Annotated in this window: 53 protein-coding genes and 1 pseudogene (1 of these 54 running past the window's edge); 21 read left to right on the forward strand and 33 right to left on the reverse strand. The window is 62.4% G+C overall.

Annotated elements, in window-relative coordinates; genetic code table 11:
- From AC07VG_RS24965 to AC07VG_RS24980, 4 genes and pseudogenes are all read left to right on the forward strand, one after another.
- Positions 1-438, forward strand: a 438-nt coding sequence (locus tag AC07VG_RS24965; RefSeq protein ID WP_495022057.1) for a transketolase-like TK C-terminal-containing protein, incomplete at its 5' end; no start/stop codon positions are given.
- The gene (gene pgi, locus AC07VG_RS24970; protein ID WP_495001789.1) at positions 435-2,147 is read left to right on the forward strand and encodes a glucose-6-phosphate isomerase; all 1,713 of its coding nucleotides are present in this window, start codon (positions 435-437) and stop codon (positions 2,145-2,147) included. The genes AC07VG_RS24965 and pgi, both read left to right, overlap by 4 nt.
- 91 nt (positions 2,148-2,238) lie before the next feature.
- Positions 2,239-3,012: pseudogene (locus AC07VG_RS24975) on the forward strand (MCP four helix bundle domain-containing protein); the annotation flags it as partial.
- Positions 3,013-3,138: 126 nt separating this feature from the next.
- On the forward strand, positions 3,139-3,867 hold the full coding sequence (locus AC07VG_RS24980; RefSeq protein WP_495001934.1) for a methyl-accepting chemotaxis protein: 729 nt from the start codon (positions 3,139-3,141) through the stop codon (positions 3,865-3,867).
- Positions 3,868-3,909: 42 nt separating this feature from the next.
- Here AC07VG_RS24980 and scpA read toward each other — a convergent pair whose 3' ends face one another.
- The 10 genes from scpA to AC07VG_RS25030 form a co-directional block, all read right to left on the reverse strand.
- The gene (gene scpA, locus AC07VG_RS24985; protein ID WP_495022058.1) at positions 3,910-6,006 is read right to left on the reverse strand and encodes a methylmalonyl-CoA mutase; all 2,097 of its coding nucleotides are present in this window, start codon (positions 6,004-6,006) and stop codon (positions 3,910-3,912) included.
- Complete coding sequence (locus tag AC07VG_RS24990; RefSeq protein ID WP_495022059.1) at positions 6,003-6,866, reverse strand: Pnap_2097 family protein; 864 nt, start codon at positions 6,864-6,866, stop codon at positions 6,003-6,005. Before AC07VG_RS24990 ends, scpA begins: the two co-directional genes overlap by 4 nt.
- Before the next feature lie 90 nt (positions 6,867-6,956).
- Positions 6,957-8,186 carry an MSMEG_0569 family flavin-dependent oxidoreductase gene (locus AC07VG_RS24995; protein ID WP_495022060.1) on the reverse strand — a complete coding sequence of 410 codons (1,230 nt, stop codon included), beginning with the start codon at positions 8,184-8,186 and terminating at the stop codon, positions 6,957-6,959.
- Positions 8,187-8,218: 32 nt separating this feature from the next.
- A complete protein-coding gene (locus AC07VG_RS25000; protein ID WP_495001793.1) occupies positions 8,219-8,545 on the reverse strand; it encodes an MSMEG_0570 family nitrogen starvation response protein in 327 nt (108 codons plus the stop codon).
- A 1-nt stretch (position 8,546) separates the two neighbouring features.
- On the reverse strand, positions 8,547-9,575 hold the full coding sequence (locus AC07VG_RS25005; protein WP_495022061.1) for a sll0787 family AIR synthase-like protein: 1,029 nt from the start codon (positions 9,573-9,575) through the stop codon (positions 8,547-8,549).
- Positions 9,568-10,128 carry an MSMEG_0567/Sll0786 family nitrogen starvation N-acetyltransferase gene (locus AC07VG_RS25010; protein ID WP_495001795.1) on the reverse strand — a complete coding sequence of 187 codons (561 nt, stop codon included), beginning with the start codon at positions 10,126-10,128 and terminating at the stop codon, positions 9,568-9,570. Before AC07VG_RS25010 ends, AC07VG_RS25005 begins: the two co-directional genes overlap by 8 nt.
- 14 nt (positions 10,129-10,142) lie before the next feature.
- A complete protein-coding gene (locus AC07VG_RS25015; protein WP_495001796.1) occupies positions 10,143-11,243 on the reverse strand; it encodes an MSMEG_0568 family radical SAM protein in 1,101 nt (366 codons plus the stop codon).
- Positions 11,236-12,192, reverse strand: a complete 957-nt coding sequence (locus AC07VG_RS25020; protein WP_495001797.1) for a Nit6803 family nitrilase — start codon at positions 12,190-12,192, stop codon at positions 11,236-11,238. The genes AC07VG_RS25015 and AC07VG_RS25020 overlap by 8 nt, the downstream gene beginning before the upstream one ends.
- 112 nt (positions 12,193-12,304) lie before the next feature.
- Positions 12,305-12,787 carry an MSMEG_0572/Sll0783 family nitrogen starvation response protein gene (locus AC07VG_RS25025; RefSeq protein WP_495001798.1) on the reverse strand — a complete coding sequence of 161 codons (483 nt, stop codon included), beginning with the start codon at positions 12,785-12,787 and terminating at the stop codon, positions 12,305-12,307.
- 271 nt (positions 12,788-13,058) lie between these two features.
- A complete protein-coding gene (locus AC07VG_RS25030) occupies positions 13,059-13,904 on the reverse strand; it encodes a helix-turn-helix domain-containing protein (RefSeq protein WP_495001799.1) in 846 nt (281 codons plus the stop codon).
- Positions 13,905-14,073: 169 nt separating this feature from the next.
- Here AC07VG_RS25030 and AC07VG_RS25035 point away from each other — a divergent pair, with 169 nt between their 5' ends.
- The 4 genes from AC07VG_RS25035 to AC07VG_RS25050 all read left to right on the forward strand — a co-directional run bounded on the left by AC07VG_RS25035 (position 14,074) and on the right by AC07VG_RS25050 (position 18,869).
- Positions 14,074-15,633, forward strand: a complete 1,560-nt coding sequence (locus tag AC07VG_RS25035) for a sugar ABC transporter ATP-binding protein (RefSeq protein WP_495022062.1) — start codon at positions 14,074-14,076, stop codon at positions 15,631-15,633.
- 9 nt (positions 15,634-15,642) lie between these two features.
- Positions 15,643-16,722 (forward strand): ABC transporter permease, encoded by a 1,080-nt coding sequence (locus AC07VG_RS25040; protein WP_495022063.1) that lies wholly within the window; start codon positions 15,643-15,645, stop codon positions 16,720-16,722.
- 51 nt (positions 16,723-16,773) lie between these two features.
- Entirely contained in the window at positions 16,774-17,892 is a 1,119-nt protein-coding gene (locus AC07VG_RS25045) for a substrate-binding domain-containing protein (RefSeq protein WP_495022064.1), read from the forward strand.
- Between the two features lie 83 nt (positions 17,893-17,975).
- The gene (locus AC07VG_RS25050; protein ID WP_495001803.1) at positions 17,976-18,869 is read left to right on the forward strand and encodes a polysaccharide deacetylase family protein; all 894 of its coding nucleotides are present in this window, start codon (positions 17,976-17,978) and stop codon (positions 18,867-18,869) included.
- A gap of 55 nt (positions 18,870-18,924) precedes the next feature.
- Here AC07VG_RS25050 and AC07VG_RS25055 read toward each other — a convergent pair whose 3' ends face one another.
- Complete coding sequence (locus AC07VG_RS25055) at positions 18,925-19,374, reverse strand: cyclic nucleotide-binding domain-containing protein (RefSeq protein ID WP_495001804.1); 450 nt, start codon at positions 19,372-19,374, stop codon at positions 18,925-18,927.
- Here AC07VG_RS25055 and AC07VG_RS25060 point away from each other — a divergent pair.
- The 6 genes from AC07VG_RS25060 to pdxA all read left to right on the forward strand — a co-directional run bounded on the left by AC07VG_RS25060 (position 19,373) and on the right by pdxA (position 26,921).
- Positions 19,373-19,741 carry a hypothetical protein gene (locus AC07VG_RS25060; protein ID WP_495022065.1) on the forward strand — a complete coding sequence of 123 codons (369 nt, stop codon included), beginning with the start codon at positions 19,373-19,375 and terminating at the stop codon, positions 19,739-19,741. The two genes, AC07VG_RS25055 and AC07VG_RS25060, sit on opposite strands and share 2 nt — an antisense overlap.
- A gap of 37 nt (positions 19,742-19,778) precedes the next feature.
- Positions 19,779-21,671, forward strand: coding sequence for a sigma 54-interacting transcriptional regulator (locus tag AC07VG_RS25065; protein ID WP_495001806.1), 1,893 nt, complete (start codon positions 19,779-19,781; stop codon positions 21,669-21,671).
- A gap of 134 nt (positions 21,672-21,805) precedes the next feature.
- Entirely contained in the window at positions 21,806-23,458 is a 1,653-nt protein-coding gene (locus AC07VG_RS25070) for a phytoene desaturase family protein (protein ID WP_495022066.1), read from the forward strand.
- A gap of 183 nt (positions 23,459-23,641) precedes the next feature.
- Positions 23,642-24,649 (forward strand): 2-keto-3-deoxygluconate permease, encoded by a 1,008-nt coding sequence (locus tag AC07VG_RS25075; protein WP_495022067.1) that lies wholly within the window; start codon positions 23,642-23,644, stop codon positions 24,647-24,649.
- On the forward strand, positions 24,646-25,926 hold the full coding sequence (locus AC07VG_RS25080) for a four-carbon acid sugar kinase family protein (RefSeq protein ID WP_495022068.1): 1,281 nt from the start codon (positions 24,646-24,648) through the stop codon (positions 25,924-25,926). The genes AC07VG_RS25075 and AC07VG_RS25080 overlap by 4 nt, the downstream gene beginning before the upstream one ends.
- Positions 25,923-26,921 carry a 4-hydroxythreonine-4-phosphate dehydrogenase PdxA gene (pdxA, locus tag AC07VG_RS25085; protein ID WP_495022069.1) on the forward strand — a complete coding sequence of 333 codons (999 nt, stop codon included), beginning with the start codon at positions 25,923-25,925 and terminating at the stop codon, positions 26,919-26,921. The genes AC07VG_RS25080 and pdxA overlap by 4 nt, the downstream gene beginning before the upstream one ends.
- Positions 26,922-27,012: 91 nt before the next feature.
- Here pdxA and AC07VG_RS25090 read toward each other — a convergent pair whose 3' ends face one another.
- A complete protein-coding gene (locus AC07VG_RS25090) occupies positions 27,013-28,461 on the reverse strand; it encodes an aldehyde dehydrogenase family protein (RefSeq protein ID WP_495022070.1) in 1,449 nt (482 codons plus the stop codon).
- Positions 28,462-28,560: 99 nt separating this feature from the next.
- Positions 28,561-29,595 (reverse strand): zinc-dependent alcohol dehydrogenase family protein, encoded by a 1,035-nt coding sequence (locus tag AC07VG_RS25095; RefSeq protein ID WP_495022071.1) that lies wholly within the window; start codon positions 29,593-29,595, stop codon positions 28,561-28,563.
- Positions 29,596-29,753: 158 nt separating this feature from the next.
- Between AC07VG_RS25095 and AC07VG_RS25100 the strand changes: the two genes are divergently transcribed.
- On the forward strand, positions 29,754-30,668 hold the full coding sequence (locus AC07VG_RS25100; RefSeq protein WP_495022072.1) for a LysR family transcriptional regulator: 915 nt from the start codon (positions 29,754-29,756) through the stop codon (positions 30,666-30,668).
- 17 nt (positions 30,669-30,685) lie between these two features.
- Here AC07VG_RS25100 and AC07VG_RS25105 read toward each other — a convergent pair whose 3' ends face one another.
- From AC07VG_RS25105 to AC07VG_RS25160, 12 genes are all read right to left on the reverse strand, one after another.
- Positions 30,686-31,969: an MFS transporter gene (locus tag AC07VG_RS25105; protein ID WP_495022073.1), complete on the reverse strand. Its 1,284-nt coding sequence runs from the start codon at positions 31,967-31,969 to the stop codon at positions 30,686-30,688.
- A gap of 82 nt (positions 31,970-32,051) precedes the next feature.
- Entirely contained in the window at positions 32,052-33,413 is a 1,362-nt protein-coding gene (locus AC07VG_RS25110; RefSeq protein WP_495001815.1) for an outer membrane beta-barrel protein, read from the reverse strand.
- A 79-nt stretch (positions 33,414-33,492) separates the two neighbouring features.
- The gene (locus AC07VG_RS25115) at positions 33,493-34,620 is read right to left on the reverse strand and encodes an NAD(P)-dependent alcohol dehydrogenase (protein ID WP_495001816.1); all 1,128 of its coding nucleotides are present in this window, start codon (positions 34,618-34,620) and stop codon (positions 33,493-33,495) included.
- 18 nt (positions 34,621-34,638) lie between these two features.
- Positions 34,639-36,108 (reverse strand): aldehyde dehydrogenase family protein, encoded by a 1,470-nt coding sequence (locus AC07VG_RS25120; RefSeq protein WP_495022074.1) that lies wholly within the window; start codon positions 36,106-36,108, stop codon positions 34,639-34,641.
- Positions 36,109-36,157: 49 nt separating this feature from the next.
- Entirely contained in the window at positions 36,158-37,150 is a 993-nt protein-coding gene (locus tag AC07VG_RS25125) for an amidohydrolase family protein (RefSeq protein WP_495022075.1), read from the reverse strand.
- A gap of 14 nt (positions 37,151-37,164) precedes the next feature.
- Positions 37,165-38,094 (reverse strand): MBL fold metallo-hydrolase, encoded by a 930-nt coding sequence (locus AC07VG_RS25130; RefSeq protein ID WP_495001819.1) that lies wholly within the window; start codon positions 38,092-38,094, stop codon positions 37,165-37,167.
- 48 nt (positions 38,095-38,142) lie between these two features.
- Positions 38,143-38,991 carry a VOC family protein gene (locus tag AC07VG_RS25135; protein ID WP_495001820.1) on the reverse strand — a complete coding sequence of 283 codons (849 nt, stop codon included), beginning with the start codon at positions 38,989-38,991 and terminating at the stop codon, positions 38,143-38,145.
- A gap of 10 nt (positions 38,992-39,001) precedes the next feature.
- The gene (locus tag AC07VG_RS25140) at positions 39,002-40,663 is read right to left on the reverse strand and encodes a bifunctional 3-(3-hydroxy-phenyl)propionate/3-hydroxycinnamic acid hydroxylase (RefSeq protein ID WP_495022076.1); all 1,662 of its coding nucleotides are present in this window, start codon (positions 40,661-40,663) and stop codon (positions 39,002-39,004) included.
- Positions 40,664-40,681: 18 nt separating this feature from the next.
- A complete protein-coding gene (locus AC07VG_RS25145; protein WP_495001822.1) occupies positions 40,682-41,521 on the reverse strand; it encodes an IclR family transcriptional regulator in 840 nt (279 codons plus the stop codon).
- A gap of 3 nt (positions 41,522-41,524) precedes the next feature.
- Positions 41,525-42,376: a fumarylacetoacetate hydrolase family protein gene (locus tag AC07VG_RS25150; RefSeq protein WP_495022077.1), complete on the reverse strand. Its 852-nt coding sequence runs from the start codon at positions 42,374-42,376 to the stop codon at positions 41,525-41,527.
- Between the two features lie 19 nt (positions 42,377-42,395).
- Positions 42,396-43,751, reverse strand: a complete 1,356-nt coding sequence (locus tag AC07VG_RS25155) for an MFS transporter (RefSeq protein ID WP_495001824.1) — start codon at positions 43,749-43,751, stop codon at positions 42,396-42,398.
- Between the two features lie 161 nt (positions 43,752-43,912).
- Positions 43,913-45,112, reverse strand: a complete 1,200-nt coding sequence (locus tag AC07VG_RS25160) for an MFS transporter (RefSeq protein ID WP_495022078.1) — start codon at positions 45,110-45,112, stop codon at positions 43,913-43,915.
- A gap of 118 nt (positions 45,113-45,230) precedes the next feature.
- On the opposite strand from AC07VG_RS25160, the gene AC07VG_RS25165 reads away from it, so the two are divergent.
- A complete protein-coding gene (locus AC07VG_RS25165; RefSeq protein ID WP_495001826.1) occupies positions 45,231-46,115 on the forward strand; it encodes a LysR family transcriptional regulator in 885 nt (294 codons plus the stop codon).
- Position 46,116: 1 nt separating this feature from the next.
- Here AC07VG_RS25165 and AC07VG_RS25170 read toward each other — a convergent pair whose 3' ends face one another.
- The 4 genes from AC07VG_RS25170 to AC07VG_RS25185 are packed head-to-tail and all read right to left on the reverse strand — an operon-like array spanning position 46,117 to position 49,288.
- Entirely contained in the window at positions 46,117-46,260 is a 144-nt protein-coding gene (locus AC07VG_RS25170) for a hypothetical protein (RefSeq protein ID WP_495022079.1), read from the reverse strand.
- A gap of 32 nt (positions 46,261-46,292) precedes the next feature.
- On the reverse strand, positions 46,293-47,147 hold the full coding sequence (locus tag AC07VG_RS25175; RefSeq protein ID WP_495022080.1) for an SDR family NAD(P)-dependent oxidoreductase: 855 nt from the start codon (positions 47,145-47,147) through the stop codon (positions 46,293-46,295).
- Positions 47,128-48,537 (reverse strand): SRPBCC family protein, encoded by a 1,410-nt coding sequence (locus AC07VG_RS25180; RefSeq protein ID WP_495022081.1) that lies wholly within the window; start codon positions 48,535-48,537, stop codon positions 47,128-47,130. The genes AC07VG_RS25175 and AC07VG_RS25180 overlap by 20 nt, the downstream gene beginning before the upstream one ends.
- Before the next feature lie 10 nt (positions 48,538-48,547).
- A complete protein-coding gene (locus AC07VG_RS25185; protein ID WP_495022082.1) occupies positions 48,548-49,288 on the reverse strand; it encodes an SDR family NAD(P)-dependent oxidoreductase in 741 nt (246 codons plus the stop codon).
- 140 nt (positions 49,289-49,428) lie between these two features.
- Between AC07VG_RS25185 and AC07VG_RS25190 the strand changes: the two genes are divergently transcribed.
- Positions 49,429-50,451, forward strand: a complete 1,023-nt coding sequence (locus AC07VG_RS25190; protein WP_495022083.1) for an AraC family transcriptional regulator — start codon at positions 49,429-49,431, stop codon at positions 50,449-50,451.
- Position 50,452: 1 nt separating this feature from the next.
- Here the strand turns inward: AC07VG_RS25190 and AC07VG_RS25195 are convergent, their stop codons facing one another.
- Entirely contained in the window at positions 50,453-50,878 is a 426-nt protein-coding gene (locus tag AC07VG_RS25195) for an isocitrate lyase/phosphoenolpyruvate mutase family protein (protein ID WP_495022117.1), read from the reverse strand.
- Between the two features lie 124 nt (positions 50,879-51,002).
- Entirely contained in the window at positions 51,003-51,908 is a 906-nt protein-coding gene (locus AC07VG_RS25200) for a LysR family transcriptional regulator (protein WP_495022084.1), read from the reverse strand.
- Positions 51,909-52,036: 128 nt separating this feature from the next.
- On the opposite strand from AC07VG_RS25200, the gene AC07VG_RS25205 reads away from it, so the two are divergent.
- Positions 52,037-52,582: an ester cyclase gene (locus AC07VG_RS25205; RefSeq protein WP_495001834.1), complete on the forward strand. Its 546-nt coding sequence runs from the start codon at positions 52,037-52,039 to the stop codon at positions 52,580-52,582.
- 75 nt (positions 52,583-52,657) lie between these two features.
- Positions 52,658-53,074 carry a VOC family protein gene (locus AC07VG_RS25210; RefSeq protein ID WP_495001835.1) on the forward strand — a complete coding sequence of 139 codons (417 nt, stop codon included), beginning with the start codon at positions 52,658-52,660 and terminating at the stop codon, positions 53,072-53,074.
- Here the strand turns inward: AC07VG_RS25210 and AC07VG_RS25215 are convergent.
- Entirely contained in the window at positions 53,066-54,040 is a 975-nt protein-coding gene (locus AC07VG_RS25215) for a Dyp-type peroxidase (RefSeq protein WP_495022085.1), read from the reverse strand. The two genes, AC07VG_RS25210 and AC07VG_RS25215, sit on opposite strands and share 9 nt — an antisense overlap.
- Positions 54,041-54,195: 155 nt before the next feature.
- Between AC07VG_RS25215 and AC07VG_RS25220 the strand changes: the two genes are divergently transcribed.
- Entirely contained in the window at positions 54,196-54,396 is a 201-nt protein-coding gene (locus tag AC07VG_RS25220; protein ID WP_495001837.1) for a DUF7740 domain-containing protein, read from the forward strand.
- 20 nt (positions 54,397-54,416) lie between these two features.
- Here AC07VG_RS25220 and AC07VG_RS25225 read toward each other — a convergent pair whose 3' ends face one another.
- Positions 54,417-55,337 carry a MurR/RpiR family transcriptional regulator gene (locus tag AC07VG_RS25225; protein WP_495001838.1) on the reverse strand — a complete coding sequence of 307 codons (921 nt, stop codon included), beginning with the start codon at positions 55,335-55,337 and terminating at the stop codon, positions 54,417-54,419.
- A gap of 280 nt (positions 55,338-55,617) precedes the next feature.
- Between AC07VG_RS25225 and AC07VG_RS25230 the strand changes: the two genes are divergently transcribed.
- Positions 55,618-55,811: the 5' portion of a bifunctional 5-dehydro-2-deoxygluconokinase/5-dehydro-2-deoxyphosphogluconate aldolase gene (locus tag AC07VG_RS25230; protein WP_495022086.1), read on the forward strand. Its footprint extends 1,744 nt past the window's final position; only the first 194 of its 1,938 coding nucleotides appear in the window; its start codon is at positions 55,618-55,620; its stop codon lies beyond the right edge, outside the window.

A 55,811-nucleotide genomic window follows, 5' to 3' on the forward strand; every position in this document is an offset into this window, starting at 1 on the left:
CAGCAGCGCGATGCGGTGCAGATCGAATGCATCAACCGCGGTGGTTATGTGTTGAAGGATTGCGCGGGCGAGCCTGAACTGATCCTGATTGCTACCGGTTCGGAAGTGGGCCTGGCGGTGCAGGCGTACGACAAGCTGACCGAGCAGGGCCGCAAGGTCCGTGTGGTGTCGATGCCGTGCACGAGCATCTTCGATGCGCAGGATGCGAGCTACAAGCAGGCGGTATTGCCGCTGCAAGTGGGGGCGCGGATCGCCATCGAAGCCGCGCACGCGGACTACTGGTACAAGTACGTGGGCCTGGAAGGTCGTGTGATCGGTATGACCACCTACGGCGAGTCGGCGCCCGCGCCAGCCTTGTACGAACACTTCGGCATTACCCTGCACAACCTGCTTGCAACCGCGCAAGCCCTGCTGGCCAAGCCGCGGGTGGGGGAATGACCGTACAGGCGCCGCAGTCGGCGTCTGACGGACACTGCCCAGCCAAGCACTATCTGCAACCCCTCGATGCGACGGGCCTGGCTTCCTGGCAGGCGCTTGATACGCATCGGCTGGCCATGCAGCGCTTCAACATGCGCGAGGCGTTCCAGGCGGATGCCGGGCGTTTCAACGAGTTTTCCGTTTCCGCTTGTGGGCTGTTCCTGGATTACTCGAAGAACCTGATCACCCGGGAAACCCGAGAGTTGTTGATCCGCCTGGCTCGGGAAAGCGGAGTGGCGCAAGCGATCCAGGCGATGTTCGACGGTGAGCCGGTCAATGCCTCGGAACGCCGCCCGGCACTGCATACGGCCTTGCGCCGACCGGTGGGGGATCGGGTGATGGTCGACGGACATAACCTGATGCGCGATGTCCACGACACCCTGGGGAAAATGACCGATATTGTCGGCCGCATTCACAGCCAGTTATGGCGTGGCTACAGTGACAAGGCGATCACCGATGTGGTCAATATCGGCATCGGCGGCTCTTTCCTGGGGCCGGAGCTGGTGTCCGAGGCGCTCTTGCCCTACAGCCAGCAGTCCGGGGTACGTTGCCACTACCTGGCGAATATCGATGGCAGTGAGTTCCACGAACTGACCGCGCGGCTGAATGCTGAAACCACCTTGTTCATCGTTTCCAGCAAGTCCTTCGCGACCCTGGAAACCTTGAAGAATGCCCAGGCCGCGCGCGCCTGGTACCTGAGCAGCGGTGGCAATGAGCACAAGCTCTACCGGCACTTCATTGCCGTCACCAGCAACAACCAGGCGGCGCTCGATTTCGGCATCCGCGAGAAGAATATCTTCCCCATGTGGGACTGGGTCGGTGGCCGTTATTCGTTATGGTCGGCGATCGGTCTGCCGATCGCCCTGGCCATCGGCATGACCAACTTCAAGGAGTTGCTCTCCGGTGCCCATGCCATGGACGAGCACTTCCTCAACCAACCGTTCGAAAGCAATATGCCGCTGCTGCTGGCGATGCTGGGCATCTGGTATCGCAATTTCTGGGACGCCCAGGCCCATGCCTTCCTGCCCTACGACCATTACCTGCGCAACTTCGTCAAGCACCTGCAGCAGATGGACATGGAGTCCAGCGGCAAGAGCGTGCGCCAGGATGGCTCGCCGCTGTCCTGCGCCACCGGGCCGGTGATCTGGGGCGGTGTCGGTTGCAACGGTCAGCACGCCTATCACCAATTGCTGCACCAGGGCACGACGTTGATCCCGGCGGACTTTATCGTGCCGGTGGTCAGCCACAAGCCGGTCGCCGACCATCATCACTGGCTGTACGCCAACTGCCTGTCGCAGAGCCAGGCGCTGATGCGCGGCAAGAGTCTGAAGGAGGTCGAGGTCGAGTTGCGGGCCAAGGGGCTGTCGAAAGCCAATGTGCAGCGCCTGGCCCCGCACAAGGTGATCCCGGGCAACCGCCCCAGCAACACCCTGGTGATGGAGACCCTCGATCCGCGGCGTCTCGGCGCCTTGATCGCGTTGTATGAGCACAAGGTCTTTGTCCAGGGCGTGGTCTGGGGCATCAACTCTTTCGACCAGTGGGGCGTGGAGTTGGGCAAGGAGCTGGGCACGAGCGTCTACACCAGCCTGACCGGGTTTGATGTGCCTCCCGCCGACGATGGCTCGACGCAGGGCCTGGTTGACTACTTCCGCCGCCGTCATCGCGGCTGAGCCAGACAGCCACCGCGGGCGAACAACAGGTTCAGCTTGTTCGCCCGCGGTGGCCGGCGCTCGTGCCCAATTTATTTGCCTGGAGTGATATATGCTTCTCAGAAAGCTGAATCTTGCGCCGCGTTCGGTTGTCTGCTTCGGGCTTTTTTGCCTGTTGATCGTTGGCATGGGCCTGTTTGCGTTGAGGCAGGCCTCGGCTTTGAATGACGCCGAAGATCTTGTCGAAGGCAGGGTCCTGCCGACAGTCCAGGTACTGGGAGAACTGGATAAAAGCGTTGTCCTGCTCCGTGCCGACAATGCCAGCCTGCGTAATCCGTTGGAAACTGAAGAGGTCAATGCCCATGGCCTGGAGGAGATTACCGCGCTGCGTGCCAGTACCGGGGAGAAGATGAAGCGCCTGTCCGGGCTGGTGGTAACGTCGAAAGAGCGGGCACTGTTCGATGCGTTGCAAAGCAGCATCCAGGCCTTCAATGTCATCGAAGACCAGTACCTGGCCTTTATGACGGCGAACGACCTGATCGGCGCCAATCGTTTTACCCAAACGGATGTGCGCCCCGGGGGTGAGCAGGTGTCCGCCGCTATCCAGGCCCTGATCGAGCAGGGGCAACTCAAGGCCAGGGATGCCGGCGAGGCGGCGAACGCCGTCTATCGGCAAACACGGGTCATGGTCAGTGCACTGATCCTGGTGTCATTGATTGCCACGGTGCTGTTGGCCTGGCTGTACACCCGTAGCGTCATGGCACCTCTCGAGCAGTCCCTCGAAATCGCCCGGCGTATTGCCCGCAACGATCTCAGCCAGCCCATTGTGATCAAGGGGGCGGACGAACTGGCGCAACTGCTGGCGGCGCTGGCGACCATGCAGGCCAACCTGCGCGAGACCATTACCCGGATTGGCGGCTCATCGACCCAGTTGGCCGCGACCGCCGAGCAGATGCATGCAGTGACGGAGGCCGCCGCCAGGGGGATGGTCCGCCAGGACAATGAAATCGCAATGGCGGCCACGGCGGTCACCGAGATGAGCGCCGCGGTCGACGAGGTGGCCAGCAACGCGGCGCAAGCCTCGGCGGCGGCGACCACCTCAAGCCTGACGGCTTCGAGTGGGCGCGCTCGCGTCGATGAGACCCTCGGTGCCATTGGCCAGATGGTGTCGAGCGTGCAATCCACTGCCACCGATGTGAAAAGTCTGTCGGTGATGGCCGTGGATATCAGCAAGGTGATGGATGTGATCCGCGCCATTGCCGAGCAGACCAATCTGCTGGCCCTGAACGCGGCGATCGAGGCTGCCCGCGCTGGCGAGGCCGGGCGCGGTTTTGCGGTGGTGGCGGACGAGGTGCGGGCACTGGCCCATCGGACCCAGGTGTCTACCGAGGAAATCGAGACGATGATCCGCGATATCCAGGCCGGGACCGGTAATGCCGTGGCGTCCATGGACCAGACCACCGTGCAGGCGCAAGCCACCTTGCGCCTGGCCGAGGCCGCGGGCCAGGCCTTGAGCGAGATCACCGAGTCGATCCAGCAGATCAACGAGCGCAACCTGCTGATCTCGACGGCGGCGGAGGAGCAGGCGCAGGTCGCCCGGGAGGTGGATCGAAGCCTGATCAGTATTCGCGACCTGTCGACGCAAACGGCGACCGGCTCACACCAGACGTCCATTGTCAGCGGCGAGCTTTCCCGGTTGGCCGTCGGTCTCCAGGGGCTGGTTGAGCGTTTCAGGCTGTAAAGCGCCATGCGTGGCTGCAGATGGGATGACGCCAGCGGTTTGTCATAACGGGATCTCTGGTGTCCTATCCTGAACAGGCTGTTCGAGCAGATGGAGCAACTGATCGAGGATCTCAAGCACATCCTGGTCGGGGCCGAAGCAGGCGGCGACACCCGATGAGCAAAGCCGGTGAATGTCCGCCTCGGGAAGGATTCCGCCGACAACCACCGGGACCTTCAAGTCCAATCCCTTCAACAACGTCATCAGTTGTTGTAGCAGTTCGATATGAGCGCCGGCGAGGCTCGAAATGCCGATTAGATCGATGTTTCCCTGCGTTTGGCATGCCCCAATAAATTCGTCCGGGGTCAGGAACATGGGCAGTATCCGCACTTCGACCCCGGCGTCTGTCAGCGCGGCGGCAATCAGGCGCAGGCCGCGGTCGTGACCATCCTGGCCGAGCTTGCCCAAAATGGCCGTGGGGGGGCGACCATGTCGGCTACTGAACGCCTGCGCGCGCCGGCACAGCCTGTGCCATCGTGGCTCCGCGTGTATTTGTGCGCCATAGCAACCCGGCAGGAATTCGCTCGGCAGCTTGAAGCGCGGCCACACGCGTTCGAGTGCCTGGGTGCATTCGCCCACGGTTGCCCGAGCCCTGATCGCCGCGATGGTCGCGTGCAACAGATTGCCCTGGCCGGTTTGAGCGCAGGCGGTCAATGCATCCAGCGTTTGTTCAACCTGCAGGCTTTGACGGGTGAGTCGTAGCGTATCGAGGCGCTGAACCTGGCGGGTGCGCAGTGCGGCGCTGTCAATGGGGGAGGCGGTTTGCAAGGGTGTCGAAGTGCACAGGAGCGCGCGCCCCTTGACGCGCGGTTGGGCTCCACTGTCGAGTCGGGCTTGTGTGGCGATGGCTTGTGCTTGAATGAGGCGGCTGATCCAGCCTGACTCAATGCCTTTCAGCGCGCCCCCTTCGCGATCGATCCGGGCGACGAGCTGGCGTACTTGTGTCGCCATGTTTGCGGTCAGGGCTTCCATCATGTACGAGCCCGCCCAGGGATCGATGACATCGCATAACCCGGTTTCCTGCTGAAGAATGTGTTGTGTATCGCGGGCAAGCCGGGCCGAGCTTTCACTGGGCAAGGCCAGCGCTTCGTCCCAGGCGTTGGTGTGCAACGATTGGGTACCGCCGAACACCGCCGCCATTGCTTGAACAGTGGTGCGGGCAACGTTGTTCAGCGGGGTCTGGACGCTCAGTGACCAGCCCGAGGTTTGACAGTGCATTCTCAGCGCCTGGGCTTTTTCACCCTCGACCCCTAAATCCCTGACCATTTCGCACCACAGCAGCCGTGCGGCGCGCAGCTTGGCAATTTCGCTGAAAAAATCGCTGCCGACCCCGAAGAAGAAACTCATTCGTGTGCAAAAGGTTTCCAGGTCCAGACCGCGTTTCGCTACCGCTTGCGCGTAGGTGCGGGCGTTCACCAGGGTCAACGCCAGTTCTGTTATTGCATCGGCCCCGGCTTCCTGAAAGTGATAGCCGGAGACGGAGATCGGGTTGAACCTTGGCATCGTCTTACTGAGGTATTCGATGACATCGAGACTGATGCGCATCGACGGCTGAGGGCCGAAGATGTAAGTGTTGCGCACCATGAACTCCTTGAGAATGTCGTTCTGGATGGTGCCGTGCAGGTGTTCAGGCGCTACGCCGCTTTCCTCGGCCACCACAATGAATGCGGCCAATATCGGCAGGACGGCACCGTTCATGGTCATGGACACCGACACCTTGTCCAGCTCGATGCCCGCCAGCAACTCATGCATGTCTTCGACGCTGTCGATGGCAACCCCGGCTTTGCCTACGTCGGCGTGACACTGTGGGGCGGTGGAGTCGTAGCCGCGATGGGTGGGCAGGTCGAAAGCCAGCGACAGACCTTGGGCACCCTCCGCCAAGCTTTGGCGCAGGCGTTGATTGCACGCCTGGGCGCCGGCAAACCCGGTGTATTGGCGCAACGTCCAAGGCCTTTCGGTGTACATGCCGGGATAAGGGCCACGTATGAAAGGGGCCCGACCGGGGCGGCCGTCGAGGTGTTCCAGCCCCTCCAGGTCGCTGGCTTGGTAAACTGCTTTCAACTGTAGACCCTGAGGGCGCCAGAGAGGGGGGCGGGTCATGGTCTGCTGCAATCCGAAAGGTAGACTTTCTCGGTGAAGATGTCGGCCAGCTTGTAGTCATCGCCACGCCGATACAGCTCGCACCAGTGCAGGTTCCTGTTGCCCGGTTGGCTGGGATGCAGCTTGATCCGCAGGCTGTCGCCGATGTTCAGATTGCCATGAAAGTGCAGCTCCCTGCGCCGGATATGACCGGGGCGACGCAGTCCCGGAAGCGACCATTCCGCCCGTTCGACCATGGCTTGGAAATTGGCAAAATAAAGGAAGCCCGCGCCGTTGAAATCCACATCCGGGCACGGGCTGAAATCGAATACGTTTGACGGTGCGCATTGTTCGCGATGGATACCATAGTGACTTTGCCACTCTCCGCTGCGCAGCCGTCGATTGTCCGCGTGCAGTTCTTCGAGCCGTGTCGACGGTGGGGCGATTCGGGCATTCGAGCCGGCGAGGCAGGCTTTTTTGACGCTGCGATTGTCTCCGGACGTGTGCCGGCTGACGAAGGTCGAGATCAACGCCAGTCGACCCACCGTGCGCTCGCCGAGCAGGATCTGATGTTCGCTGAAGTGTCGGGCAAGGCCGGCACGGCTCAGGCGGGTATGAATGTGAAAGTGGCGATTTTCCGTGATCTGCTCAAGGGCCATGTCCCAGCTGCGTACGGCGGTAAACGCCGCGTAGGCAATACGCCCACGGTCGTCTCGAAAGTCTGGCAAAGGGCGGTCATGCAGGTTGGCCAATGCCAGCCAGTGTTGATGGCCGCATTCTTTCAGCAGCCAGTTTTCGCAGACCCCGCTAAAGGCCAGATTGGGCATGCTGGCCAGGTAGGTCTGTTCGCGCGAAACATGAAAGAGGGGATTGTCTGGCATGGCGGTCTCGGGTGATTGCCGACCGGGATATCGGTCGGCAATGCTCTGCTCAAGGTAGGATCCGGTGATGCACGGTGCTGGCCGCTTTGATCAGTCGTGCTGTCTCGCGGCCAGGTGCTCCACCAGGTACTGCGCGTCCCGGGCAATCCCCGAGAACCGGCCGGAGCCCCAGGTGTGCAGCCATGGCAGGCCGAGGAAATACAGGCCGGGTCGAGCGGTGACGCCACGGCTGTGACCGGGATAGCTGCGGCCATTGAAAACCGCTACATCGACCCAGCTGAAATCCGGCTGGAAACCGATGCACCAGATGATGCTGGTGATGCCGCTGTCCGCCAGATCCAGTTCGCTTCTTTCGGCTTGCGGGGTCCAGAGCGGGGTATACGCTGTGCCGGCTGGGGCATCGATGGCGTTGTCGGCAATGTATTTGTCGATACTGCTGTTGATGCGGTTGTACACCGCGTCGGCGGCATCCAGGTTGGGCCCCAGGTCGCAGGCGAATTTCAGGATGCTGCCGTCCAGGCTGTTCAGTCGGCCAAACAGTTCCATGCCTTCGCTGGCGAAGCGCCGCAGGTCGATATCGCGCCCGCCGTCACGCCCGGTAACGTAATGGTTGGTGTTGTCGCGTACGCCTTCGCGCAGCGGATGGGTGTCGACGCCGATGTCGTAGTAGCCCATCTGTGCCAGCCAATCGACCACATCCTTGCCGCGATAGAAGCGAGCGCAACGCGGCGCATCGCCGACGGCCAGGAACACCTTGCGACCGGCCAGATGCAGGTCCTCGGCGATCTGCGCCCCGGACTGCCCGGAGCCGACCACCAGCACGGCGCCTGCGGGCAGGGCCTGGGGGCTGCGGTACTGCTCGGAGTGAAGCTGGGTGATTTCGTCGGACAAACGTTCGGCCAGGCGTGGGATGATGGGCGTGTGATAGCCGCCGCTGGCAACGATCACCTGATCGGCCGTGAAGTCACCCTTTGATGTGTTGAGCAGGTAGCCACCCTCGGGGCGTGCGCTCATGCGCTGCACCGCAACCCCTTCCTTGACCGGGGCATTGACCTTGGCGATAAAACCGTCGAGGTAGTCGATGATCTGGGCTTTTTTCATGAAACCGTGAGGATCGTCACCCTCATAGGGATGGCCTGGCAGCGCGCATTGCCAGTTCGGCGTCACCAGGCAAAAGGCGTCCCAGCGCTGGTTGCGCCAGGTGTGCGTCAATGTGTGTTTTTCCAGCACCAGATGATCGATGTCCCGCTCCTGCAGGTAGTAACTGGCGGAAAGTCCGGCCTGGCCGCCGCCGACGACGATTGCTTTGTAGTGAGTCATGTTGAAGTCCTCTGGGGGATGAAGGGGGGCGGTCAGATATCGCCGAAGCCCGAGTAGTGAACCTTGCCGGCGCCCTGGTTGCTGATTTCCAGGACTTCCACCTGGGCGGCGGGATCGGCAAAGGCCCGGGCCCTCAAGCGCAAGCCGCCGAGGCTGTCCATCGCTGCACTGCAATAGAACCCCTTGACCTGCCTGACCCGTTCCGAAGCCGCGTTCAGACCGGTTTCCGCCCGGCGCAGAAACTCGGCCATGACGTAGGCGCGGCCGGCTTCGAGGTGCTCGTAGATGGTGGTCGAGGGTGAATAGGCGTTGCTTTCCTGGCCATCGGGCCAACGCAGGCGAATATTGACGGCGGGCATGTCAGGGTTCCTTTGATACGGCTGAAGGTTGGCGTTCGGGGTAACTGAATCCGGTGAAAGGCTGGGCGGCCAGGTTCCAGAACTCGCGCTGTTCGTTGCCCTGGCTGACCCGCAGTCGGGCGCTGTCATCGACCTCGCCGATACAGGCGCAGTGAATGCCTTCAAAGGCAAAGGCGGCCTCTACGGTGGACAGGTCCTTGCGCTCCAGGGTGAGCAGGAAGCCGTAGCTGGGGAAGGCTTGCAGCCAGCGCTCCAGCGGCGCATCGGTCGGGATGGGCAGGGCGTCCAGGTCGATTTTCGCGCCACAGGTGTTGGGCTCCAGCAGCATCAGCAAGGTGCCGAGAATCCCGGCGTTGCTGATGTCCTTGGCGGCCAGCAGGAGCCCGGCTTCGGCCAGACGCGGGATGACTTCGAGTTTTTCCCGCAGGCGCTCGGCGGGCACATTCTCGAAGGCTTTCCAGTAGGGCGCATGACCGTGCCACTGGCCGTCGAGGTCCACGGCCATGGCAATGACCTGGCCCGGCGCGACATGCAGGGTCGACAACAAACTGCGGGCCCAGCCGCTGATCGCCACCGCCAGTGCTGCGGGGTTGCCCGCTGCCTGGCTGGTGTGACCGCCGGCGAGGATCAGGCCGTAGGCCTGGCAGGCGTCGTGGATGCCGGCCAGTACACTGTCGGCGGCCAGGCTGTCATGGTGCCAATAGGCGTTGACCACGGCGTTGGCGCGGCCGCCCATGGCGGTGATGTCGCTGACATTGGCCATGACCGCCGACCAGCCGGCGAACCACGGCGCCTGTTCGACAAAGGCCGGGATCATGCCCTCGATGGCGAGCAGCTGATACTGATCGCCGCAGCGAATCGCCGCCGTGTCGTCGCCCGGCAATGCATAGCGATCGTCATGGTTGATTGCGTGTGGCGGCAGTGCCCGCGCCGGGCGTTGAATCGCTTGCTTGGCGCGCATCGCCGGGGTGTCACACAGCCTGGCCAGCATGCTTTGCAACGGTGTTTCGAGGCGTTGTGGCTTAGTCATGCCGGCGTACCTTGCGTGTCAACAGCGCGACCTGTCGTGGCATGAACGGATAGCACTGCAGTTGTGCCTGCATCAGGCAGTGCGGCTGGCCGAGCAAGTCCATGGGGTGCAGGGTCTGCCAGTGCAGGCTGTGGAAGTAGCTCTCGTTGGCTTGCTGCACGGTGGCCAGGAAGGTCTGGCAGCCGAGGTCGATGGCCCGCGACACGGCCTCATTGACCAGCGCCTTGCCGATCATGCCGTGACGCCGGTAGGCCTGCTCGACACACAGGCGCCCGCCATACCAGACGCCGGGTGCGCTCTCATAGATGCGCACGGCACCGACCACCTGTTCAGGCATGCCGCAGTGATGGGCCACGGCAACGATGGGGATGGCCTGGAAATCCTTTTCGTCCTTGTCCTGGGCCAGCAGTTGCTGCTCGGTGCTGAACACCGCCCGGCGCAACGCATAATAGTCCTGGCGCTCCCAGGCTTCGGCGGCGGGCTTGACCAGCAGGTCGTCGGCGAGAAAATCACTGAAGGTACTGTCGATCAGGGCAAAGGCATGTTCGGCCATGGCGGGTACTCCGGTTACTCGTGGTGTTTCAGGGCCGAGCAGGCACCGCATTTGGCGCAGCCGGCGTTGATCTGGTCCGAGTGCAGGCCGTGCCTGCGCAGGCTGGCGCCGATGCGCGGATAGAGCCGTTGCATGAAGGCGCTGTCAGGCTTGGGGTGATGGGCCAGGGGCGTGCCGTCGATGGGCACGAATGGCACGACGAAGGGGTACACCCCGAGGCTGGCCAGGCGTTCGCTCATCTGCGCGATGGCATCTTCGCTGTCGCCCAGGCCGGCGAGAATGTAGGTGCTGACCTGGCCGCGGCCGAACACCTGGACGGCAGCCTCGAAGGCGCTGAAATAGCGCGCCAGCGGCACCTCGGCCTTGCCCGGCATGATGCGTTGGCGCACGGTGTCGCTGACCGCTTCCAGGTGCATGCCCAGCGAGACCACGCCGCTGTCCTTGAGGCGCTGGAACCAGGCGTCGTCGTCCGGCGGCTCGCACTGGGCCTGGATCGGCAGGTCGACGACGGCGGTCACGGCCGCCGCCGATTCGCAGAGGATCGCCGCGCCCCGATCGGAGGTTTGCGGGGTGCCGGTGGTCATGACCATATGCTTGACACCATCCAGTTCGACGGCGGCCTTGGCCACTTCAGCCAATTGCGCCGGACGCTTGCGGGCAATGGTCTTGCCCGCGGCGAGGGACTGGCCGATGGCGCAGAACTGGCAGGAAGTGGCGGCTTCGTTCATGCGGATGCAGTGCTGCAGGATCGTGGTCGCCAGCACGTCCTTGCTGTGCAGGGTGGCGATTTTCCAGTAGGGCGTGCCGTCTGCGGTGCTCAGGGCATAGAAGTTCGGCACCCCCGGCAATTGCACCTGGCCCACTTGCCGGCCTTCGCGAAAGATCAGCGCCTGGCTCCCGGCCGCATCGGGGATGGCGGAGTAGGGCGAGTCGAGGGAGGCACGGTTGAGCATCGGCACCATGGCGGTGTGTTCGCCCAGGCTCAGTGCCTTGTGGTCCGACGGCCCGGCGCCGCCTTTGCGCGACAGGCCGTCGGCGCCTTGCCAGCGCACGCCGTGGCATTGCAGTTCGGCCAGCAGGTCACTGCGGGCAGGGGGCGCGCTCAGGTTATTCATGGGCCTGTCCCTCGAAGCTTTCGCGGCGCTCATGCAGGTGCGCGGTAGGGCGCCGGTCAATCAGCAGGCTGAGCAATTCCGGGCGGCTGTAATGCCCCACCGAGTCCATCATCCGCTTGCGTTTATTGATCAGATTGAAATCGAGGTCGGCAATCACCGCGCCTTCGCCACTGCGCAGTGGCTCACCCAGCAGCTTGCCTTCCGGCGAGACGATGGCGCTGAAGCAGCCACCGGAAATCGGCTCCAGGGCGCAGCCGGTGTCGGCCATGATCTGCGCCTGTTGTCCGGCATCCAGCCAGGCCGTGGCATTGACCACGAAGCAGCCGGATTCCAGAGCATGGTGGCGGATGGTGACTTCAATCTGCTCGGCGAAGATCTGCCCGACCAGGGAGCCGGGGAACATCGCCGCGTGGATTTGCTCACCATCGGCCATCAGCGCATAGCGTGCCAGCGGGTTGTAATGCTCCCAGCAGGCCAGTGCGCCGATACGGCCGACGGCGCTGTCGGTGGCGCGCAGGCCCGAGCCATCGCCTTGGCCCCAGACCATGCGCTCATGGTAGGTCGGGGTGATTTTGCGGCGATGCTGAATCAGCGTGCCGTCGGCATCGAACAGCAGCTGGGCATTGTAGAGCGTGCCGCCGTCGCGTTCGTTGATGCCGATGCAGGCGACGATCCCGGCTTCCCGGCAGGCCTCGCCCAGCTGCCGGGTCACAGCGGACGGCACGCTAACGGATTGTTCCAGCAGTTGCAGATGTTCCTTGCCCATCGAGAAAGGCGGTTGGACAAAGGAGAAATAGGGGTAGTAAGGCACCACGGTTTCCGGGAACACGGCGAACTGAACGCCCTCGCGGCCCAGGTCCAGGAGCGTGTTGCAGAGCTTGGCCACCGTGGCTTCACGGGAGTACAGCACGGGGCTGAACTGGACGGCGGCGGCGCGGATAGTAGGCATGTCGGGGATTCCTGTCGGGGGATCGACGCTTGAATGGCGTTGGACGTTGCGATGGCGTTTGAGCTCGCCATCGCCGGCAAACCAGGCTCTTTTTACGAGTCCGGGTGCTGTCTTACGCGGTCCAGGTGTCGATGATCATGGCGCCCTCGCGCCGCATCAGCAGGCGCAGGTCCATCACGTCCAGCGGGTTGATCGGGCGGATGCCTTCGATCAGGGCTTTTTCGGTCTGGCCGTACAGGGCTTGCAGGGCGAAGCGGCAGGCGTAGACCTCACCGCCTTCGGCCATGAAGGCCTTGATCTGGTTGTTCACGGCCAAATGGCCGGGGAAGGCCTCGGCGCCGAGGGTAGGAAAGCCGCGTTGTACACCCAGTTGCACGCCGGGTCCGTAGAGCAGGATCTTGGTTTCGAAGCCTTTGCGCAGCAGGCGCTTGGCCTGCAGCAGGTTGACCAGACCGATGGAGCCTTCGAAGGCGATGGTGTGGAAGGTCATCAGGGCCTTGGCGCCCGGTTCGGCCTTGACGTCTTCGAAGACTTTCTCTTCGTAGTTGACGAGAAAGTCGCCGTCTTGGTAATGGGCAATTTCCACGTTTGGCATGTTGTCGTCTCCGTTAGGGTTGCTGTTCTCGATGGCCGGGAGTGGCGGATCGTTGCAAGGCCTAGAGCGAAGGACGTGCCAGTTTTTCAGGGTGGCTGAGGGTTGTTTTTATCTCTTTGAAAAATATGGGTATTTTATAATTTAGAGAGACTTTTTCGGCGATCTTGGGCAACTGATCGGCTACGTAATTACGTAGTAATACGATTTTTCGTAGCGGGTATGACGAGAGTTCGTATTGGGCCGGGCGTCGCGGCCTGACGCCCAGCCGTGCTCAGGTCTGTTGAATGATCGAGCCGTTGCTGAGGAAGTCGCGGACGTAGGCGCTCGGGGTTTTGCCGGTGAAGGTGGTAAACGCCAGGGTGAAGGCGGCACCGCTGTTGAAACCGACTTCCAGCGCGGTCTGGGTCACCGACATCTGCTTGCGGGTGAGCAATTCGATCGCCCGGGCCATGCGCAACTCCTGCAGGAAGCGGCGCCAGCTCATGCCCAACTCCTCCTGGAAATGTCGGCGCAGGGTTCGGGTCGAGGTGCCGGCGGCATCGGCGGCCAATTCAATGGTCGCGGTATCCAGCCGCGTGCGGGTATAGGCGACGGCACGCTTGATGATCGGCGACTCGCCATAGGGCACCCACATCATTCTCGAGCATTCGAACCAGTCCTTGCAGAGCAGGCCGAGGGTGTTCAGGTAGCCGTTGGCCACGGCATCGTCGGCATTGCGCGTGCGCCCCCAGCGCAAGGCATAGCCGAACATTTCCCGGGCCAGGCTGCTGATCGACGCAGCCCAGCAACCCTCGTGTTGCCAGACGGTATGTTGCGCACTCAGGTGGATGACCACCAGCACGGCATCCGCACTGGTGCAGATCCGGTAGGCCCGATCATGGGGAATGAACACCATATGCGCTGGCAATACCAGCCACTGGCCATGGGGGCCTTCGAGTTTTACCCGGCCACGCTCCACGCACAGAATCTTGTTTTTGCAGTCGCCCCGGGAACCGACCGTCAGTTGTCCCGGCTCGATGCGTTCCACGCATTCGGGAATGACAGCCTCGCAGCGGAACGGGTTGTGTCGGTCATCCTCCGGTTCGATCCAGGCCGATAACTCTGCCGCATCGCCCATCTCATCACTCCCGCCGATTCGTCGCTGTGGGCCGAACTGTGTTTTACCGCTGGCCGATATTCGATGATTGATTGGCCGATTTCAGCCGGTGGCAATTTTTCTGAAGCGGATAATAGCCGAAAACAAAAATAACAGGCCGATAAAACGAAAATCGGCCACGGAGGATGATATGCCCGTTGATCTACATCCTGGAAGTCTCACGCATGATGCGACCCGTCCGGCCATTCTCACGGTTGAAGGGGTCGGGAAAAAATTCAACGGCGTGCCGGCCCTGATGGCCGTGAGTTTTGCTATCGCCCCCGGCGAAATCGTCGCCCTGCTGGGGGAAAACGGTGCCGGAAAATCGACCCTGATCAAGATCCTCGCCGGCGTCCACCTGCCTTCCAGCGGCCGCTTGCTGTTTCGTGGCGAGCCCTTCGATCCCGCGGCCAACCGCAAGCGTATTGCCTTCGTGCACCAGGACCTGGGGCTGGTTGACTGGATGAGCGTGGCGGAGAACATCGCACTCTCGACCTTCTATCCGAGGCAGTCCGGACTTATCCATTGGTCGTCGGTCACCCGCCGGGCCCGTGAGGCGCTGGCGCTGGTGGGGGGCGAGATCGATCCGGAGCGACGGGTCGCTGAATTGAGCCGGGCGGAAAAGTCCCTGGTGGCCATTGCCCGTGGGCTTTCCAGTAACGCCGATGTGCTGGTCCTGGACGAGCCGAGTGCCAGTCTTCCCGAGAATGAGGTGTTGCGGCTCCATGAAGTCCTGAAGGGGCTGCGAGCCCGCGGTGTGGCGATGATTTATGTGTCGCACCGGCTCGACGAAGTCTTTGCCCTGTCGGATCGCATCGTCGTATTGCGCGATGGTCGTAAGGTGGCGGAGCAATTGACCCGGCAAACCCGTCCGGACGAACTGATCCGGCACATCATCGGACGCGAACCCGATGCGGTCTTTATCCGTCCGCAACTGCTCAGCGCCGCACCGACCGTCCTGACCGTCAGGGGATTGGTGACGGAGGAGGCCGGGCCGTTGAGCTTCGACGTTCGCCGTGGCGAGATCCTTGGCCTGGTTGGCTTGCGTGGGGCCGGGCACGACAGCTTGGGCAAGGCACTGTTCGGGGCGGCTCCGATCCTCTGCGGCGAAGTCTTGCTCAATGGCGCCCGGGTGGACCTTTCGACACCCGCCGCCGCCATCGCCAGCGGGGTCTGCCTGGTGGCCGGCGACCGCTACGGGGAATCGATCGCCCCGGGCCTGAGTATCCGGGAAAACCTCTTTCTCAATCCGTTGGCCAGCGGTCGCGGCGGGCTTGCATTGCGCCCGGCAGCCAGTGAAACCCGTGAAGCCCTCGACCTGGGGCGACGCGTGGCCTTGGTGCCGAATGATCCGGCGGCGCCGATTGAAAGCCTGTCCGGCGGCAACCAGCAGAAGGTGGTCATCGCCCGCTGGCTGCGCATTGGCGCCCATGTACTGATGCTCGAGGATCCCACCGCCGGTGTCGACATCGGCGCCAAGGTGGAGATCTACCGCCTGCTCGGGGAGGCGGTCAGGACCGGCATGGCGGTGCTGCTGATCTCCTCGGACTTCGAAGAAACCGCACAGATCTGTCACCGCGCCCTGATCTTCCGCGAGGGCCGGATTGCCCGTGAGTTATCGGTTGCTCAACTGAGCGTCGATGCGCTGCTGCGCTGCGCGTCCCTGGATGCCGTCGATCCTGCTCCCACAACAATAATCCAACCCGAGTGAGGTTCCACCATGCAATCGCTTAAATCCAATGCGCTTGAACCGACCCGGCGGGAGCTGGCCGAGCTCTCGGGCGGCGCGCGCCTGTTGCGCCGGCTACCGGTGTTCGGCCTGCCGATCCTGACCGTGCTGTTGATCGTGTTGTTCTCGGTCCTGCTGCCGGACACCTTTCCGACACTGCTCAACCTGCGCTCGATCGTCGGTGACAAGGCGATTATCGCCATCCTCGCGCTGGCGGCGATGATCCCGATGTCCAGCGGGCGCATCGACCTCACGGTGGGCTACGGCATTGTGCTGTGGCACATCCTGGCAATCAGCCTGCAGACGGTCTATGGGCTCGACTGGATCACGGCCGTCGTCATCGTCCTGCTCCTGGGAGCGCTGCTGGGTCTGTTGAACGGCTTGCTCGTGGAAATTGCCCAGATCGACTCGTTCATCGCCACGCTGGGCACCGGCACCGTCCTGTACGCCATTGCCATGTGGCATACCCAGGGCCGGCAAGTCATTGGCAGCTTGCCGGACTCGTTCACGGCACTGTTCACCCGTCACCTCTGGGGCATGCCGATTGTCGCGGTGTATGTCCTGGTCATCAGCCTGCTGCTGTGGCTCGCGGCCGACTACCTGCCGGTCGGCCGCTACCTGTATGCGATTGGCGCCAACCCCCGGGCGGCCACGCTGAATGGCATTCCCACCCGCCGTTATGTGATCGGCGCGTTCGTCGCGTCCGGCTTATTGACGGCGTTCGCCGGGGTGATCCTGGCCGCCAAGCTGCGCATCGGCCAGGCCAGTGTCGGGCTTGACTTCCTGTTGCCGGCGTTGGTCGGCGCGTTCCTCGGTTCGACCACCCTCAAGCCGGGACGGGTGAATGTCTGGGGCACCGTGGTCGGGGTGGTGATCCTGGCCGTGGGTATCTCCGGTATCCAGCAACTGGGTGGCGAGTTCTATGTCGAGCCGCTGTTCAACGGCATGACGCTGCTGGTGGCCATCGGCATTGCCGGCTACGCCCAGCGCCGGCGTGGCGTAGCGCGTAAACGCCCAGCTGTTCCGGCGCAGACACAGGCCAATCCGGAGGGTAAGCCGGCCCATACCTGACACCCTTTTTTCAGCGATGCACCTCCTCCAAAAACAACAAAAGGGGACACCATGAAAATGCTCAACCTGAAGCGGCTACACCTCTGCGTGGCAATGGCGGCATGGCTGCCACTGTCGTCACCGGCCCATGCCGACGATGCCTTCCTTGACGCCGCACGGGCTTATACCCTCGAGGTCACCAAGCCTGGCCAACCTTGGACCGGTCCCACTACCGGCGTGCCCGCGCAACCGCGCAAGAGCATTGTGTTCGTCTCCGCGGACCAGCGTGACAGTGGCCCGCGGGGCGTCGGCCAGGCGGTGCAGGAAGCTGCAAAATCCATCGGTTGGAGCTTCCGCTCGCTGGATGGGCAAGGCTCCATTTCGGGTCGCTCGGCGGCCTTGAACCAGGCCATTGCCCTCAAGCCGGACGGTATCGTGCTGGGCAGCGTGGATGCCAATGAGCAGGCGCAGTTGATCAAGGATGCCAGTGCGCGGGGCATCCGCGTGGTCGGCTGGCACTCGTTGTCCAGGCCCGGTCCGGCGCCCGCGACGGGTCTGTTTACCAATCTGGCCACTGATCCGCTCGAAGTCGCTAAGGCGGCGGTGATGTATGTCGTCGCGCAGTCCTATGGTAAGGCCGGGGTGGTGATTTTCACCGACTCCACCTACGAAATTGCGATCAGCAAATCCAACGCGATGGCTGACCTGGTCAAGCAGTGTTCGGGTTGCCAGCTACTGAAAGTCGAGGACGCGCCCCTGGCCGATTCCGCGACGCGCATGCCACAACTGACCACCACGCTGTTGCAGCGTTTCGGGGCGAAATGGACCTACGCCTTGTCGATCAATGACCTGACGTTCGATTTCATGGCCCCGGCGCTGCAGCAGGCGGGTTATGCCCCGGATGGGCCGCTGCTCGGGATTTCCGCCGGGAACGGCAGCGAAACCGCTTTCCAGCGCATTCGGACCGGGCAATACCAGAGCGCCACGGTCGCCGAGCCGGTGTCCCAGCAGGGTTGGCAGGCAGTCGACGAGTTGAACCGGGCGTTTGCCGGGCAGGCACCGAGCGGCTTCAGTGCGCCGGTGCACCTGGTAGTGGCCGGCAATATCACCGCGGATGGCGGGCCCCGCAACCTGTATGACCCGGACAACCACTACCGGGATGTCTATCGCGGCATCTGGGCCCGCCAGTAGCGCGTGTCCGTTCTTGCAAGCCAGGGCCAGGCCAGTGCGGACCTGGCTTTCGATCCCCGCATCACCCTGAAAGAGGCAAGAAAATGACCAAGGCGTTCTGGCCGGAAGGTGTCCGGCTCGTGATATCGGTTTCCATGCAGTTCGAAGCGGGCGGCGAAGCCCCCTTTGGTGCGATGGGGCCGTTCAGCAACATGTTCGGGATGAAGGACGGCTATCCGGACTTCCCCACCCAGTCCTGGTACAAGTACGGTTACCGGGAAGGGATTCAGCGGATGCTCGACCTCTGGGACAAGTACGGCATCAAGGTCACCTCGCACATGGTCGGCAGCGCGGTCGACCGTTCCCCGGAGGTGGCCAGGGAAATCGTCCAGCGCGGCCACGAAGCGGCAGCTCACGGGCGTGACTGGATTCCACAGTACGACCTGTCGCTGGAGGACGAGCGCCAGTTCATTGCCGACAACATCGACAGCATCGTCAAGGCTACCGGCGTGCGCCCGGTCGGTTACAACGGCGCCGCCATGCGCGGTACCCCCAATACCCTCAACCTGCTGCAGGACCTGGGCTTCGAGTATCACATCGATGATGTCAGTCGCGACGAGCCGTTCCTGATTCCGGTGCGGGGCAAGGATTTTGTCGTGGTGCCTTATACGATGAACCTGAACGACATCATCCAGTTCGAGGGCTACCAGTACAGCGTCGACGCGTTCGAGCGGCAGTTGCACGATGAGTTCGAGCAGCTCTACGAAGAAGCCGGCAGTCGTCGGCGGATGATGTCGATCAGTACCCATGATCGCATCGCCGGTCGACCGGCGCGGGTTCGCTCCCTGGGACGATTCCTCGAGTATGCCCTCAAGCAACCGGGGGTGGTGTTCATGCGTAAAGATGAAATCGCCCGCTTTGCGGCGGCGAGCCCGGACACCGTGCGCGACATCAACGAATACGATGTATGGGCCAGGAAACTCGGGCTGGGTGCCTGAGTTTGCAAGGGGCTGCCGTCGCGCGGCCCCTTCGTTCCGTGGCATCGATCACGTCCTAGTGAAGCAAGGGGGCCAGCGCTTGGACATTGCCCTGGAATATCGAGCCGTAGTAGGCGCGACCGCTATCAAGGTGAGGCCCGAACGCAAAGCCTTTGTCCAGCATGGTATGCATCTCGGCCTCGGTAATGCGCATCACGTAACTGTGTTCGGTGGTGATCAATGCGCAGTTCGCCCCCTGGGCTTCGCGGATATTGAACCACTGGCCGGGATCGGCGTGCCCGCTGGGAAACGAACGGCCGTGGTAGTCCAGCCGCCATCCGCCGTCGAGCAGGATCCAGTAGTCCGTGGCCGAGGTGCCGCTCCGATCACCCTTGGCGACGACCGCGCCGTCCTCGGTTGCCCATTCCTGCGAATGATCGATCACCCACTGCAATTGCTCGGTCGACAGCGCTGTGAAAAACGGCGTGTGCCGCAGCAGATGCAAATAGGTAATGGAGGGTTGCATGGTCATCTCCTGTGTGGCATCGGGGCTTCGCGTCGCAGCGCATGCCATGAGCGTCATCGCGGCGAGCAGTCCAAGGCTTGCAATCTGCAGGCAGCGGCGTAGCACCGGCGTGTCTGTGTTTGAGCAGGGCGTCATTGCTGTTTGGCTGGCGGCGGAGTGGGCATGTGTCGTTTCCAGAGGCGGGTTGGCGAGCGGGCGTCATGATGGGCGGTATTTTTGCAAAGATAATCAGAGCAAAACGGACAACATCATTCCATTTTTCTCAACTATCAGGCGGCGGTTTGCTTTGGCTCGATTCTGCTATCTGATGCGGCTTTTTCAGATCAATCTGATCCTATCGAGATATTACGAACTTCCGTATAAATAGGCGCTTCGACGGCAGGCGGTTACGGGATTTCGTAGGCATGAGCGACACTGACTTCCTCAATGGCTGGGCCGACCTGGCCTATTCCTCCCGCCATATGGTGTTCGAGCATTGCGCCGAAGCCATCGCCTTGCTCAACCCCTATGGCGACCGTTTCGGCGACTTGAACATCGCCACCTGCCAGTTGCTCGGCTACCCCCGTCAGGAGTTGCTGGAGTTGCCGGTCAGCAAGCTGTTCGGTCATCAGTTGGCGGACCTGATCGTCTTTACCCAGGCGGTGATGGACAAGGGCCGCGGTTGGACCGACGGGCTCAGTTGCAACTGCAAGAGCGGTGAGCGCATCGAGCTCGAAATATCCGCCACGCTTCTCCAGGTCAAGGGCCAACCGCAGCTGATCCTGGTGCTGCGCGAGCAAAGCCGGCAGCGCTACCAGCGCGACCAGGCCGAAACCGAACGGACCATGCGTGGCGGCCTTCTCGAGTGGCGCAATATCATGAACCTGTTCCAGGAAACCGAACGCGACAAGCAGTTGCTGCTCAGTTCGGTGGGGGATGGTATCTACAGCATCGACAGCGAAGGGCTGGCCACTTTCGTCAATCCAGCCGGCGCGCGCATGCTGGGCTGGGCCCCCGAGGAGTTGATCGGCAAGAACATCCATCGTATCCACCACCATACCCACGCCGACGGCAGTCACTACCCGGTCGAAGAGTGCCCGATCTACAAGGCGGTGCATGACGGATTGGTCCACGAGGGGCGCCAGGAGGTGTTCTGGCGGCGCGATGGCAGTTCCTTTGCCGTCGAGTTCACCAGCACGCCGGTGATCAGCGACAGCCGGATTGTCGGGGCGGTGGTGGTGTTTCGCGATATCACCGAGCGGCGTACCACCGAGCTGCAACTGCAAAACGCGCTGGCCGAATTGCAGGCCCTGAAGCAGCGTCTCGAGGAGCAGAACGCCTACTTGCAGGAAGAGATTCATATCGAGCACAACTACCGCGATATCGTCGGTCAGAGTGAGCCGATCCTGAAGATCGTCCGGCAGATCGATGTGGTCGGCCCCACCGATGCCAACGTGCTGATCCATGGTGAGTCCGGCACCGGCAAGGAGCTGATCGCCCGGGCCATTCACCAGGTCAGCAAGCGCCGTGACCAGCCGCTGATCCGAGTCAATTGCGCGGCGATTCCGGCTGAGCTGTTTGAGAGCGAGTTTTTTGGCCATCTGCGTGGCGCCTTCACCGGCGCGGTACGCGACCGGGTTGGGCGCTTCGAGCTGGCCGATGGCGGCACCCTGTTTCTCGACGAGATTGGCGAGATTCCCCTGGAACTGCAGAGCAAGCTGTTGCGCGTGCTGCAGGAGGGGCAATTCGAACGGGTAGGGGAGGAGCGTACCCGCAGCGTGGATGTGCGGATCGTTGCCGCCACCAATCGCGATTTACGGGCTGAAGTGCAAGCCAAGCGTTTTCGCGAAGACCTGTTTTTCCGCCTGAATGTGTTTCCCGTCCATTCGCCGAGCTTGCGCGAGCGGCGCTCCGATATTCCCTTGCTGGCCTCGCACTTTCTCCAGCTGATCGGCGCACGCTTGAACATGCCCGGGCACCGTTTGAACAAGGGCGACATGGCCCGCCTGCAGGCCTACGACTGGCCGGGCAATATCCGCGAACTGCAGAACGTGATCGAGCGCGCGTTGATCACGGCGACCGGTGCGGAGCTGAATATCGACCTGCCCAATGCCGTGGTGCCCGGCCAGGCGCCGCTGGTCGAGCGCCATTCGCGGATCATGACCGAGCAAGAGCTGCGGACGCTGGAGCGCGACAACTTGTGCGCGGCAATGGCGGCCTGCGGCGGCAAGTTGTTCGGCAAGGATGGCGCCGCCGAATTGCTGGGGATCAAGCCGACGACCCTGGCTTCGCGCTTGAAAAAACTCGGCATGGCCTAGCGGGTCCTGCTTGCTCGACCTGGAAACGTTGTATTCCCCGCTCTCGGTAGGAAGTGAATTTCATGCCCGGCCTCTAATCCCGCCTGGGGATTGGCGCTAGTGTCACAGCGAAATTGCGCCCACAGGAGTAGAAAATGCCGCCGATCGATCGTCGAGACTTCCTCAAGGCCGCAATGGCCATTCCGGCGGCGTTTGCCGGTCTTGCGGATACCGCCCTGGTTAACGCCAGCGATACCCCGCCGGCAGTGGTCAAGCGAACACCACTACCCTCCGGGCAGTTCGACTATGTGATTGCCGGCGCCGGTCATAACGGCCTGGTCTGCGCCGCTTATCTGGCCAAGGCGGGTTACCGGGTACTGGTGCTCGAAGGCGATTCGGTGATTGGCGGCGGCTGCAAGACCACCGAGCCGCTGCTGCCCGGCTTCAAGGAAGACCTGTGTTCCAGCGCCCACGGCGCCATTCTCGGCAACCCGCTGATACGCGACCATGAGCTGGACCTGGCGCAGTACGGTTACGAACTCCTGTATCCAGAGGTCGTGCTGCACTATCCCTTCCTCGATGGCGCCTCCTTTACGGTGTTTCGCAATGATGTCGAGCGTACGGCCGCGACCATCGAGCCAGTGTCGAAAAAAGATGCCCAGACTTTCCGGCGCGCGGCGGCGGCCCGTGCGGGACTGGCGGCCATGACCGTGGAGGTGGCGGCCGCTTCTCGTGACGGCCTCTACCTGCGTCGGCTCGGCGAGATGAGCGGGTTCACTGCCGCCCAGGCCGTCTGGGAAAGCCCGCAGATGCGCGCGGCAGCCCTTTCCGGCGGTCGCTTTTTCGGGCCGCAGGGCAGTGATTACGGCACGGGCAGGCAGGCGTTTTCAATGCTCGATCACCTCAAGGGACGGCCCATTCCCAAAGGTGGCTCGGGGATGTTGAGCGTGGCGCTTGGCCGGTTGATCGAAGCCCACTACGGGGTCGTTCTCACCGGCAAGTCGATTGTCCGACTGCTGATCGACAAGGGCGCGTGCAAAGGTGTCGAGTGCGCCGACGGCAGCCAATACAGGGCTGACAAGGGCGTGGTGTCGAGCATCCACGTCAAGCACCTGGTCGATATGGCGCCGCGCGAACTGTTTGGCGATGCCGTGCTGGATGGCGTCAACCTCATGCAGCCGGAACTGGCCATGTTCCAGTTCCATTTTGCATTTACCCAGGAGCCTGAATATGCGCTGGCCTCGGGAGGCAGCATTGCCAGTTGCGAAGCTTCACTGATGGAGGACCCCGCGAGCATCTTCACGCTGACCCCGGACGATGCCCGTGGCGAACTGAACCTGGCGGACTATCCGCTGCAGGTCTGCCATCCCTCGGTGTTCGATCGCACGCGGGTACCGGCCGGCCAGGGGCTGCTGAAAATCGAAGGGTGCATGCCCTACCACCTCAAGGGCGGGCCGCAACACTGGGACGAGATCAAGGAGCAGGTCGCCGATGCGGTCCTGACGCGCTACCTGCGTTACACGAGCAACCTGAGCAAAGACAAACTACTCGCCAAATTCCTGCTCAGTCCCCTGGATATCGAGCGGATGAACCCTTCCATGTGGCGCGGCAGCGCGCACCATTTCGACAATCGCGGTGGCAACTTCGCGCCCTGTCGCATGGGCATTCCCGGTCTCTATCAGACCGGCGCCTGCACGGCACCGGGTGGATCCATCAGCGGCTTGCCGGGGCGTAATACGGCACAAGCGGTGCTGCAGGACCAGGGGCGCAGTCTGAAAGAAGTCGTGGCTGCGCAAGTGGCGTCTTGAGCCGCGGCAAATGAGCAGCTTTTTGAATATGACGCCGTGAAAATGATTGAAATGATCATAAAAATGATTACTTGCGCATTTTTACGCTTTGTCATATCGTTATTGTGACCGTTTCGATCATATCGATGACTGATTCAGTCAGGCTTGCTCAGCAGCGCCCACATAAAAATAAGGAGTACCCGCATGGCCCAGTTCCCCATCAAGCGGTCAATCGAACGCGTCCCGGGCGGGATGATGATTGTCCCGCTGCTTATCGGTTCACTCGTTGCCACCTTCCTGCCGGATATGCCGAAGTTCTTCGGTTCCTTTACCAATGCACTGTTTACCGGTGCCCTGCCGATCCTGGCGGTCTTCTATGTCTGCATGGGGGCGAGCATCGACGTCAAGGCAACGCCTTACCTGCTGAAGAAAGGTGGCGTGCTGTTCGGTACCAAAGTCGGCACCGCCATGCTCATCGGTATCGTGATGGGGCATTTCCTGGGTGAGCAGCCGATCTCGTCCGGGCTGTTTGCCGGCCTGTCGACCCTGGCCCTGGTCGCCGCCATGAACGATACCAATGGCGGTTTGTACATGGCCTTGATGGGGCAGTACGGTCGTTCTGAAGATGTGGGGGCGTACTCGGTGATGTCGCTGGAGTCTGGCCCGTTCCTGACCATGGTGACGCTCGGTGTCGCAGGTTTGTCGGCATTCCCCTGGCCAACCCTGGTCGGCGCGATCCTGCCGTTGCTGCTGGGTATGCTGCTGGGCAACCTCGATCGCGAGATGCGCGACTTTCTCGCCAAGGCCGTGCCGGTGATGATTCCCTTCTTTGCCCTGGCCCTGGGCGCGACCCTGGACCTGCACAAAGTCTGGCAAGCCGGGTTGCTCGGTATCGGCCTGGGTTTTGCCGTGGTCGTGATCACCGGCATCCCCCTGTATTTCGCCGATCGTTTGTCCGGTGGTACCGGCGTGGCGGGGGCGGCGGCGGCCAACACCGCCGGCAATGCCGCCGCGGTGCCGGCGCTGATTGCCGCGGCGAACCCGGTTTATGAACAGGCCGCCGCCAGCGCCACCTTGCTGGTCGCCTCCTGTGTCGTGGTGACGGCGATCGTCTCGCCGCTGCTGGTCTCGGCCATCGCCAAGCGGGCCAAGGCGCGGGAAGCCCTGGCTGCCGAGAGGCAGGCACCGAGCGAGCAAGGAGTGCCACGATGAGTGTGCTGATCATCGCCGACGATCTGTCGGGCGCTGCCGACTGTGCCATCGGCTTTGTCTGCGCCGGCCTGCGCACGGTGGTGGCGCTGAGTCCGGCGCAAGTCATGGGTGATGCCCAAGTCATCGCCGTGGACACCGACTCCCGGCGCCTGCCACCCAAGGAAGCGGCTGATTGCGTCGTTGCTGCGTTCCAGGCGTTGATCAAGCCGGGACAGCGGCTGTACAAGAAAATCGATTCAACGTTGCGCGGTAACTGGGCGGCTGAGGTCGCGGCGCTTCAGCGGTTGGCCGGTCTGGCGATTGTCGCCCCGGCATTTCCCTCAACGGGCCGTACGTTGCGCGGCGGTCGTGTGCTGGTCAACGGCGCCCCCCTGGAAAGTACTGATACCTGGCAATTGGAAAATGCCGGTCGCCCCGCTGATGTCGCCGGGATGCTCGCCGCTGCCGGGCTGACCACCCGCCACATGGGGGTCGAACTGTTGCGCGGCCACCCCGCGCTGCTCATCCAGCATCTGCTCGAGGTCAGGCGTAGTGGTATTCAAGCGTTGATCGTCGATGCGCAAACTTGTGACGATCTGCGAATCCTCGCGGATCTCACCGTGCATCTGGAACAACCGTTTTTCTGGGTCGGTTCCGGTGGCCTGGCCCGCGAGATCACCCGTCTGCCGGAACTGCTGCAGGCCTCGGCACCTAGCGCCACGGCGTGTGAGCCAGGACCCGGCCCGGTGCTGGTCATGGTCGGCAGCCTGTCCGGCGTTTCCGAGCGCCAATGCGCGGAACTCAAGGCGCGCAGTGGGATTGCCGAGCTGATGGTGCCGTCGGTGGTGTTGCGCCAGGGCGTGGGGCACGAAGACTGGGCCCCATGGGCGGCTCGTATCGCCCAGCAGCTGAGTCATGGCGAGGATCTGTTACTGCGCATCGGCCGCGACGCCGCCTTCGATCCGGCCGAAGGCGCGCACTTGTCGAGCCAATTGGCAGCCATGGTCAAGCCCTGCTTCGCACTGGTCAGCGGTCTTGTTGCCACGGGGGGAGAAACCGCGCGAGCGATGCTCACGGCCGTCGGTATCGAGAGCCTGGAACTGATCACGGAAATCGAAGCCGGTGTCGCCGTGGGGCGCCCGCTGGCCCTCGAACACGGCCGGCGCCCGGGCATCGTCACCAAGGCCGGCGCGTTCGGCAGTGAACAGGCGCTGTATGCCGCCTGGCTTCATTTGAGCGCGGACGCCAAGTCCGGCGTTCCACTTCATGCATTGAAAGGATCAAGGTCAGTCTTATGAGCAACTATCTTCCCGTTATCGGTCTTACCATGGGCGACGCCGCGGGCGTCGGGCCGGAAATCATTGTCAAGAGCCTGACCCATGACAGCGTCTACCAGCAATGCCGACCGCTGGTGATCGGTGATGCCCGCCGCCTGGAGCAGGCCAACCGGATCGTCAATGGCAGCGCCACGATTAGGCGTATCAAGGACGCCTCCGAAGCGCTGTACCAGCCAGGCACCATCGATTGCATCGACCTGGACCTGATCCCCGATGACCTGCCGTTCGGACAACTGTCGGCGGTCGCCGGCAATGCGGCCTATCAATATATCGCCCGCGCCGTTGAGCTCGCGCAGGCCAAGCAGATTGACGCCATCTGCACCGCGCCGCTGAACAAGGAAGCGCTGCACGCTGGCGGCCACAAATATCCTGGCCATACCGAATTGCTCGCCCACCTGACGCACGTCGACGAAGTGTCGATGATGCTGGTTGCGCCGCAACTGCGGGTGATCCACGTGACCACCCATATCGGTATCATCGACGCGATCCGCAAGATCGAGCCCGGCCTGGTGCAGCGCACCATCGAGCGTGGCAACGCGACACTGATCAAGGCCGGTATCGTCAGGCCGCGCATCGGGGTATGCGGCATCAACCCGCATGCCGGTGAGAACGGCCTGTTCGGTTATGGCGAGGAAGAAGAGAAAATCATTCCGGCGGTCAAGGCACTGCAAGCGCGTGGCTTCGATGTGACCGGCCCGCTGCCCGCCGACACGCTGTTCTTCCGCGCCGGGCGCGGTGACTTTGACCTGGTGGTCGCGATGTATCACGACCAGGGACATGGCCCGGTCAAGGTGTTGGGGCTGGAGGCGGGTGTGAATGTGACGGTCGGACTGGAAGTGGTGCGTACTTCTGTCGATCACGGCACCGCGTTCGATATTGCCGGCAAAGGGATCGCCGACGAGCGCAGCTTGCTCGAAGCCTTGCGCCAGGGGGCCGAGCTGGCGACCCGACGCTGAACCTGAAGGCCAGCTGCCGGGACTGAAAGTGGGGAGTCCTGGTAGCCGCCGGCCGGTCCAGACTGGCTGGACCGCCTGCTGCCGAGAGGATTCAGCCCTGGCGGAAAACCTGGAGAATCTGTTTGTACTCCATGAAATCGTCCAGGCAGGCCAGGCCTCCCAGTCGACCTTGTCCGCTGTTCTTGAAGCCGCCTTCTTCGAACTCGACCTGCATGCCGGCCCAGTCGTTGATGCAGATATGACCGGCGTCGAGCTGTCGAGCGAGCCGAATCGGCCGGTTGACGTCCCGACTCCAGATACAGGCGCTGAGCCCGTATTCGCTGTCGTTGGCCATGGCCACCGCTTCATCCTCGGTATCGAACACCTGCAATGTCTGGACCGGGCCGAAGACTTCCTCGCGTGAGATGGTCAGGCCGGCGGCCGGCACCTCCAGCAGCGTGGGCCGGTAGAACGCGCCGCCGGCCAGGAGGCCTTCGCTGATCAGGCCGCCACGGACAATGGCTGTCGCACCGTCGTCGAGGGCGACCTTCACGGTCTGGTCCACCCGTTCCGCCGCCTGGCGGTCGATCAGTGGCCCCATTTGACTGGCCGGGTCTGTCGCGGGCCCCGGTTGCACGGCCGACAGTCTTTGCGCCAGCAGCCCTTTCAGTTTTTCCGCGATGCCACGTTGCACCAGAATTCGACTGCCGGTCACACAGAACTGGCCGGCAAACACCGTCGATGAGGCAACAATGGCCGGCACCGCGGCGTCGAGATCGGCATCGTCAAACACCAGGTGTGGGGTCTTGCCGCCCAATTCCAGGCCGATGCGCTTGAAGCGGGCAGCGCCGGCCACGGCGATCATGCGGCCTGTCGAGGTGCTACCGGTGAAGTTGATCACCGGCACGTCGGGGCTGTCCACCAGGAACTTCGCGCCTTCGGCGCCGCTCTCGACAAAGATATTCACTGCGCCCTGGGGAATCTCCGCAACGCTGGCCAGAATCTGCGCCGACAACCAGGCGGTCTGTGCGGCCTGGGCCGGCAACTTGATGACGGCGGTACAGCCGGCGGCCAGTGCCGGAGCGAGTGCGCGGATCAGCAGGAACGCCGGGGAATTCCACGGCACGATCAGGCCTGCCACGCCCACGGCCTGGCGCAACGCCATGGATTGCGTGCCAGGGCGTGGCTCGGCCACTCGACCGTAGGTGTGCAGCGCCAGGCCGGCGGCAAAGCGCAGGGCGCGGACGATTTGCATGGCCTCGAAGCCGGCCTCTATTTTCAGCTTGCCGTTCTCAGTGGTCAGGCAGTCGATCACCTCTTGCGAACGACGCTCGTAGGCATCGGCCAGGTGACTGAGGGCGGTCGAGCGCAGCATCGCATCGACTTTCCAGTCGCTTTCGAGAAAGACCCGCCTGGCCGCCGCCACGGCCTTTTGCGCTTCGGTCACGCCGCCGTCATAGAAGCAGGCGAAGACTTCTCCTGTGGCCGGGTTGCGGCTGTCGCGCAGTTGCCCGCTGTCCATCCACTCGCCATTGATCCAGTGTTTTGCTAGCTGTCCCATGTGAAAACCTTTGCAAGGGTAAGGAGGTAGAGAATGCTGATATTGGCATTATCATTCAACATAAATCTTGTAATGTGGGATTTAATTAATAAATCGTCGCTATGAGTCGTCAGCCGCTCGTCGAACCTCGATCACGACCTTTCCGAAGTGCTGGCCTGATTGCAGGTATTCGTAGGCGGCAACGGCGTCATTGAAGGGGAAGACCTTGTCGATGCTTGGCACGATCCGGTTGACGTCGACGAAGCGCACCAGGTCTTCGAGCATGGCTCGGCTACCCGCCGTCACCCCCACCAGTCGTTTGGCGCCGCCGATCAGCATGCCCGGTTCGATCGACACGCCACCGCCACCACTGACCCGACCAATGACCACGACGGTTGCGCCGGGACCGGCGGCTTTGAGCGAGCGGGCCAAGGTATCTTCGCCACCGACTTCGACCACCAGGTCGACGCCGCTGCCGGCGGTCAGCCGCAGGACTTCGTCCTGCCATTGCGGCGTGGTGCGATAGTTGATCGTGGCGTCGGCACCGAGGGCTTTTACCCGTTCGAGTTTTTCGTCCGAAGACGAGGTCACGAGGGTGAAGAGCCCCGCGGCCTTGGCCAGTTGCAGCGCCCACAGCGATACGCCGCCGGTGCCGAGGATCAGCACGCTTGCGCCCGGCTTGGCGGCTCCGGCAACAAACAGTGCGTTCCAGGCGGTCACGCCCGCGCAGGACAAGGTCGCCGCCTGCGCGGCGCTCAGGCTGACGGGGGCTCGCGCGAAAAACGTCTCGCTGGCGACGATTTCCTCGGCGAGGGTGCCGTCGAATTGGGCGCCGAACGAAACAGCGGTCTTGTCCAGTGACAGCGCACCGTCAATCCAGCGCGGGTAATAACTGGTGATGACGCGATCACCGACTTTGAAACGGGTGACCGACTCGCCCATCGCGATGATTTCCCCGCAGCCATCCACCAGCGGGATGATCGGCTCGCTCGGCGGGTTATAGAACTGACCCCGGGCGAAGCTGAGGTCGCGGTGATTGAGTGAGGTGGCGTCGATACGCACTTTGATTTCGTGAGCGTCGGGCGTGCGAGCGCTACGTTCGACGGGTTCGAGCCCGACAATGCCGCTACCGGCGAGGATTTGATAAGCCTTCATTTTCTGCCTCAAGGTTGGGTCATCGGCTAGGGCTCAGCGCTTGGAGGACTCCGTTCTCCAGCAGGATGACGCCGTTGCCCGACACTCTATCTATTCACTCTAGGGGTGATAATGTGCTGATCTGGCGATTCAGTTTTTAATCAGAGTGAGGAATTGAAATGCTTGATCGGATTACCGGCATGCAGATTTTTTCCCATGCTGCCCATCTCGGCAGCCTGTCGGCCGGCGCCCGACAGATGGGCGTGTCGCCGGCGATGGCGACCAAGCATGTGGATGCGCTGGAGTTGCGCCTGGGCGTGCGGCTGTTTCATCGAAGTACGCGCAAACTCACCCTGACGGAAGCAGGCCAGCAGTATCTGGAGGCGTGCAGCCGGATCCTGCCCGACCTTGAGGATGTGGAAGCCATGATTGCCTCGCAGCGTGTGGAGGCTACCGGGCTGTTGCGGCTCAATGTCCCGTTGTCTTTCGGGGTGCGCTTCGTCGCGCCGTTGTTGCCGGAGTTCAAGCGCCAACACCCTGGGGTCACGGTTGACCTGGGGCTCAATGATCGCGTGGTGGACCTGATGGAAGAGGGCTGGGACCTGACGATCCGCGTCGGGGTGTTGAAAGACAGTCGCCTGGTGTCGCGCAAGCTGGCCGACAGCGCCATGGTCGTCTGTGCCGCTCCCGACTACTGGAAACGGCAAGGGCGACCTGAGCGTTGGGCCGATTTGCCCAGGTACAATTGCCTGAGCTTTACCTTGTCGAACCTGTCGCGTCCTGATGAGTGGCGCTTTGGCAAGGATGGCGACCAGCGGGTAGCGGTCAAGGGCAGTCTGCGTACCAACAACGGCGACGCTCTGGTCGCCGCCGCTGTAGCCGGGTTGGGGGTGCTTTACGAGCCGGAGTTCATCGTCACGGACGCGATCCGTCGGGGTGAACTGGAACCGGTCAGCCTGGACGCGCCGTCGGCCGACATGGGTGGGATTCACCTGTTGCGCTCATCCGACCGAACGCCGCCGGCGAAGGTCCGGGTGATGGTCGACTTCCTTGTCAATGCGTTCAATCCGCGCGCGCCCTGGTCGTTGCCTTGATCCCCGGCATCCAGCTCTCAGTCGGGTTTGCTGTCGGCCAGCCCGGGGGCCGGGAACGCCTGGGCCGTCGCTGCTTTGCGCTTGCTCGAAAGGGTTTCCTGGAGGAACAGGCTCACCACCAGGCCGATTCCCAAGCTGCCCAGCGCCAGCAACAGGGTTTTCTCAATGCCGTAATGCTGCGCGATAAAGCCCGCCAGTGCCGGCGCGACAGCCCCGCCGAACAATTCCGCGGCGCCGACCACCAGCCCGGTCGCGCTGGCGATTTGTGCTGGCGATACCGACTCGCTGGTCAGCGGCCCGTTGATCAGGCAAATCATGCTGAAGTTGAAGAAGGTGGTCATGAACAGCAGGGCGAACAACTTCAATGGTTCGGCCCCGGTATTGATCAGCAGCCACAGGGACACCGCCGTGGCCACGAATGACAACAAGAGTACCGGCTTGCGTCCGAGGCGGTCGGACAGGCTGGGCATGCTCATGTCCCCGGCGAAGCCACCGAAGCCGATGGCCGACATCACGAAGCCCATCTGCGCGATGCTCAGGTGCAGGTAGTCGGTCAGGTAGTTGGCGGTCATCACACTGACAACGAACAGGCAGGTCAGCGCGCAGCACATGGCAATGATGTTCAGCGGCATGTTGCGATGGCGCAGGATGCTCAGCCAGCTGTGCTTTTCGACCGCTTCAGCGGCGACTGTCGCGGTCCGGGCGGCCTGCGGGCGGGTTTCCTTCAGGTTGCGGTAGATCAACCAGGCCAGCACGAAGCCCGGCAGCGCGACCAGGGCAAAGACCCAGCGCCAGGACGGCACCACGGCGAGCAATTGGGTCGCGATGATCGGTGCCAGCCCCAGCCCGAGCAGCGGAAAGAAGCTCAACTGGATACCCATGTTTCGCCCCCGGCGCAACGGATGGGAGACTTCGGCATTGGTGGCGATCGAGGTGGTGGTGAACGCGCCTTCGGCAATCCCCATGATCGCGCGGATCATCAGCAGCGAGGCGATGCCCGTCGCCAACCCGGACACGCCGGCCAACAGCGAAAAGACGATCAGCGAGGGGATCAGCACCTTGCGTCGACCGAAGGTGTCCGAGATCCGCCCGATCAGGATCGAGGAAAGCGCCCAGGCCAGGGCCAGTACCGCGGAAATGTTGCCCAGGTCCTGATAGTCCAGGGCCAGGTCCTTCATGATCGCGGGGAACAGCGGCAGGATGATGAAACGGTCCAGGCCGACCAGGCCGAAACCGAAAGCCAGGAGCAGGATGGCTTTCCATTCGTAACGCGAGTCCCATGCAGTCTTGTTATCATTCATGGTTCGGGTTTCCAGATTTGAGGATGAGGCGTGCCCATGGCCCGGGGTTTCCCAGGGCCAGGTGCGGCTAGGGAACAGCGGTTTAGAAGTAGAACAACGCATCCATGCTGGCGGTCAGCTGATCGCGGTCGCGGCCGTTGCCAAAGGGGTGGTCCTGGCGGTTGCCGTCGAACCAGTCGTAACGCAGTTCCGGACGTAACGAGAGGTAGCGGTTGACGTCATAGCGAAAACCGGCGGTGACGGCGTTGAAGTCGCCGCGGGCACTGCTGACCGGGAACAGGGCGAAGCCATCCGGGTCGCTGAAGTGCTCGCCACGTACCGAGAAGGCCAGGTTCTTGCGATAGCGATAGGTCAGCACCGCGTTCGCGTCCCACCAACGGGCCCCGTCGAAGCCCGGGCCATTGACGATATCGATGGTGCTGGGTTTGCCGTCGCCGGCCTGATGGCCGTAGAGCACTTCGGCGCCCATCGACCAGTGCTCGTCGAAGGCATGCCAGCCATTCAGCGAGTGCTGCTGCTTGAGTTGGCCGTTCGGTGAGATCAGCCGCTCGATCGGCGCCTGGACATCGTTGGCGCTGGAGTTCTCCTCGTTACCGACGACGAACTCATAGTCGACCCAGGTTTTCATGTCCGGCGTGCGCCAGCGCAGCGCGCCGGTCAGGGTCTTGCTGTCATTGTTGTCACTCAGGTTGTTCCAGCCTTGCACCACGCCCAGCTCGACCCCCAGTACGCCGCTGTCGTTGCTCATCAGGCGCGTACCCAGCAGCACGCCGGAAAAGGTTCCCGGTTCCGAGACCAGGGCGTAGGTCTTGGTGGCGAAGGCATTGCGCGCCTCGCGGATATCCGGTGGGATTTCATAGCCGATACCCGGGCCGAAGATCCCGGCCATGACGGTCAGGCCGGTGCCGATCGGCAGGTAGGCGGTGGCGGCCAGGTTGGGTACGGCGAGGAAGCGTTGTTTGTCGCGCTGGGCCTTGGCCGGGTCATTGTCGCCAGGGGCATTCGCCGCCCAATGCATGTCCCAGCCGAAGGTCCGGGCGAACTGGGCGTTGCGCCCGTAGTTGCCCTCGAAAGTGAAGCCGAACGAGAACTTGTCGGGTGTCGGCCCGGGCAGCGGGGTGACCCGCGGGATCATGTTCGAGTCCAGTGGTTTGTCGACGAACAAGTGCAACGAGCCGAATTCCAGACCTTCGTCGCCGGCACCGATCACCGGGAAGTTGCTCATGCCAGCCTGGCGTTCGTTCGCGGTGGAGCGGTTGTTCCTGGAGTAGGTGGTTTCCGAAAGCCCCGATACGATGATCCCGGTTTGCTTTTCCAGGCTGTCGCCAAAAAGCGAGGTAAACAGGGCGCCTTCGCCGCGGTCTTCGGACGGTGCGGCATGGGCGGTGAGCGTTACGCAGGCGGCCAGAACCGCACCAAGCCTAGAGATCTTGATGGTATGCATTGCCTTTCTCTTGTTCTTATAGGTAGGCGAATCCGCTGCCCGCCCGTATCCGACGGGCAGCGCGTTGTTTGCGCGGGGTTCAACCCATACGCAAAATCGGTTTGACGGTCAGGCCGCTCTGGGCGTCGGCAACGGCCTGGTTGATGTCATCGAAGTCGTAGAAGCGCACCAGCTTGTCGAAGGGGAAGCGACCCTGGCGATACAACTCGAGCAAGCGCGGAATGAACACCGAGGGAATACTTTCGCCCTCGATGACGCCGCGAATGGTCCGGCCCTGGGTCATCACCTCGTTGACGTCGAAACTGGCTTCGGTGCCGGCTGGCGGCGCGCCGACAATGGCGCAGGTGCCGCGTGCCCGCAGCGCATCGATGGCCTGGCGTAACACCGCGGGGCGGCCGCTGGTTTCCAGGGTGCAATGCGCACCGCCAGCGGTGATGCGTCGTACCTCTGCCACGGGGTCGACTTCCAGGCTATTGACCACATGGGTAGCCCCCAGCGACCTGGCCAGTTCCAGCCGGCCGGGGGTGATGTCCACGGCAATCAGCGTGGTCGCCCCGGCAATGCGCGCCGCCATCAGCGCGCTCAAGCCCACGGCACCGGCGCCGAAGACCGCAAATGAGCTGCCGGCCTTCGGCTGCAGGACATTGAGCACCGCGCCGGCACCGGTCTGCACGCCACACCCCAAGGGCCCCAGCAACTCCAGTGGCAGGTCCTTGTCGACCTTGACCAGGTTACGGCGGTTGGCAATCGAGTAGGTGGCAAACGATGACTGACCGAAGAAGTGGTCGTGGATCGCCTGCCCGTGGCTATCCTGGGTCGAGCCGCTGCCGTCGAGTCGGCTGCCACCGAAATTCAACGCGAAGGTGTGGGTGCAATAGGTCGCCTCGCCGGTACTGCAGGGTTCGCAGTGGCCGCAGGAGAGGTAGCTCATCACCACGTGGTCGCCGACGCTGAAGTCCTTCACATCGGCACCGAGCGCCTCGATCACCCCCGAGCCTTCGTGGCCGAGGACCATCGGCAGTGGGCAGGGGAAATACTGGTCACGCACGATCAGGTCGGTGTGGCACACCCCGCAGGCGACCACCCGCACCAGCACCTCATCGGCACGCGGGGCTTGCAGTTGAATCTCTTCCATCAGGAAGCGACCGCCTTTTTCCCGGATCACCGCGGCTTTGGCGCGGTGCGGGTTTGACTGTGGCTGTTGCATGAGCAGGCACTCCTCGGCTCAGAACGGATAGGGACGCGGTGCGTGTTGCACGCTGATCCAGTGGTCGGTGGTGAAGGCGTCGATGATCCAGTCACCGTTGAAGCGCCCCAGCCCGCTGTTTTTCACCCCGCCGAACATGCTGTTGGGGCTGTCGTTGGCCGGGATGTCATTGATATGCGCCATCCCGGCCTGAAGCTGCTGGGCAAAGCGCAGGCCACGGCCTTCGTCACGGGTGAAGACCGCGCTGCTCAAGCCATATTCGGTGTCGTTGGCCATGCTCAAGGCATGCGCTTCGCTGTCGGCGCGGATCAGTTGCGCAATCGGGCTGAACAGCTCGGCCTGGGCCAGTGCCGAGTGATTGTCGACCGGACCGAACACATGGGGTGGCAACACCAGCCCCTGCGGACCAGCGCCGAGCAGTTGTGCCAGGCCATCGGCCCGGGCCCGCTCGATATGCCCCAGGGCGCCGTCCAGTTGACGACGATTGATCAATGGGCCGATCACCGTGTCGGCGGCGTCCGGATCACCGAACTTCAGGCGTGCTACCCGCTCGACGAACAATGCGGCAAAGTCGTTGTAGAGCGAGTGATCGACGATGATCCGGTTGGTGCTCATGCAGATCTGGCCCTGGTGCAGGAAGCGCCCGACGACCGCGGCATGCACCGCATGCTCCAGGTCGGCATCGTCGAGGACCACCAGTGGCGCGTTGCCGCCCAGTTCCAGCGCGACATGCTTGAGGGTGCTGGCGGCGGCGATCTGCGCATTGATATGGCGCCCGACATTGTTCGAGCCGGTAAAGGAGATGAAGCGCAATGTCGGGTGCTGGACGAAGGCATCGCCGATCTCGTTGTTCTGGCCGACCAGCACATTCAACAGCCCGGCCGGCAGCCCGGCTTCTTCATAGATGCGCGCCAGCAGCAGGCCGCCGGTGATCGGGGTTTCCTGCGACGGCTTCACCACCACGGCGTTGCCCAGGGCCAGCGCCGGGGCGATCGAGCGGTGCGACAGGTGCATCGGCCAGTTCCAGGGACTGATAACCCCGATCACCCCGAGCGGCTTGCGGTAGACGCGGCTTTCCTTGTCGGCGATATCGATCGGCAGGATCTGCCCGACGACGCGGTTGGGGAAGGTCGCGGCTTCGAGCATGCCAGCGTGTACGGCGGCCCATTCCATATTGGCCTTGGTGCGGGTGCTGCCGCTTTCGCGGATCAGCCAACTGATGATTTCCTCGCGGCGTGCCTGCATGACCTGCACCGCCCGGTGGAACACGGCGCTGCGTTCGGCGGGCAGTGCCCGCGCCCAGTCCAGCTGCGCGGCCTGGGCTGCCTGGCAGGCGTGTTCAAGGTCCGCGAGATCGGCCAGTTGCAGTTCGGCGAGCACTTCGCCGTTGTATGGGTTGCTGTCCAGCAACAGATGACCGCTGCCGCCGTGGAGTTGCCGACCGTCGATGTATTGACCGGCAAAGCCGGTGTAATGACTGGAACTCATGATCTTCGCTCTCTTGAAGGGGGTGAGCGCCGGGCGCTCGTTGGCGTTCTCAGCGGCGCAAACGCGGGAACAGGCGCAGTGCATTGCCTCGGGCAATGGCTTCGTGCTCGTCGGCGCTCAAGCCTTCGAGGGCGCGAAAGTGGTTTACGTTGGCCTGGACGTTGGCGGCCGGCTGGAATGGAAAGTCCGTGCCGAACAGGATCTGCGACAGCGGCGCCAGCGTGCGCAGGCCATCGAAGGTCGGCTGGTTGGCCGACATCGCCACGTCGTAGTACAGCCGTTGCAGCTCCTCGATCACTTCGCTCCCCGGCTTGGGCGCTGGCTTCATCGCCGGCATGCCGGAGAGCAGCGCGATACGCCGGGCAATCGACGGCAACACACCGCCGGCGTGGGGCAGGATCAGGTTCAGCTCCGGGCAGCGCTTGAAGGTGTTGGAAAACACCAGGTCGATCACCGTGCGCGCGGTGTCCACCGGGAATTCGAACAGCGGTGCCGGGCGGCCCAGGCCGACCGCGTCGAAGCACTGCGGCGAGGTCGGGTGCAGGAATATCGTGGCCTGGCGGCGGTTCAGTTCATCGAAAATCGGTGCCAGGTCGTCGCTGCCCAGGTACTTGCCGTCGGCGTTGGTTTCGATCACCACACCGTCGAATTTCAAGGTGTCGAAGGCATAGGCGATTTCTGCCAGGGATTCCTCGACGTGGGGCAGCGGCAATGTCGCGAAGCCGCCGAAACGGCCGGGGTGCTGCTCGATCACCGCGGCGGTGTCTTCGTTGACCGCACGGGCCAGGGCCACGCGCTCGCGCTTTTCCTTGAGAAAGCCGACGCTGGGCGAAGACACCGAAAGGATCATGGTGTCGATATTGCCGGCGTCCATGACGGCGAGTGCTTTCTCCGGCGACCATTCGGGCACTGGGTAACCGCCGTCCAGGGTCAGCAGGCCGGCCCGGGTCAGCGCCGTCTTGTAGGTAGGCGACAGGCAATGGGCATGAACATCGATCAGGCCGCAGTGGCAGCGGGCTGTCGAATCGGTTGGCAGGGACATGGGCATTCCTCGACTCAATACAGTTGCAATTCGATCGGCAACCAGCGGTAGCCGCCATCGCGGGCGACCAGGTGGCCGTGCCCGGGGAACGGAAAGTGATAGGACAGGACGGCGTAGCGTTTGCGCGCGACTTCTTCGAGGATCCGCACGCGGGTGTGGGCGGCGGCCGCATTGTCGAAGTCGAACAGGAAACCCCATTCCGGGCGCTGCAACAGCAGCACCTGGTGGTGACACAGGTCGCCCCAGAGCACCAGCGTCTGCTCCTGGCTCTCGATCTTGTACAGGGTGTGGCCAGGACTATGGCCTGGGGTGCTGACCGCGGTGATGCCGGGCAGCAGTTGGAAACCGTCACCGATCAGGATGATGCGTTCCCGTTCGACATAGGGGGTGAGGTTCTTGTGCGCGCCGAGGAAGTGATCGCGCATGTGCGGGTTCATCGCTTCGCCCTTGGGCGTCGAGAGAATGCTCAGGTCGGTCCAGTAATCCAGCTCGCGCGGGTCGATGGCGATCCGCGCATTGGGGTAGAGCAATTGACCGTCATCGTCCACCAGGCCCCAGCAATGATCGGGGTGGGCGTGGGTGAGGGCGACGATATCGATGTCCGCCGGATCAATGCCCGCCGCGCGCAGGTTGATCAGGGCCTGGCCGGTTTGCGCGCCAAAGGTCTTGACGCCGAATTCGGCATTGATCCCGGCGCCGGTATCGAACAGCACCAGCTGGCTGCCGGTGTTGACGATCAGGATATTCTGGTTCAGTGACATCCGGTCCTTGGGCAGGAAGTTGTCTTCCAGCAACTGATCGATTTCCTTCGGATCAGCTCCGATGAAGGTCGGATGCGGCGCGCCCATGTGCAGGGGGCCGTCGGTAATGACCGTGCATTCGAATTCGCCGTGCATGAAACGAGTCCAGCCACCTTGCAGTTGCTGAGTGAATGAAGCGCTCATAGGTCACCTGTCTGTTGTTTTTGTCGTGTGGATTGAGGGCGTTGCGCTTCAGCTCCTGATCCAGGCCTTGCCCCAGGAGTTGAGCGAGTATTCACAGTGCGGCCAGACCCCGGCCTGGCGTTCCGGACCGGTGATTTCCAGCTCGGAGGAAATCTCCAGGCGGTTGCGGTCGGCATCCACCACCATGAAGAACAGGTTGTTGCCGGGGCCGTGGCGGCCGGGGCCGAAGAAGATGCTGATGCGCTCGGCGGCGAAGCGATCACCCCAGTCGCGAATGTCGTTCCATTCGTTGGTTTCGTAGCAGTGGTGATCCAGTTCGTTTCTTGAGCCGCGGAAGAACGCCAGGGAATGGTGTTCGTTGTCCGAGCGCATGAAGCGGGTCATCAGCGCGCCGTTGGCTTCATCGACCACATCGTCGGAAACGGTGAAGCCGACCTTGTTGACGTAGAAGTCCAGCACCGCTTCCAGCTCGGTGGTCTGGAACACCACATGCTGCAGGCGGCCCGGCATGCCGGGGTGGCTGGCGTCGGGGATATCGCGGCCGACGCCGAACAGCAGTTGCCGGCCCTGGGGGTCACGAATGCTGAAGGCGTTGTCTTCCAGCAGCGGCGAGCGGGCGTCTTCGGTCTGGCAGTCGCGGGCCTGCAGGTTGACCCGCAGCCGGCTGAGGCTGGCCTGGTCGGCGACGCCATAGGCGGCGGCGAGAAAGCCGTTGTGGTCGGCCGGGCTGATCAGCACGGCGCGTTGCGGTCCGGTCAGCACCCAGGTGCCATCGGCCTGCCGGTAGCCCTGTAAATCAAGCATGCGTTGGTAAAAGTCGACCTGGCGCTGCGGCTCCTTGCTGGAGAGGTGCAGGTACAGCAGGTGCGCAGGGGTCTGGGTCTGCAAAGTGTGCATGACGGTCTCCTTAGCGTGAATTTCGCAGTAACGGTTCGTCGAGCGGGAGCCGATCGATCAGGCTACTGGCAGGGAGCTGTTGAATGCCCAGCAGGGCGGCGAAACCCTCGGCGATCGCCAGCTCTTCGGCGAGCGGGAAAATCGCCGCGACATAGCGGTCGGGCCGCAACAGCAGCAGTTGGCCCGCGGGTTCGCCGAGTAGCGTTGCCAGGGCACCGTCGCTGTCGACCCATGCGTCCGTGTGCGCCGGATCGAGCGGGCTGCCCTTGGGCAGGATCAGGATTCTCCGGGCTTCCAGGCGATCCCACAGGGGGTGTTGCAACGCGCCCAAGCGACTCTCGGCCAAGCTGGCGTATTGCAGCAGGGCGAAGCCGGTACCGAGGACTTTATCCAGCAGTACGCCATTGCCCTTTGCATCCTCGACCCGGGGCTGCGGGAACATCTGTCCGCAACTCAACTGTCCGCTGCTACCGTTGCCGATCACCAGGCCCTGGGTGAAGCGTGGCTTGGGCTTGAAGCGCATCTGCAAGAAGTAGTCGCGCAGCGGTGGCAGCAGGCCGATCAGGCGGAACGCGCCACTGATCAGGTTGGCCCGCCAGACGCTGGACGGCGCCATGACCACCCCGAGGCCCAGGGCCAGTTTGATCAGGGCCCAGGCGTGATCGCGGCGCTCGGTTTCATAGCTGTCCAGTGCATCGCTGCCGAGCTGCCCCTTGAATACGCCGGCCAGCTTCCAGCCCAGGTTGTGGGCATCGCGAACACCGCTGTTCATACCTTGCCCGGCATAGGGCGGGGTCAGGTGCGCGGCGTCGCCGGCCAGGAAGATCCGCCCTTCGCGCCAGCGCTCGGCCACCCGGGCGTGGAAGGTGTAGACGGTCTTGCGCACAATCGAGGTCGGCTTGTCGCCGCGAAACGGCTTGAGCAACGCCTTGAGCTGCTCTTCGCCGAGCATCTGCTCGTCGCTTTCATCGGCCTTGAGCATGAATTCGAAGCGCCGGGTACGATGCGGCCCCGGTACATCCACGGTCGGTCGGCGGGCGTCGCAATACATCCGGCATTGCCAGAACGGATCGTCATCCTGCTCGGTGTCCACTACCAGCCAGCGCGACTGGAAGCTCGAACCCACCAGGTCGATGCCCAGCTGTTTACGCACCGGGCTGCGGCCGCCGTCACAGGCCACCAGATAGCGGGCGTGGACAGTGAGGATTTCGCCGGCGGCGTTACGCACGCTGGCGGTCACCCCGTGGGCATCCTGTTCGACATTCAGCAGTTCATGAGCGAAACCGACCCGCAGGTTTTCGAAGCGCCGCATGCCTTCATGCAGGGTTGCCTCGAACAGTGGCTGGCGGAACGCATTGCGTTTGGGAAAGCCATACAGGGTCGAGGTCGGTTCGACCTTGCCGAAGCAGCGGCCGCCCGGACGGGTGTAGTAGTGCACGCCATAGCCCGGCACCACGTCCTTGAGCACGGCTTGATCCATGCCCACGGCTTGCATGGTGCGCAGGGATTCGTCGTCGATCGAGACAGCCCGCGGTTCGCCAACCGTGCTCTGCTTGCGATCGATAATGAAGGTCTCCACGCCGGCCTGACCCAGATAATTGGCCAAGGTCAGGCCCGTGGGACCGGCGCCGCTGATCAGCACGCCGGTCTTGATGATATTGGAAGTGGTCATGATCGATACCGAGGTTGTTCAGTCCAACGGCCGGGGACGCCCGGAAAAAGCCTGCATGAGTTGCGAAAGCTTCTGTGCCAATTGCGCGACTTGCTGTCCGTACTCGTCATCGCGCGCGGCATCGCATTCGCTGTCCAGCCGCACGCAACTGATGCTGCCGATGGCCTTGCCGTCGCTGTCGAAGATCGGCGCCGCGACCCCGCAGATGCCGCTGTCGACTTCAGCCCGCGAGACGACATAGCCTTTCTTGCGCAGGCGCTGCATCGCGCGACGAAACTCTTCCCAGTTCTGCCCCAGGTTGCTGAGCCGGACTTCTTCGTGCTTTTCCAGGTACAGGCGGTTGTGCTGGCGTGAACCCAGGTTGGCGAGAATGGCCTTGGACGTCGCGCCGAGGAACAGCGGGCGTGGCGTGCCACGGGTGTAGCTGACTTCACTGGTGATACTGCCGCTCTGGTGCACGCAGACCACCTGGTCCTTGAACAACCGGCAGGTCAGCCAGACCTGTGATGGGCTCCACTGCGGGAATTCGCTCGACAGCTGGTTGGCCGCGCGTACCAGCGGATCGCTGACCCGCAGTTGCCGATCCCAGGTAATGATCCGAGCGCCGAGTGCATAACGACCGGCTTCGACCTGGAACAACAGATCCACTTCGGCCAGTTCACGCACATAGCGGTAGATCGTCGAGCGGGTGAAGCCCATGGCAGCGCCCAGGTCGTCGACGGTCCACACCGGTTGGTGCTCGGTGAACAGGTCCAGCACTTTGAGCATGCGCTCCAGGCTGGAGCCCTTGGCGTCGGCGGCGCTTTCCGGGGCCTCGGTCAATGTCTCGGCAACGGCGGGTTGATTGGTGTCAGTCATGATTCAGATCTCGTCCGCGATGGTGTTGCGTAAAATGCCCAGGCCGGAAATTTCCACCTCGACCACATCGCCCGGTTTCATCCACACCGGTGGTTCACGGAACGCACCGACGCCGCCGGTGGTGCCGCTGACGATCACATCACCGGGCGCCAGCTCAGTGAATGTGCTGCAGTACTCGATGAGTTTGCGCACGTCGAAAATCATGTCGCTGGTAGGGGTGTGCTGCATGACTTCGCCGTTGAGCCGGGTGGTCAGCTCCAGCGCCTGTGGATCGGGGATTTCATCGGCGGTCACCAGCCAGGGCCCGAAACCACCGGTCTGTGGGAAGTTCTTGCCGGGCACGAACTGGATCGTGTGTTTCTGCCAGTCGCGCACGCTGCCATCGTTGTAGCAGGCATAACCGGCCACATGGTCGAGGGCGTTTTCGGCTTTGACATGGCGCGCCTTCTTGCCGATGACAATCGCCAGTTCACCTTCGAAGTCCAGCTTGTGCGAGGCCTTGGGACGCAGGATGGCTTGCTGGTGGGCGACCTGGCTGTCGGCGAAGCGGGTGAAGATCATCGGATAGGTCGGCATGTCCCGGCCGGTTTCGCGGACATGGGTGGCGTAGTTGATGCCGATGCACAGGACCTTGCCGGGATTGGGGATCACAGGCATGAAGGTGACTTCGCCGAGGGCCAGTCGTGGCAACGCGGCAAGGCGCTCGGGTGTCAGGCTGCTGAACAGGCCGTGGGTGATCGCGGCTTTCAGGTCATAGCCCAGTTCGGCTTTCAACGATTGCAGGTCGAGCACCTGATCGCCGTCGACAATGCCGTAGCTCGGGATTCCCTGGTTGAGGAAGCTGGCAATTTTCATGGTGTGTCTCCTGGAAGGATCAAAAAGTCGGGGTAGGGTGAGAGGCGTGGTCGCGGCGCTGGCTGAAATGAATCGCCAGCAGCGCACCCAGGGCAATCAGGCTGGGAATCAGGGCCGCCATGAACACTTGCTGGACCTGCCAGCCGAGGCCGAGCATCAGGCCGCCGAGCAAGGGGCCGAGGATCGAACCGATCCGGCCGATGCCCAGGGCCCAGCCAATGCCGGTGGAGCGGATTTCCTGGGGATAGAGTTCGGCGGCCAGGGCGTTCAGCCCGGCTTGGGCGCCCTGGATCAGCAGGCCCATCAGCAACAGCAGGGTCAGGAAGCTCGGCGCCGTGAGCGGCAGCATCACCAGCAGCAGAACCAGCACTTGATAGGCCAGGAACTGCCCGATCAACACCCGGTGGGCGCCCAGGGCATCCATCAACCGGCCCTGTACCAGCGAGCCGACGACGCCACCCAGGCTGAACAGGACGATCGCCTGGACGCCGGTCTGGGCGGGCAGTTGGGCACTGCTCAATACCGTCGGCACCCAGCTCATGATCGAGTACAGAATCAGCAGGTTCATGGCGTAGGGCAACCACAGCAGCAGCGTCCGGCGCCACATGCCCTGTTCGAACAGGCGGCGTGGGGAAATACGTGGGGTCTTCGCCAGGGGGCGGTTGAACAGCGAGTCCGGCAGGGTTTTCAGGCTCGGCACCAGCCGTGAAACGATCCTGAGCACTTGCTCGCGGTTGGCCGCTGTCCGCGAGAGGAACTCCACCGACTCCGGCAGGCTGCGCCACAACAGGTCGGCGAAGATCAGCGGCAGCACTGCACCGCAGATGAAGACCGCGCGCCAACCCAAGGCCGGCAACACTTGCTCGGCAATCAGACCCGCCGCCATGGCCCCCAATGGCATGCCGCAAAACACCAGGGTGACGGCGCTGCGGGCGTGGCGTTTGGGGGTGTACTCGCAGACCAGAGCAATCAGGTTGGGAATCGCGCCGCCCAGCCCCAGACCTGTGAGAAAGCGCGCCAGCAGCAGTTGTTCGTAGCCGTGGCTCATGGCGGTGAGGAGTGAAAACAGGCTGAAGGTGGCGACGCAGCCGAGCAGGACTTTCTTGCGCCCGATACGGTCCGCCAGGGGCGCCAGGCTCAATGCACCGATCATCAGCCCGAGCAGGGTACTGGCGAACACCGGGCCGAAACTGGCCGCCGGCAAACCAAGGGATTCAGCCATCGGGCCGACCAGAAAGCCCATGACTTGGGTGTCGAAACCGTCGATAGCGGCGAGGATCACGCACAGGCCGATCAATTCGAACTGTAGACGCCCCATGGGGCGTTGGTCGATCACGTCGCTCAGGACGTTTTCTGTTGCAGGCACGGTTTGCATGGCATGGACTCTTTTTTTTGTTTTGCGGCCCGTGTTTCGGCAGGTGGGCCATGGAGTCCAATTTATGCTCAATCAAAAATTCTGTAAATAGGGATTTATCAAATATTTCATATTATGAGATTTAAGTGATTTTTTGTTGAAGCGCCGAGGAGATGAAGGGATCAGTCCCCCAGCGCCAAGCCCGCCGTGCTCACCTTCGGCTGTAGCGACAGCCGGGCTTCCTGCGACCAGATCAAGAGCAGGCCGAACACCGGGACTATGGCCGCCGCGAACGGGATCGCGGCGGCACCGAGATGGCTGTCGATCACCGCGCCCCCGATGAATCCGCCCAGGGCATTGGCGATATTGAAGGCCGAGATGTTCGCGGTCGCCGCCAGTTCAGGTGCCTTGGCGCCGTACTTCATGACCCGCATTTGCATGGAGGGCAGATTGGCGAACGTCGTCACGCCGTAGATGAAGGCCGCCGCCAGGAACAGCCATTTGTAAGGGGCCAGGAAGCCGACCAGGATCAGTGCGGCGATCATTGCCAGCGGCCAGACACTCAGCGAGCGGCGCAGGTTGGCATCCGCGGTACGGCCACCAATGCTGTTACCGACCACCAGGCCGGCACCCACCACAACCAGGACCCAGGTGATCGCGCTGCGGTCGAACCCGGCGATCTGTTCGGCAACCGGAGCGATATAGCCATACAGCGTCATGAAGCCGACCCAGCCGAGGGTGGTGAAGGCCAGGCTGGCGAGGAGGTTGCGGTCACGGAAAACCGACAGTTGGGTCAGTATCGAAGCGGGTTTGTTTTCGGGGCTGCGGGCAATGGTGGCGGCAATCATCAGCAGGGCGATGACCCCCATGACGGCCACGACGAGAAAGGTGCTGTGCCAGTCGAAGGTATTGCCGATCCAGGCGCCGGCCGGTACGCCCAGTACATTGGCGAGTGTCAAGCCACCGAACATCTGGCCCACCGCCCGGCCGGCCATATTATCGGCCACCATGCGGGTCGCCACGACCGCGCCGATGCCGTAGAACGGGCCCTGCGTCAGACCGGCGACCACGCGGCTGATCAGCAGTGTCGTGTAGTCGGTGCTGAAGGCCGCAATCAGGTTGCCAGCGACAAACAACCCCATGAGGGCAATCAGTACGTTGCGTTTTTCGAAGCGCGCCAGCCACAACGTCAGGAGGGGGCCGCCGATTACGATGGCGAGGGCATAGGCGGTAATCAGGTTGCCGGCTTGACCGGTGCTGATCTTCAGGCTGTCGGCGACCTGGGGCAGGATGCCGGCGATCAGAAATTCGGCGGTGCCGATGGCAAAGGCGGAAAGGGTCAGGATCCAGATCTGGATCGGCATTCTTGAGGTCAGTGTCATGGGAGTTCTCCTTGCGCAAAAAACAGTGGATCAGTCGGTTGATGTGGCGAAGATAGACATTGCGGATTGGTTTGATAATTGCTTAGGATTCGAAATTATATTTCGGAGATTCCGAATAATGACCCTGGATAACCTGGCGCTGTTCCTGATGATCGTCGAGAAGGGCGGCCTGTCCGCCGCCGGGCGGGAGTTGGGGTTGTCCCCGGCGTCGATGTCCGAGCGCCTGGCGCTGCTGGAGGGCTATTACGGCGCGAGCCTGCTGACTCGCACCACCCGCTCGATCAGCCTGACCGACGAGGGCCGCTTGCTGGCCGAGGGTGCCCGCCGCCTGCTGGCGGAAGCCGATGAGCTGGAAAGCAGCATCCGACTGGGGACGCAGAAGGTCTCGGGGCTGATCCGTCTCAGTGCCCCGGTCGATCTCGGGCAAGCGCGGATCGTGCCGATTCTTGATCGTTTCCTGGCCGAGCATCCCGCCGTGACCATCGATCTCAATCTCACCGATGGCTTTGTCGATCTGGTCAGCCAGGGGATCGACTTCGCCATCCGCTACGGGATCCTCGCCGACAGCACCTTACGTTCCAAGCCGATTGGCGAGAACCGCCGGGTTGTCTGTGCCGCTCCCAGTTACCTTGAACGCCATGGCGTCCCCGGGCATCCGGACGATCTTTCGCGGCACGATTGCCTGGTCATGCGCTTTGGCAGCAACATCGATCGGGTCTGGACGTTCCGGGTGGCGGACGAGGCCTACCGTGTTGTAGTCCGGGGGCGCCGGGTGGCGAACAACGGTGGGCTGGTCAGGCAGTGGTGCCTGGACGGGCACGGCATCTGCAACAAGTCCATCTGGGATGTCCAGGCCGATATCGCCACCGGGCGCCTGGTGGAGGTGCTCCCGGATTATTCGCCCGGCCAGACGGCGCTGCAGATCGTGTATCCGCCAGTTAACGTCGTGCCGCGCCGTGTCCGGGCATTGATTGACACCATCAGCTCGGAACTGGCGTTGTAAATCAGGCGAAATCGGTACTTTGCGAAAGCGTTTCCCATTGCTGGATTTCAGTCTGCAGCGCCGTGAGTTTTTCCTTCAGCAATTGCACCGCATCGCACCCCAGCAGCAGGTGAGCCGGTGGCGTCGGCGAGTCCACGATCTGCATGATTGCCAGGGCCTATTGTTCGTGCCCGCTGCTCAGACTGATCCGGCATGGGGATCGAAAGCTGTCATGCCCGCCTGCGCCTGTTGGCTGCGCAGGGCTATCGCGCCGGGTACCCAGGCATGGGGAAAGAGGTAGAAGCGGTTCTCCTCCACGCCCTTCAGGGTTATTTCGGCGATTTCCCAGGCGGAAATCTTGCCGGCCTCCACCGCGCGTCTCACCCGTTCCTCGTACTGACGCTTCATCTCGCTGTCGGCCGCAGCGTCGGCGAATTCCGCCGGACGATTGCGCTCGGCCTCGATGATGCCGGTGGGGAAAAAGGCCGGTGAGAGCACGCTGACACCGACCGTGCTGTTGGCCATTTTCAGGTCATTGGCCAAGCTCTCCGAGAGCGCCACCACCGCCGCTTTAGTGGCGTTGTAAATGCCACTGCCGGCCGAGTACATCCAACCCGCCGCCGAGGCGATATTGACGATGTGTCCCTCGCCCTGGTCGAGCATGATCGGCGTGAAGGCTTTCACGCCCCAGGCGACGCCATACAGATTGACATTGGTGACCCATTGCCAATCGGAGACGGTGTTTTCCCAGATAGGGGCAGTGACGCCCACGCCGGCGTTGTTGAACAGTAGATGGACGCCACCGAAACGCTGCATGGCCAGTTGCGCCAGCGCGGCGACTTGCTCGAATTTGGAAACGTCTACTTGCTGGGTGGCGATGTCGGTGCCAGGGAGTTCCTGCTGGATCAAGGTGCGGGTGGTCTCCAGGTTGCCGGCTTCGACATCGACCAGTACCAGCTTCATTCGCCGTCGCGCGCAAGCCATCGCCAGCTCGCGGCCCAGGCCTCCGCCAGCGCCGGTGATCACGCTGACCTTACCGTTCAAGTCTTTCATCTGTTGCCTCCTGATGGGCGGTGTCGACACGCTGTTTCAGCGCCTCGTTCATACGTTGATAGAGTCGTTTCGATTGGCTCAGGCGCTGCCAGAGTGCCGGTAGCAAGAGGCCGGAAAAACGCTCTCCGTGGATGAAACGGGTGGAGCCATCGGCGTTCTCCATCAGCTGGAAGAAGTGTTCGCCGGCCACCGTGAAAGGGTTGCCGCCACGCCAGGCGAAACGGTGTGGTGCTTCGTCGCTGCTGATGCGGGCCTGGAAGGAGGCCTTGCGTTCCTTGCCCAGCTTGACCGCGAAGCGCACCTGGCCGCCGGGGCGGTGATCGATCTGCTGGATTTCCAGCATGGGGTTCCACTGCGCGTAGCGCTCGAAGTCGACGAGGCAGTTCCACACCGCGGCGGGTGCTGCATCAATCTCGATTTCGGTCCTGATCTGCCGCGAGAAGAGACTGTCGCGGCGAGTGCCCAGCGCTTTGTAGGCCTGCCTCTCGCGTTGGCGGTTGAACAACCGGGCTTTCCAGTCCGGCTTGCTGAAGCCGACCAGGGCGTACAGTCGCGGCGAGCAGTACAGCATCTCCACGGAAAACCCCTGCGGGTCGTTGACGTAGACGCACTGCACCAGTCCCGCCTGACCCAGCGGTTTGTAGTTGGGCACGAAGCCGGCCATGAGCGCCCGTTCGAACAGTGCGCTGAACCCCTCCTGGCTGTCGAAGCCGACGGCCAGGTTCATGATGCCGATGTCGCTCAGTCGGTAACGCGGCGGCCAGGGCTTGGGGGCTGCTGCTTGGCGGATGTCCAGCCACATGTCGCCTTTGCTCAGGCGGGCGTGGGCGACGCTAGCGTTATCCGGCTCAACAGCCGCGTCGCCACGCTGGAAAGCCAACCCGTCGACAAAGGCCGCTACGGTGTGTGCGCAATCGGCGACAATCAGACCCAGGCCTGTCAGCTTGCATGGGTAGGGCGACCCTTGCAGCGAGCGGTCCTCGATCAGTTCGATGAGAATGCCGTCCGGATCCCGGATGAAACGGCGATTGGCAACCTGGCGGGTTTCCAGGGCCATGCCCAGGGACTGGGCGAGCGCCTCGAAACGTGCCAGCGAATCGACCCGTGCAAGGATGCGTCGATAACCGACGCGCTCGTCGTCCTCGGGGGAGAGGGCGGCGGCGACCGGCGACTCGAATTCGAACAGTTCCAACTGGAAGAACGCCCGGTCGTCGATCAGCCAACTGACCCGCGATGCCACACCGGCCAGGCCTTGTATCCGCTCGGCCTGCTTGCCGCGAAAGGACAGGGTGCCGAAGACATGCTTGAGGCCGAACAGTTTCTGGTAGAAATGCAGGGATGCGGTGGTGTCGCGCACGCTCAGCGCGATCTGGCAGATATTGGCGGTCATGGTCGTGTGCTCAGAAGAGTTTGCCGATCAGCGCGGTCGGCAGCAGTTTCAGCAGGGGGCGCAGCAGCAGCCAGGGATAGCCGGGAATCACTGCACGCTTGCGCCGTTGCACAATGGCATCGGTGATCCGTTTGCCACCGTCCTCCAGCGACAGCAGGAAGGGCCGGTGCTTGAGCTTGTTGTTCATCGGCGTATCGATAAAGCCCGGATAGATGACGGTCACGGTGAGGTTCTTGCCCAGCGATTCGGCACGCAGGGCCTCCATGTAGACGCTAACGGCGGCCTTGCTGGCGCTGTAGGTGCCACTGCCGGGCAGGCTGCGCCAACTGGCGACCGAACTCATCGCGACAATCTGGCCATGACCCTGGTTCTTGAACAGGGTGATGGCGGCGTCGATGGTGGCGCAGGCGCCGATGACGTTGACTTCGAACATCTGACGGGAATTGGCGAAATCGATGCGGCCTATGCGTCCGTCGCTACCCAACCCGGCGTTGGCCACCACGATATCGAGCTGGCCCAGTTCGGCGCTGGCGGTATTCAGTGTGTCGCGTACCTGTTCGGTATCACTGACATCCAGCGGATAGACCCGCACCCGCACGCCATGGTGTTCCTCCAGTTCGGACTTGATGATTTGCAGGACGTCGAGTTGACGGGCTGCCAACGCCAGGTCATAGCCGCGTTTGGCGAATTCACCCGCCAGCTGGCGCCCCAAGCCAGAAGATGCGCCGGTGATGAAGACCGATTTGCTCATGAACGCTGCCTCATTATTGTTTTTCTCCAGGCGCATTAAGCCAAGCCGGTCCCATTGAGACGATGTTCGAACGTGTCAGATGATTGATTATTCCGGCCAAAAAGACATTAAATAGCCCTTTGTGCGAAGCATGAGCTGCCATGAGCCTTTCCCTGTTTCCCCGTGCCAGCCAGGCACCGATGTGCTTCTGCATCGCGCAGATGGACGCTTGGGGCTATGCGTTGCATGAGGTGCTGGCGGGGAGTGGCCTGGATGTCGACAGTTTTGCGCTACCGGAATCGGTTCCCAACAGCCGTCAGGAGCAGAGGGTCTACGAGAACATCCTGCGTCTTTACCGCGGCACGGCGGCCGGGCTGGACCTCGGTCGACTGACCAATGTGAATAGCGTGGGTGTGCTGGGCGCGCTGCTGGCAAACGCGATCGACCTGGGCCATGCCGGCTATCTGTCGCGGCGGTTCTATTCGCTGTCCAATCCCTGGATCGTGCCCGAACTGATCGGTAGTCTGGCGACAGGCCAATCGACTGTCCGATACCGTCAGGCTGGCGGATTGCCCTCTCTGTACCGGTTTCTTATCGACCGCGATATCCTCGGCACGCGCCAGTTGTTACGTGACATCTTTGGCGTGGCGGCAGAGGGTTATGTCCGCGCAGTGGCATTTGGTTATCCCGAGCCCGAAGATGCGGAGCGCTATCCGCTCGAGTTCGATTGCCCGGTGAGTTTTGGTCATGACTACACCTATGTCACCTACGACAATGAACTGGGCTGCCTGCGCAATGCCCGGCGAAATCCGCACGCTTATCACCTGTATCTACGACTGTGCCGCGAAGCCCAGGCCGAGCGTGCATCGTTGTCCTGGCAAAGCCGGGTGAGCAGCATCCTGGCCTGCATCGACTTCTATCCGAACGCCGCCGCCATGGCCACCAAGCTCAACTGCTCGGAGCGCAGTCTGCGGCGGCATCTGGAGGAGGAGGGGGTGCAGTATTCCGCGTTGCTGGACAAGCTACGGTTCGAGCGGGCGATCTACCTGCTGCGTCACTCCGAGGACTCGATCAAAACCATCAGTTTCAAGCTCTTCTACAGCGAGCCGCCGGCGTTCGTTCGGGCGTTTTCACGCTGGAGTGGAACGACGCCGGGGGAGTTCAGGTCCGCAATGGGCCAATAAATTACTCGGTTTTCGCCGCCATCAAGGCATTCAGCTCAGCGTAGGTGTGGGCTTTCAAGGCGTGGGTGTCGAGCTGGCCGATGTCCAGGAAGCTGCGGACCCATGTGCCCATGGCGCCGTGCAGGAACTCGGCGATGCTCACAGCATTGATCACCTGGCCGACCTGCTCCAGGTCATTCGAGTAACCCGCCTCGATATCCACCGTGAGCGGGACGCTGAGTACCCGTGCCATCGACTTGACGGTGGTGCTCAGCAGGTCGAGCGGCAGCTGGTTGCCATCCTGGTAGCCATGGGACCAGGCCATGGCCGCGCTACTGGTCGCCACTGCCTTGCCAGCCAGGCGTTCGACGATGCGCGCCCCGCCGGCATCGGCCACGTTGGCCAGGACCAGAAGTCCATGCTGATGCAGGCTGTGAAAAAACGTTATCCAGTGTGGTCATGACAATTCAATTCCTTTGAGAAATCCATTGGGTCGACAGTGTGACACCTGTTGCTCCGTTCGCTACGTTGAAAAATTCTATTAGCCGGTGGTTGCGACATACGTCATCGCTTCAGGCTGATGGTTGTTCATTAAGAACCGCCAACCGAGCACCGAGCGCATCAAGAAACACCTTCGTCTTGCTCGGGGTAAAACGTCTGGAAGGCAGCAGGGCGTAGATCGGTGCCGGGGCACTGTGCCAGTCACGCAGGATATGCACCAGGCGGCCGGCAGTCAGGTCGTCGGCAACGTCGACACTGGATTTGAGCATGATCCCGTGGCCGCCAATCGCCCAGTCGCGCACCGCATCACCACTGTTGGCCTGGAGCCGCGAGCGCGGTTGGACATCGATCACTTCGTTGTCTGGACCTTCCAGGCGCCAGGGTAGGGAAGGGTCGTCGTAGCGCAGGCACCCATGCCGCTCCAGATCCTGGGCACAGCCGGGCTCCCCATGGCGTTCGAGATACGTGGGCGCGGCTACCAGAATCCGCCGGTTGTCAGCCAGCTTGCGCAGGATCGCGCTGCTGTCTCGAGGTTGGCCAATACGCACCGCGACATCGATCCGTTCATAGGTCAGATCAACCAGGCGGTCGTCGAGCCTGAGCTCGATATCCAGCTTCGGATAACGCTCAATCAGTTCCGCCACCAAGGGCACCAGATGAATCCGCCCGAAAGAAATGGGCGAGCTGACCCGGAGCCTGCCGAACGGCTCTTCACCTCCTTGCGTCATGCGCGACTCCGCCGCCTCCAGCTCCTCGAGGATTCGATCGACATGGGCAATCAGGGCCAGCCCCTCATTGGTCGCGGACAGTGTGCGGGTGGTCCGGTTGATCAGCCGCTGTCCCGCGCGGCGCTCCAGTGTCATAAGCCGTTTGCTGACCACCGCCAGCCCTACGCCCAGGTCGCGGGCTGCCGCTGACAGGCTGCCGCAGACCAGGATCCGCTGGAAGGTACGAAGCTCATTGAGGTCGTCCAACATATTCTCAACCCCTATTCAATAATCCATCTACCAATAGCCATATTCTCATCATTGAGGCAAGGAGCAACACTCTCCATAGCGGATCGCCACGGTCTCGCGTGTTTGCCCTTCATCAAGGAATCCTGACCATGCAACAACATTCCAACCTGCCCCGTTTCCGCGTCGCGGCAGTGTTCTTCGCCCTGACACTTGCAGGCGCTGCATCTGCCGCAACCGTCGATCTGGTGAAGCCTGGCGTATTAGTGATCGACAAGAGTCTGGCGCCCGCACAACTGGAAATCATGGAAACCGCCGCCCGACGTTACGACACGTTCTGGAACAGCGGCGACGAAAGCTTCGCCCTTGAAGCGCTGGCGAACAACTTCATCGACAAGACCCCGCCTGCGGGTCGCAAGCAGGGGCCGGAGGGACCCTTGCTGGCTTCCCGGGCGTTTCGTGGTGCGGTGCCCGACCTCCGTTGCGAGGTCGAGCAGATGATCATCGCCGCCGATCGGGTGGTGGCGCACCTGCACTTTCGCGGGCACTTCAGCGGCACCTTTGGCGAGATCAAAGGTCGTGGTCAAACCGTGGATTTCATTGCTACCGATATCTACCAGATTGAAAACGGCAAGATTGCCGCGAACTGGCACCTCGAAGACAACCTGACCTTGATGAAGCAGCTTGGTGCGTTATGAGCGACGGCATCTGAAGTCGACGGTAAGCGCAGCAATGAACGGGGTTCTTATCAATCAATCGACAGGAGATCAAGCATGACCATTCAACATCTCGATCACTTCACATTGCGCACGGCCAAAGTCGATGAGACGGTGGCGTTCTTTCGTGATGCCATCGGGCTCGAAGAGGGCTGGCGCCCTGCGTTCCCATTCCCGGGTAGTTGGCTCTACTCGGCGGGTCGCGCGCTTTTGCATATCGCCAACCTGGACAACAGCAGTGCGCAGCTTGACGCCTATCTTGGAACCCGTGTCCTGGCAGAGGGCTCGGGCGCGCTTGATCACGTCGCGTTCCGCGGCAGCGATCTGGAGAGTCATCGGCAACGTCTGCTCAACCAGGGATTGCCGTTCAACGAGCGCGTGGTGCCTGACCTGTTGGAACATCAGCTGTTCGTGGAGGATCCGAATGGCATACAAGTGGAGCTGATATTTGCCTATTCGCCGCCATCACGGTGATGCTGGCTTGCGCCCAGCCAGCTCTTCCAGCAGATCGGCGGAAGGCACGAAGAACAGGCCGCCGGTGACCGCGGTGCTGAAATCGAGCAAGCGATCGTAGTTGCCCGCTGGCCGGCCGATAAACATGTTCTCGAGCATCTGCTCGACAGGGGCGGGCGAGCGCGCATAGCCGATGAAGTAGGTGCCGAACTCGCCGGCACCAGGCCGGCCGAAGGGCATATTGTCGCGCAGGATCTTCACTTCCCGGCCGTCCTCGTCGAGGGTGGTCAGGGAACTGTGGGAACAGCTCGGCTTGACCGATTCGTCGAGTTCGATATCGGACAGCTTGGTGCGGCCGATAATGCGCTCCTGTGCTTCGACGGACAGCTTGTTCCACGCCGCCATGTTGTGCAGGTACTTTTGTACCAACACATAACTGCCGTTGATAAACGCCGGGTCTTCATCCCCGACCATGGTGAAGTCGACCGCTGCGTGACCGACCGGATTTTCCGTGCCATCGACAAAACCGACCATGCTGCGCATGTCGAAATAACGAAAGCCCTGGACTTCATCGACCACCGCGATGGCATCGCCCAACGGCGCGAGCAATTGCGTGGCCAATTCGAAACACAGGTCCATCTGATCGGCGCGGATGTGCAGCAGGATATCGCCTGGCGTCGCCACCGCGCGCCGGCCCTCTACACCGACTTCACGAAACCCGTGCAGCGAGGCCGGGCGCGGGCCACCGAACAGGCGGTCCCAGGCACTGGAGCCAAAACCGCAGACACAGGACAAATTGCCGGAAGGCACACGCTTGCCCACGGATCGTGTCAGGGCGGCGACATCTTCGCACCAGCCGCGTACTTTCTCGGCAGCCTCGCCACCGGGGGCCAAGGTGGCGACGATGAAAATCGCGCTGCTGGTGATGGGGCTATAGACCGCTTGCGGGTCCGGTTTGCGCTCGGCGGATGGCGAAAGGGTTGTCATTAGGAGCTCCACAAGCTGCAGGACAGATTTGAAAGACTGGAAAATAGCAGATTGCGACTCTGAGGCTACAATCGATCGAAGAGCGCGCAGATGCAGTGGAGAAAACCCAGGCGCAGCCGATACACTGCTGTCCTGATTGCTCGAGTGCGTTTTCGATGACCCTCACCGACGCTGTTCTGATTCTGCTGCTGGCAGCCCGTATCCATGGCACGGATGACGCCGTGCGGGCATCGGCCAGGAGCTGTGTAAAAAAATTGCCCCGTGGTAAACGCGAGCTGATCTACAACGTGATCAACAGTCGCAGCCCGATGGACATGGTGGCATTGATGGCCGAGAACCTGCAGTTGGACGACTAGGTATTCAGGTCGCCACCGGGTCAGTCCTCGAAGCCGACCTGCTCGTGAATCCCATCCACCTTCAATTCCAGGCGATAGGCCACGGCGATAAACAGCGCCTGGCACAGGCACAGGCTCGCACTCAACGAGCGAAAGGCGAACGAGCTGCCCTCATTCACCAGCAGCGCCGTACTGGCGCGCTTGACCAGCGGCGACAGGTTGCTGTCGGTGATGGTCAGGGTTTTCGCCTGGTGCAATTGGGCGATCCGCAGGCACTGCTGGGTTTCCTTGGCGTACGGCGAGAAGCTGATGGCAATCACCAGGTCGTTGGCGCGCACACTGCGCATCTGCTCGCGATAGCTGCCGCCCAGGCCCGAGACCAGGTGAATGCGCTTGTGGGTGTGCTGCAGGTTGTAGACCAGGTAATCGGCCACCGCGAATGAGCGGCGCACCCCCACCACATAAATGTTATCGGCATTGACCACCAGGTCCACGGCGTCGTCGAATGCCTGATCGTCCAGTTCCAACCCCAGGCGTTCAATACCCGACAGCGTGGCATTGATACATTCGCGCGCCAGGTCGGCGGCGCTGGCTTTCTGCGTCTTGTTGTCGATCAGGCTGCGAATGCGCTGTTGGTAGTTCTGTGCCGGCGTGGTCTTGTGGGTATAGGCCTGGCGAAACAACGCCTGCATTTCACTGAAACCGCTGAAACCGAAGCGCTGGGAAAAGCGCACGATGGCCGAGGGGTGGACTTCGCATTCCTGGGCGATATCGCTGATGCGGTCGACCATGATCCGGTCGCTCTGTTGGCTCATATAGGTGGCGATGCGTTTGAGCTGGCGCGGCAGGCTTTCGTATTCCTCGGTGATCAGTTGCAGCAGACGCTCGGCATTGATCGGAGGGCTGGCGATATCGCCCTCGGGTGCACTGTCGGTCATGGCCGGCTGATCGGTGCGGGACATAGAAAATCCTTCTGGTGTGTGCTTGTGGCTGGGTAGCTGCGCCTAGTCTACAGGGGCGATGCCAATAAAATCTTGAGTGTGGAGTCAGGTAGGGCGATGCTGAATCGATCCACCTCGGAAGTTCTGTCACATTCAAGTGTAATGGAAAATATATTCCATATAAAAAATAATAGAAAATATATTGAATGTCTCTGGCGGACGTTCTAGTCTGGCCTCACACCAAAAGTGTTCGCGGCTACCTCGCGGCGAACGCAGGCTGATAAAAATAACAGGAGCCAGCATGGGCCAGACTCGTTTTGCCAGTGGGCGTCAATTGGATCTGATCTGCCTCGGGCGCCTTGGCGTCGACCTCTATGCGCAGCAAGTCGGGGCGCGGCTGGAGGATGTCTCAAGCTTTGCCAAATACCTTGGCGGGTCCTCCGCCAACATTGCCTTCGGCACGGCCCGCCTGGGGCTGAAGTCGGCGATGTTGAG

Source organism: Pseudomonas sp. GW821-FHT03C07, assembly GCF_059420925.1.

Excerpts from the sequence above, each read along its gene's own strand:
- AC07VG_RS25225 (WP_495001838.1), bottom strand. The coding sequence starts at position 55,337 with ATGTCCCGCACCGATCAGCCGGCCATGACCGACAGTGCACCCGAGGGC.
- AC07VG_RS25065 (WP_495001806.1), top strand. The coding sequence starts at position 19,779 with ATGAGCGACACTGACTTCCTCAATGGCTGGGCCGACCTGGCCTATTCC.
- AC07VG_RS25005 (WP_495022061.1), bottom strand. The coding sequence starts at position 9,575 with ATGACTAAGCCACAACGCCTCGAAACACCGTTGCAAAGCATGCTGGCC.
- AC07VG_RS25100 (WP_495022072.1), top strand. The coding sequence starts at position 29,754 with ATGCTTGATCGGATTACCGGCATGCAGATTTTTTCCCATGCTGCCCAT.
- AC07VG_RS25175 (WP_495022080.1), bottom strand. The coding sequence starts at position 47,147 with ATGAAAGACTTGAACGGTAAGGTCAGCGTGATCACCGGCGCTGGCGGA.
- AC07VG_RS25155 (WP_495001824.1), bottom strand. The coding sequence starts at position 43,751 with ATGCAAACCGTGCCTGCAACAGAAAACGTCCTGAGCGACGTGATCGAC.
- AC07VG_RS25145 (WP_495001822.1), bottom strand. The coding sequence starts at position 41,521 with ATGACTGACACCAATCAACCCGCCGTTGCCGAGACATTGACCGAGGCC.
- AC07VG_RS25200 (WP_495022084.1), bottom strand. The coding sequence starts at position 51,908 with ATGTTGGACGACCTCAATGAGCTTCGTACCTTCCAGCGGATCCTGGTC.
- AC07VG_RS25025 (WP_495001798.1), bottom strand. The coding sequence starts at position 12,787 with ATGCCAAACGTGGAAATTGCCCATTACCAAGACGGCGACTTTCTCGTC.
- AC07VG_RS24990 (WP_495022059.1), bottom strand. The coding sequence starts at position 6,866 with ATGCCAGACAATCCCCTCTTTCATGTTTCGCGCGAACAGACCTACCTG.
- AC07VG_RS25015 (WP_495001796.1), bottom strand. The coding sequence starts at position 11,243 with ATGAATAACCTGAGCGCGCCCCCTGCCCGCAGTGACCTGCTGGCCGAA.
- AC07VG_RS25215 (WP_495022085.1), bottom strand. The coding sequence starts at position 54,040 with ATGACAACCCTTTCGCCATCCGCCGAGCGCAAACCGGACCCGCAAGCG.
- AC07VG_RS25205 (WP_495001834.1), top strand. The coding sequence starts at position 52,037 with ATGCAACAACATTCCAACCTGCCCCGTTTCCGCGTCGCGGCAGTGTTC.
- AC07VG_RS25130 (WP_495001819.1), bottom strand. The coding sequence starts at position 38,094 with ATGAGCGCTTCATTCACTCAGCAACTGCAAGGTGGCTGGACTCGTTTC.
- AC07VG_RS25140 (WP_495022076.1), bottom strand. The coding sequence starts at position 40,663 with ATGACCACTTCCAATATCATCAAGACCGGCGTGCTGATCAGCGGCGCC.
- AC07VG_RS25030 (WP_495001799.1), bottom strand. The coding sequence starts at position 13,904 with ATGGGCGATGCGGCAGAGTTATCGGCCTGGATCGAACCGGAGGATGAC.
- pgi (WP_495001789.1), top strand. The coding sequence starts at position 435 with ATGACCGTACAGGCGCCGCAGTCGGCGTCTGACGGACACTGCCCAGCC.
- AC07VG_RS25045 (WP_495022064.1), top strand. The coding sequence starts at position 16,774 with ATGAAAATGCTCAACCTGAAGCGGCTACACCTCTGCGTGGCAATGGCG.
- AC07VG_RS25060 (WP_495022065.1), top strand. The coding sequence starts at position 19,373 with ATGGTCATCTCCTGTGTGGCATCGGGGCTTCGCGTCGCAGCGCATGCC.
- AC07VG_RS25210 (WP_495001835.1), top strand. The coding sequence starts at position 52,658 with ATGACCATTCAACATCTCGATCACTTCACATTGCGCACGGCCAAAGTC.
- AC07VG_RS25165 (WP_495001826.1), top strand. The coding sequence starts at position 45,231 with ATGACCCTGGATAACCTGGCGCTGTTCCTGATGATCGTCGAGAAGGGC.
- AC07VG_RS25115 (WP_495001816.1), bottom strand. The coding sequence starts at position 34,620 with ATGCAACAGCCACAGTCAAACCCGCACCGCGCCAAAGCCGCGGTGATC.
- AC07VG_RS25090 (WP_495022070.1), bottom strand. The coding sequence starts at position 28,461 with ATGGGACAGCTAGCAAAACACTGGATCAATGGCGAGTGGATGGACAGC.
- AC07VG_RS25105 (WP_495022073.1), bottom strand. The coding sequence starts at position 31,969 with ATGAATGATAACAAGACTGCATGGGACTCGCGTTACGAATGGAAAGCC.
- pdxA (WP_495022069.1), top strand. The coding sequence starts at position 25,923 with ATGAGCAACTATCTTCCCGTTATCGGTCTTACCATGGGCGACGCCGCG.
- AC07VG_RS25120 (WP_495022074.1), bottom strand. The coding sequence starts at position 36,108 with ATGAGTTCCAGTCATTACACCGGCTTTGCCGGTCAATACATCGACGGT.
- AC07VG_RS25020 (WP_495001797.1), bottom strand. The coding sequence starts at position 12,192 with ATGCCTACTATCCGCGCCGCCGCCGTCCAGTTCAGCCCCGTGCTGTAC.
- AC07VG_RS25055 (WP_495001804.1), bottom strand. The coding sequence starts at position 19,374 with ATGCAACCCTCCATTACCTATTTGCATCTGCTGCGGCACACGCCGTTT.
- AC07VG_RS24980 (WP_495001934.1), top strand. The coding sequence starts at position 3,139 with ATGGCGGCCACGGCGGTCACCGAGATGAGCGCCGCGGTCGACGAGGTG.
- AC07VG_RS25220 (WP_495001837.1), top strand. The coding sequence starts at position 54,196 with ATGACCCTCACCGACGCTGTTCTGATTCTGCTGCTGGCAGCCCGTATC.
- AC07VG_RS25035 (WP_495022062.1), top strand. The coding sequence starts at position 14,074 with ATGCCCGTTGATCTACATCCTGGAAGTCTCACGCATGATGCGACCCGT.
- AC07VG_RS25170 (WP_495022079.1), bottom strand. The coding sequence starts at position 46,260 with ATGCAGATCGTGGACTCGCCGACGCCACCGGCTCACCTGCTGCTGGGG.
- AC07VG_RS25010 (WP_495001795.1), bottom strand. The coding sequence starts at position 10,128 with ATGGCCGAACATGCCTTTGCCCTGATCGACAGTACCTTCAGTGATTTT.
- AC07VG_RS25150 (WP_495022077.1), bottom strand. The coding sequence starts at position 42,376 with ATGAAAATTGCCAGCTTCCTCAACCAGGGAATCCCGAGCTACGGCATT.
- AC07VG_RS25040 (WP_495022063.1), top strand. The coding sequence starts at position 15,643 with ATGCAATCGCTTAAATCCAATGCGCTTGAACCGACCCGGCGGGAGCTG.
- AC07VG_RS25125 (WP_495022075.1), bottom strand. The coding sequence starts at position 37,150 with ATGTCCCTGCCAACCGATTCGACAGCCCGCTGCCACTGCGGCCTGATC.
- AC07VG_RS25160 (WP_495022078.1), bottom strand. The coding sequence starts at position 45,112 with ATGACACTGACCTCAAGAATGCCGATCCAGATCTGGATCCTGACCCTT.
- scpA (WP_495022058.1), bottom strand. The coding sequence starts at position 6,006 with ATGACCCGCCCCCCTCTCTGGCGCCCTCAGGGTCTACAGTTGAAAGCA.
- AC07VG_RS25050 (WP_495001803.1), top strand. The coding sequence starts at position 17,976 with ATGACCAAGGCGTTCTGGCCGGAAGGTGTCCGGCTCGTGATATCGGTT.
- AC07VG_RS25080 (WP_495022068.1), top strand. The coding sequence starts at position 24,646 with ATGAGTGTGCTGATCATCGCCGACGATCTGTCGGGCGCTGCCGACTGT.
- AC07VG_RS25190 (WP_495022083.1), top strand. The coding sequence starts at position 49,429 with ATGAGCCTTTCCCTGTTTCCCCGTGCCAGCCAGGCACCGATGTGCTTC.
- AC07VG_RS25185 (WP_495022082.1), bottom strand. The coding sequence starts at position 49,288 with ATGAGCAAATCGGTCTTCATCACCGGCGCATCTTCTGGCTTGGGGCGC.
- AC07VG_RS25135 (WP_495001820.1), bottom strand. The coding sequence starts at position 38,991 with ATGCACACTTTGCAGACCCAGACCCCTGCGCACCTGCTGTACCTGCAC.
- AC07VG_RS25095 (WP_495022071.1), bottom strand. The coding sequence starts at position 29,595 with ATGAAGGCTTATCAAATCCTCGCCGGTAGCGGCATTGTCGGGCTCGAA.
- AC07VG_RS25070 (WP_495022066.1), top strand. The coding sequence starts at position 21,806 with ATGCCGCCGATCGATCGTCGAGACTTCCTCAAGGCCGCAATGGCCATT.
- AC07VG_RS25110 (WP_495001815.1), bottom strand. The coding sequence starts at position 33,413 with ATGCATACCATCAAGATCTCTAGGCTTGGTGCGGTTCTGGCCGCCTGC.
- AC07VG_RS25180 (WP_495022081.1), bottom strand. The coding sequence starts at position 48,537 with ATGACCGCCAATATCTGCCAGATCGCGCTGAGCGTGCGCGACACCACC.
- AC07VG_RS24995 (WP_495022060.1), bottom strand. The coding sequence starts at position 8,186 with ATGACTCACTACAAAGCAATCGTCGTCGGCGGCGGCCAGGCCGGACTT.
- AC07VG_RS25000 (WP_495001793.1), bottom strand. The coding sequence starts at position 8,545 with ATGCCCGCCGTCAATATTCGCCTGCGTTGGCCCGATGGCCAGGAAAGC.
- AC07VG_RS25075 (WP_495022067.1), top strand. The coding sequence starts at position 23,642 with ATGGCCCAGTTCCCCATCAAGCGGTCAATCGAACGCGTCCCGGGCGGG.